This is a genomic window from Cryobacterium levicorallinum (genome assembly GCF_004402405.1).
In the GTDB taxonomy this organism is placed as follows: Bacteria; Actinomycetota; Actinomycetes; order Actinomycetales; family Microbacteriaceae; genus Cryobacterium; species Cryobacterium levicorallinum.
Map to the genome: position 1 here is coordinate 1 of NZ_SOFE01000003.1, position 56,763 is coordinate 56,763.

The 56,763-nt window shown below is 66.2% G+C and carries 54 protein-coding genes and 2 pseudogenes (1 of these 56 only partly in view); 28 read left to right on the top strand and 28 right to left on the bottom strand.

From position 1 onward, the window contains the following. The 3 genes and pseudogenes from E3O11_RS17980 to E3O11_RS01750 all read right to left on the bottom strand — a co-directional run. Positions 1 to 304, bottom strand: a 304-nt coding sequence (locus tag E3O11_RS17980; protein ID WP_134495365.1) for a DUF222 domain-containing protein, incomplete at its 3' end; no start/stop codon positions are given. A 287-nt stretch (positions 305 to 591) separates the two neighbouring features. Further along, positions 592 to 1,392 (bottom strand): DUF222 domain-containing protein, encoded by an 801-nt coding sequence (locus tag E3O11_RS01745; protein ID WP_134495367.1) that lies wholly within the window; start codon positions 1,390 to 1,392, stop codon positions 592 to 594. A gap of 312 nt (positions 1,393 to 1,704) precedes the next feature. Continuing rightward, positions 1,705 to 1,839: pseudogene (locus E3O11_RS01750) on the bottom strand (IS3 family transposase); the annotation flags it as partial. A 135-nt stretch (positions 1,840 to 1,974) separates the two neighbouring features. Between E3O11_RS01750 and E3O11_RS01755 the strand changes: the two are divergent. Beyond that, on the top strand, positions 1,975 to 2,976 hold the full coding sequence (locus tag E3O11_RS01755) for an isopenicillin N synthase family dioxygenase (RefSeq protein WP_092451214.1): 1,002 nt from the start codon (positions 1,975 to 1,977) through the stop codon (positions 2,974 to 2,976). 255 nt (positions 2,977 to 3,231) lie between these two features. Beyond that, entirely contained in the window at positions 3,232 to 3,387 is a 156-nt protein-coding gene (locus tag E3O11_RS17425) for a hypothetical protein (protein ID WP_166787455.1), read from the top strand. 35 nt (positions 3,388 to 3,422) lie between these two features. On the opposite strand, the gene E3O11_RS01760 is transcribed toward E3O11_RS17425, so the two are convergent. The 4 genes from E3O11_RS01760 to E3O11_RS01775 form a co-directional block, all read right to left on the bottom strand. Further along, the gene (locus E3O11_RS01760; protein WP_092451216.1) at positions 3,423 to 4,541 is read right to left on the bottom strand and encodes a pyridoxal-phosphate dependent enzyme; all 1,119 of its coding nucleotides are present in this window, start codon (positions 4,539 to 4,541) and stop codon (positions 3,423 to 3,425) included. Between the two features lie 423 nt (positions 4,542 to 4,964). Further along, positions 4,965 to 6,149, bottom strand: coding sequence for an acyl-CoA dehydrogenase family protein (locus tag E3O11_RS01765; RefSeq protein WP_092451219.1), 1,185 nt, complete (start codon positions 6,147 to 6,149; stop codon positions 4,965 to 4,967). A gap of 13 nt (positions 6,150 to 6,162) precedes the next feature. Further along, positions 6,163 to 7,422 (bottom strand): beta-ketoacyl-[acyl-carrier-protein] synthase family protein, encoded by a 1,260-nt coding sequence (locus tag E3O11_RS01770; RefSeq protein ID WP_092451220.1) that lies wholly within the window; start codon positions 7,420 to 7,422, stop codon positions 6,163 to 6,165. Next, positions 7,419 to 8,927 carry a class I adenylate-forming enzyme family protein gene (locus E3O11_RS01775; protein WP_092451222.1) on the bottom strand — a complete coding sequence of 503 codons (1,509 nt, stop codon included), beginning with the start codon at positions 8,925 to 8,927 and terminating at the stop codon, positions 7,419 to 7,421. The genes E3O11_RS01770 and E3O11_RS01775 overlap by 4 nt, the downstream gene beginning before the upstream one ends. 215 nt (positions 8,928 to 9,142) lie before the next feature. Between E3O11_RS01775 and E3O11_RS18870 the strand changes: the two are divergent. The 3 genes and pseudogenes from E3O11_RS18870 to E3O11_RS01780 form a co-directional block, all read left to right on the top strand. After that, positions 9,143 to 9,187 (top strand): annotated as a pseudogene (locus E3O11_RS18870) (hypothetical protein); the annotation flags it as partial. An 11-nt stretch (positions 9,188 to 9,198) separates the two neighbouring features. Further along, entirely contained in the window at positions 9,199 to 9,369 is a 171-nt protein-coding gene (locus E3O11_RS17430) for a hypothetical protein (protein WP_166787456.1), read from the top strand. A 379-nt stretch (positions 9,370 to 9,748) separates the two neighbouring features. After that, positions 9,749 to 10,663: an oxygenase MpaB family protein gene (locus E3O11_RS01780; RefSeq protein ID WP_092451224.1), complete on the top strand. Its 915-nt coding sequence runs from the start codon at positions 9,749 to 9,751 to the stop codon at positions 10,661 to 10,663. 222 nt (positions 10,664 to 10,885) lie between these two features. Here E3O11_RS01780 and E3O11_RS01785 read toward each other — a convergent pair whose 3' ends face one another. From E3O11_RS01785 to E3O11_RS17435, 3 genes are all read right to left on the bottom strand, one after another. Beyond that, positions 10,886 to 12,163, bottom strand: a complete 1,278-nt coding sequence (locus tag E3O11_RS01785) for a M18 family aminopeptidase (RefSeq protein ID WP_092451226.1) — start codon at positions 12,161 to 12,163, stop codon at positions 10,886 to 10,888. Between the two features lie 48 nt (positions 12,164 to 12,211). Continuing rightward, positions 12,212 to 12,949 carry a hypothetical protein gene (locus E3O11_RS01790; protein WP_092451228.1) on the bottom strand — a complete coding sequence of 246 codons (738 nt, stop codon included), beginning with the start codon at positions 12,947 to 12,949 and terminating at the stop codon, positions 12,212 to 12,214. 144 nt (positions 12,950 to 13,093) lie between these two features. After that, positions 13,094 to 13,237 carry a hypothetical protein gene (locus tag E3O11_RS17435; RefSeq protein ID WP_158251650.1) on the bottom strand — a complete coding sequence of 48 codons (144 nt, stop codon included), beginning with the start codon at positions 13,235 to 13,237 and terminating at the stop codon, positions 13,094 to 13,096. A gap of 244 nt (positions 13,238 to 13,481) precedes the next feature. Here E3O11_RS17435 and E3O11_RS01795 point away from each other — a divergent pair, with 244 nt between their 5' ends. The 4 genes from E3O11_RS01795 to E3O11_RS01810 all read left to right on the top strand — a co-directional run bounded on the left by E3O11_RS01795 (position 13,482) and on the right by E3O11_RS01810 (position 18,164). Further along, on the top strand, positions 13,482 to 15,620 hold the full coding sequence (locus E3O11_RS01795) for a RecQ family ATP-dependent DNA helicase (protein ID WP_092451232.1): 2,139 nt from the start codon (positions 13,482 to 13,484) through the stop codon (positions 15,618 to 15,620). A gap of 194 nt (positions 15,621 to 15,814) precedes the next feature. Beyond that, positions 15,815 to 16,630 (top strand): amino acid ABC transporter substrate-binding protein, encoded by an 816-nt coding sequence (locus tag E3O11_RS01800; RefSeq protein ID WP_092451234.1) that lies wholly within the window; start codon positions 15,815 to 15,817, stop codon positions 16,628 to 16,630. A 12-nt stretch (positions 16,631 to 16,642) separates the two neighbouring features. Beyond that, on the top strand, positions 16,643 to 17,311 hold the full coding sequence (locus E3O11_RS01805; RefSeq protein WP_092451236.1) for an amino acid ABC transporter permease: 669 nt from the start codon (positions 16,643 to 16,645) through the stop codon (positions 17,309 to 17,311). Beyond that, positions 17,298 to 18,164, top strand: coding sequence for an amino acid ABC transporter ATP-binding protein (locus tag E3O11_RS01810; protein ID WP_092451238.1), 867 nt, complete (start codon positions 17,298 to 17,300; stop codon positions 18,162 to 18,164). The genes E3O11_RS01805 and E3O11_RS01810 overlap by 14 nt, the downstream gene beginning before the upstream one ends. A 165-nt stretch (positions 18,165 to 18,329) precedes the next feature. Here the strand turns inward: E3O11_RS01810 and E3O11_RS01815 are convergent, their stop codons facing one another. The 5 genes from E3O11_RS01815 to E3O11_RS01835 form a co-directional block, all read right to left on the bottom strand. Then, positions 18,330 to 18,626 (bottom strand): hypothetical protein, encoded by a 297-nt coding sequence (locus E3O11_RS01815; RefSeq protein WP_092451240.1) that lies wholly within the window; start codon positions 18,624 to 18,626, stop codon positions 18,330 to 18,332. Then, positions 18,623 to 18,952 (bottom strand): hypothetical protein, encoded by a 330-nt coding sequence (locus E3O11_RS01820; RefSeq protein WP_092451242.1) that lies wholly within the window; start codon positions 18,950 to 18,952, stop codon positions 18,623 to 18,625. The genes E3O11_RS01815 and E3O11_RS01820 overlap by 4 nt, the downstream gene beginning before the upstream one ends. A 346-nt stretch (positions 18,953 to 19,298) precedes the next feature. Further along, complete coding sequence (locus E3O11_RS01825) at positions 19,299 to 19,850, bottom strand: 5' nucleotidase, NT5C type (protein ID WP_092451244.1); 552 nt, start codon at positions 19,848 to 19,850, stop codon at positions 19,299 to 19,301. Positions 19,851 to 19,967: 117 nt separating this feature from the next. After that, positions 19,968 to 22,994, bottom strand: a complete 3,027-nt coding sequence (locus tag E3O11_RS01830) for an AAA family ATPase (protein WP_092451246.1) — start codon at positions 22,992 to 22,994, stop codon at positions 19,968 to 19,970. After that, entirely contained in the window at positions 22,991 to 24,172 is a 1,182-nt protein-coding gene (locus E3O11_RS01835; RefSeq protein WP_092451248.1) for an exonuclease SbcCD subunit D, read from the bottom strand. Before E3O11_RS01835 ends, E3O11_RS01830 begins: the two co-directional genes overlap by 4 nt. A 175-nt stretch (positions 24,173 to 24,347) precedes the next feature. On the opposite strand from E3O11_RS01835, the gene E3O11_RS01840 reads away from it, so the two are divergent. From E3O11_RS01840 to E3O11_RS01870, 7 genes are all read left to right on the top strand, one after another. Continuing rightward, positions 24,348 to 25,136 carry a DeoR/GlpR family DNA-binding transcription regulator gene (locus E3O11_RS01840; protein WP_092451250.1) on the top strand — a complete coding sequence of 263 codons (789 nt, stop codon included), beginning with the start codon at positions 24,348 to 24,350 and terminating at the stop codon, positions 25,134 to 25,136. Beyond that, positions 25,133 to 26,134 (top strand): 1-phosphofructokinase family hexose kinase, encoded by a 1,002-nt coding sequence (locus E3O11_RS01845; RefSeq protein WP_092451252.1) that lies wholly within the window; start codon positions 25,133 to 25,135, stop codon positions 26,132 to 26,134. Before E3O11_RS01840 ends, E3O11_RS01845 begins: the two co-directional genes overlap by 4 nt. After that, a complete protein-coding gene (locus E3O11_RS01850; RefSeq protein ID WP_092451254.1) occupies positions 26,131 to 28,173 on the top strand; it encodes a PTS fructose transporter subunit IIABC in 2,043 nt (680 codons plus the stop codon). The genes E3O11_RS01845 and E3O11_RS01850 overlap by 4 nt, the downstream gene beginning before the upstream one ends. 96 nt (positions 28,174 to 28,269) lie before the next feature. Continuing rightward, positions 28,270 to 30,000 (top strand): phosphoenolpyruvate--protein phosphotransferase, encoded by a 1,731-nt coding sequence (ptsP, locus tag E3O11_RS01855; protein ID WP_255411854.1) that lies wholly within the window; start codon positions 28,270 to 28,272, stop codon positions 29,998 to 30,000. Positions 30,001 to 30,044: 44 nt separating this feature from the next. Beyond that, positions 30,045 to 30,323 carry an HPr family phosphocarrier protein gene (locus E3O11_RS01860; protein ID WP_092451256.1) on the top strand — a complete coding sequence of 93 codons (279 nt, stop codon included), beginning with the start codon at positions 30,045 to 30,047 and terminating at the stop codon, positions 30,321 to 30,323. Positions 30,324 to 30,490: 167 nt separating this feature from the next. Next, positions 30,491 to 30,742: a hypothetical protein gene (locus tag E3O11_RS01865; RefSeq protein ID WP_092451375.1), complete on the top strand. Its 252-nt coding sequence runs from the start codon at positions 30,491 to 30,493 to the stop codon at positions 30,740 to 30,742. 2 nt (positions 30,743 to 30,744) lie between these two features. Further along, on the top strand, positions 30,745 to 31,710 hold the full coding sequence (locus E3O11_RS01870) for an FHA domain-containing protein (protein ID WP_233195367.1): 966 nt from the start codon (positions 30,745 to 30,747) through the stop codon (positions 31,708 to 31,710). 38 nt (positions 31,711 to 31,748) lie between these two features. On the opposite strand, the gene E3O11_RS01875 is transcribed toward E3O11_RS01870, so the two are convergent. Continuing rightward, positions 31,749 to 32,255 (bottom strand): hypothetical protein, encoded by a 507-nt coding sequence (locus E3O11_RS01875; protein WP_241991222.1) that lies wholly within the window; start codon positions 32,253 to 32,255, stop codon positions 31,749 to 31,751. Between the two features lie 196 nt (positions 32,256 to 32,451). Between E3O11_RS01875 and E3O11_RS01880 the strand changes: the two genes are divergently transcribed. Beyond that, entirely contained in the window at positions 32,452 to 32,730 is a 279-nt protein-coding gene (locus tag E3O11_RS01880; RefSeq protein WP_134495369.1) for a hypothetical protein, read from the top strand. A gap of 424 nt (positions 32,731 to 33,154) precedes the next feature. Here the strand turns inward: E3O11_RS01880 and E3O11_RS01885 are convergent, their stop codons facing one another. Beyond that, positions 33,155 to 33,928, bottom strand: coding sequence for a gamma-glutamyl-gamma-aminobutyrate hydrolase family protein (locus tag E3O11_RS01885; RefSeq protein WP_092451262.1), 774 nt, complete (start codon positions 33,926 to 33,928; stop codon positions 33,155 to 33,157). A 218-nt stretch (positions 33,929 to 34,146) separates the two neighbouring features. Here E3O11_RS01885 and E3O11_RS01890 point away from each other — a divergent pair, with 218 nt between their 5' ends. From E3O11_RS01890 to E3O11_RS01910, 5 genes are all read left to right on the top strand, one after another. Continuing rightward, a complete protein-coding gene (locus tag E3O11_RS01890; RefSeq protein WP_092451263.1) occupies positions 34,147 to 34,878 on the top strand; it encodes a PspA/IM30 family protein in 732 nt (243 codons plus the stop codon). A 145-nt stretch (positions 34,879 to 35,023) separates the two neighbouring features. After that, a complete protein-coding gene (locus tag E3O11_RS01895) occupies positions 35,024 to 35,857 on the top strand; it encodes an arginase family protein (protein WP_092451265.1) in 834 nt (277 codons plus the stop codon). A 195-nt stretch (positions 35,858 to 36,052) separates the two neighbouring features. After that, positions 36,053 to 36,841 carry a crotonase/enoyl-CoA hydratase family protein gene (locus E3O11_RS01900; protein WP_092451267.1) on the top strand — a complete coding sequence of 263 codons (789 nt, stop codon included), beginning with the start codon at positions 36,053 to 36,055 and terminating at the stop codon, positions 36,839 to 36,841. Between the two features lie 146 nt (positions 36,842 to 36,987). Then, a complete protein-coding gene (locus tag E3O11_RS01905; RefSeq protein WP_092451269.1) occupies positions 36,988 to 38,463 on the top strand; it encodes a dihydrolipoyl dehydrogenase family protein in 1,476 nt (491 codons plus the stop codon). A gap of 3 nt (positions 38,464 to 38,466) precedes the next feature. After that, positions 38,467 to 38,847, top strand: a complete 381-nt coding sequence (locus E3O11_RS01910; protein WP_092451271.1) for a Fe-S oxidoreductase — start codon at positions 38,467 to 38,469, stop codon at positions 38,845 to 38,847. A gap of 88 nt (positions 38,848 to 38,935) precedes the next feature. Here the strand turns inward: E3O11_RS01910 and E3O11_RS01915 are convergent, their stop codons facing one another. Together E3O11_RS01915 and E3O11_RS01920 are read right to left on the bottom strand one after the other, a co-directional pair. Then, entirely contained in the window at positions 38,936 to 40,426 is a 1,491-nt protein-coding gene (locus tag E3O11_RS01915) for a catalase (RefSeq protein WP_092451273.1), read from the bottom strand. A gap of 46 nt (positions 40,427 to 40,472) precedes the next feature. Continuing rightward, a complete protein-coding gene (locus tag E3O11_RS01920) occupies positions 40,473 to 40,949 on the bottom strand; it encodes a Fur family transcriptional regulator (protein ID WP_092451379.1) in 477 nt (158 codons plus the stop codon). Positions 40,950 to 41,049: 100 nt separating this feature from the next. On the opposite strand from E3O11_RS01920, the gene E3O11_RS01925 reads away from it, so the two are divergent. Beyond that, positions 41,050 to 43,107, top strand: a complete 2,058-nt coding sequence (locus E3O11_RS01925) for an MMPL family transporter (protein WP_092451275.1) — start codon at positions 41,050 to 41,052, stop codon at positions 43,105 to 43,107. Positions 43,108 to 43,170: 63 nt separating this feature from the next. On the opposite strand, the gene E3O11_RS01930 is transcribed toward E3O11_RS01925, so the two are convergent. After that, a complete protein-coding gene (locus E3O11_RS01930; protein WP_092451277.1) occupies positions 43,171 to 44,601 on the bottom strand; it encodes an amidase in 1,431 nt (476 codons plus the stop codon). Between the two features lie 77 nt (positions 44,602 to 44,678). On the opposite strand from E3O11_RS01930, the gene E3O11_RS01935 reads away from it, so the two are divergent. Continuing rightward, positions 44,679 to 45,503: an SDR family NAD(P)-dependent oxidoreductase gene (locus E3O11_RS01935; protein ID WP_092451279.1), complete on the top strand. Its 825-nt coding sequence runs from the start codon at positions 44,679 to 44,681 to the stop codon at positions 45,501 to 45,503. An 85-nt stretch (positions 45,504 to 45,588) separates the two neighbouring features. Here E3O11_RS01935 and E3O11_RS01940 read toward each other — a convergent pair whose 3' ends face one another. The 3 genes from E3O11_RS01940 to E3O11_RS01950 form a co-directional block, all read right to left on the bottom strand. Continuing rightward, positions 45,589 to 46,167, bottom strand: a complete 579-nt coding sequence (locus E3O11_RS01940) for a GNAT family N-acetyltransferase (protein ID WP_170851577.1) — start codon at positions 46,165 to 46,167, stop codon at positions 45,589 to 45,591. After that, positions 46,160 to 46,882: a uracil-DNA glycosylase gene (locus tag E3O11_RS01945; protein ID WP_092451281.1), complete on the bottom strand. Its 723-nt coding sequence runs from the start codon at positions 46,880 to 46,882 to the stop codon at positions 46,160 to 46,162. Before E3O11_RS01945 ends, E3O11_RS01940 begins: the two co-directional genes overlap by 8 nt. 123 nt (positions 46,883 to 47,005) lie before the next feature. Then, positions 47,006 to 47,713: a Type 1 glutamine amidotransferase-like domain-containing protein gene (locus E3O11_RS01950; protein WP_092451283.1), complete on the bottom strand. Its 708-nt coding sequence runs from the start codon at positions 47,711 to 47,713 to the stop codon at positions 47,006 to 47,008. A 55-nt stretch (positions 47,714 to 47,768) separates the two neighbouring features. Between E3O11_RS01950 and E3O11_RS17440 the strand changes: the two genes are divergently transcribed. Further along, entirely contained in the window at positions 47,769 to 47,909 is a 141-nt protein-coding gene (locus tag E3O11_RS17440; protein ID WP_158251651.1) for a hypothetical protein, read from the top strand. Here the strand turns inward: E3O11_RS17440 and E3O11_RS01955 are convergent. The 4 genes from E3O11_RS01955 to E3O11_RS01970 are packed head-to-tail and all read right to left on the bottom strand — an operon-like array spanning position 47,897 to position 52,211. Next, complete coding sequence (locus tag E3O11_RS01955) at positions 47,897 to 49,036, bottom strand: bifunctional 2-methylcitrate synthase/citrate synthase (RefSeq protein ID WP_092451285.1); 1,140 nt, start codon at positions 49,034 to 49,036, stop codon at positions 47,897 to 47,899. The two genes, E3O11_RS17440 and E3O11_RS01955, sit on opposite strands and share 13 nt — an antisense overlap. A 10-nt stretch (positions 49,037 to 49,046) precedes the next feature. Then, positions 49,047 to 49,964: a methylisocitrate lyase gene (gene prpB, locus E3O11_RS01960; protein ID WP_092451288.1), complete on the bottom strand. Its 918-nt coding sequence runs from the start codon at positions 49,962 to 49,964 to the stop codon at positions 49,047 to 49,049. Further along, positions 49,964 to 51,499 carry an MmgE/PrpD family protein gene (locus E3O11_RS01965; RefSeq protein ID WP_233195369.1) on the bottom strand — a complete coding sequence of 512 codons (1,536 nt, stop codon included), beginning with the start codon at positions 51,497 to 51,499 and terminating at the stop codon, positions 49,964 to 49,966. The genes prpB and E3O11_RS01965 overlap by 1 nt, the downstream gene beginning before the upstream one ends. Positions 51,500 to 51,530: 31 nt before the next feature. Continuing rightward, complete coding sequence (locus E3O11_RS01970; protein WP_092451292.1) at positions 51,531 to 52,211, bottom strand: GntR family transcriptional regulator; 681 nt, start codon at positions 52,209 to 52,211, stop codon at positions 51,531 to 51,533. Between the two features lie 91 nt (positions 52,212 to 52,302). Between E3O11_RS01970 and E3O11_RS01975 the strand changes: the two genes are divergently transcribed. The 3 genes from E3O11_RS01975 (at position 52,303) to E3O11_RS01985 (ending at position 56,301) form a co-directional block, all read left to right on the top strand. After that, a complete protein-coding gene (locus tag E3O11_RS01975; RefSeq protein ID WP_277871248.1) occupies positions 52,303 to 54,246 on the top strand; it encodes an AMP-binding protein in 1,944 nt (647 codons plus the stop codon). A gap of 88 nt (positions 54,247 to 54,334) precedes the next feature. Next, positions 54,335 to 54,682, top strand: a complete 348-nt coding sequence (locus tag E3O11_RS01980) for a DUF485 domain-containing protein (protein WP_092451296.1) — start codon at positions 54,335 to 54,337, stop codon at positions 54,680 to 54,682. Continuing rightward, entirely contained in the window at positions 54,679 to 56,301 is a 1,623-nt protein-coding gene (locus tag E3O11_RS01985) for a solute symporter family protein (protein ID WP_092451298.1), read from the top strand. The genes E3O11_RS01980 and E3O11_RS01985 overlap by 4 nt, the downstream gene beginning before the upstream one ends. 400 nt (positions 56,302 to 56,701) lie before the next feature. On the opposite strand, the gene E3O11_RS01990 is transcribed toward E3O11_RS01985, so the two are convergent. After that, a protein-coding gene (locus E3O11_RS01990) for an SDR family NAD(P)-dependent oxidoreductase (protein WP_170851578.1) crosses the window boundary here: on the bottom strand, positions 56,702 to 56,763 show its 3' portion. The gene runs 721 nt beyond the window's last position; 62 of the gene's 783 nt are visible here — the last part of the coding sequence; the start codon falls outside the window, past its right edge; it ends in the stop codon at positions 56,702 to 56,704.

A 56,763-nucleotide genomic window follows, 5' to 3' on the forward strand; every position in this document is an offset into this window, starting at 1 on the left:
TGGTGCCGAGGTGCACAACCTGACCCTGGTGGCCGAACAACACGGGCTGATAGCCGCCGGCGCAGACGAGTTCTTCGACTTGTTTGACGCTGAGGGGGCCGTTGATGCCATCGATCCAGCCGGCGCCGCGCCCGGCGAGGAGGTCGTCGACGTGGATGTGCACCAGCACCGTCGGTGCCGCGCCGCCCATCGTCGGGGTTCCCGGCTGTCGAGCGGCCGCCTCGAACACCGCGCGGAGGATCCCGTCCTGCTTCTCACCAATCGAGCGGACGTCGCCGGGTTCCTGCGGGCAAGGACTGAGCACCTGGCCGTCGCTTGCTCCCGTCTGTTCGTCGGCTTCGCCGTGCTCTGTCGGTGTGTGGTTCTCGGCCTGGTCGCCACCGTCAGCGTCGGCGGCAGCTGCTGCGCGACCGTCGCTGTCGCTGCTGTCGCTGCCATCGCTGCTGGTGCTGTCCGTGCCGTCTTCAGCGGACGGTTCGCTCGCGTGGAACGCGACCGTGGCGCGTGGGGTAGCGCCGGGGACGGGGTTGGCGGCGGCCGAAGACAGGTAGGCGTCGAAGACGGTGCTGATGATGGCGCGGTCGAGGGTGCTCAGCCAGCCGGAGAGGCTGTAGCCCCCGTTCGCCAGCCCACCAAAGGAGAGCCAGCTGTGCCGTTTTCCACCGCAGCCTCACCAGGCGCGGACCCATCGGGCGCAAGGCGGGCCTGCCACGCAATGCCCTGCTGCCGCAGCAACTCCGGCGCGAACGCAATCCCCGCACCCGGAAGCCCCTCGGTCTCCGGGGTGATCGCACCGGACCCACTCGCCACGAGAGAGCGTTCGACCCGGTCAAGGTCATCAACCAGAACCGAGGGGCGTAGGCCGTCGAGGACCTTCACGATCACGCGGGCCTGCTCCACGCCAAGCAACCCGCCCTGCACAGCTTCCCCGACAACGGGATAGGTCGGCGTCAGGGGCCGACCGAGCAGCATCCGCTCACCCGCAGTCTTACTCAGGCTGGCACGCTGCCGCACCTCACTGCGCGACAACCGAGCCAGGGTCGAAACCAACACGAGACCGCTGCGGCAGCCCAGCCGACGCGCCAGAGACACCGCGCCCGCCGCTTCCACCTCGGTCTGATCGGCGGTCATCGCCGCTGCCGTCTTCGCCACGGACTCATCAAAGTACTCGGAACGACGCAGCACATCCGTCGTCGACAGCACCCGGGCCCCATCAACAACCCGACCCACACCCTCCAACGCAAGCAACATGCTCAAGGACTCGTCATCACCGAGCAGCCCGAACGACACCCCACCCAACGCCGCCAACAACGCCTCCCGCGCCTGCTCCACCGCCACAATAGTGGGGTTCACACTGACGTCGCTCGGGTTTTCCATGAACATGGGCGCCATTGCCTCCTCCCCATGATTCTAGCCCAAACCGAACACAAAAGCGAGAGAAACTCAGACATATTCGAGACAGCATTTACGCAACTGAAGGTCGTGAACCTTGCTTCCATCTGCAGGAGAGTGATAATCGCTCGTAATACTCCGCCGAAGTCGGTTGGTGCCAACTTTTTGATGTCGAAACAATAAACGATTCTCAATCACGAATAGCCCCAGCGTCCGCGCCTGCTCCACCGCCCCGCGCACCAGCACCGCGCCAATTCCGCATCGCCGATGTGCGTCCGTCAAGTTATTGAGACAATCTGATTGATTTTTCTTCTACGCCGCTACCGTTTGGCGGGCGTCGCGGTGAGCGGCCGACGCGACCGCGGGTTGGAGCCCTCCGCTGTGTGAATGAGGGCGCCGCCGGTTGTACCAAGATTCGATATATTCCATCACCGCAGTCCTCGCGGCGCTGAAGGTCACGTCCCGCTGAGTGGTGCTAAACCCCGCACATCCAAGCGAATGTCAGCCGACACTTATAACCCTGTCTAAGGCTCGAAGGCGTCACGATTCGCGGCGTGGCCTGCTCAGTGCCAGACTTGTACCATGGTGTTCTCACTGCCGATCCTCGATTTCTCTCAACTCGACGCTGGCGAAGCCGAAGCTGCGGTATTCCGCGCCGAACTCCTGCGCGTCACCCACGAGGTCGGGTTCTTCTACCTGACCGGCCACGGCGTCGACCCGCAGCTGACGAAAGAGCTCCTCGCCGTCTCCCGCAAATTCTTTGATCTGCCGGCCGAACAGAAACTCAAGCTGGAAAACATCCATAGTCCCCAGTTTCGCGGTTATACCCGCGTTGGCGGGGAGCTCACCGCCAACGCCGTTGACTGGCGTGAGCAAATCGATATCGGAGTAGACCGCGAGCCCGTGCCCCTCGCCGTCGGAACTCCAGACTATTGGCGCCTCGAGGGCCCGAACCTCTGGCCGGAGTCCTTGCCCGAGCTGAAGACCGTCGCCCTGCGCTGGAATGAGGAGCTGAGCCGCATCGCGCTTCGCCTGCTGCGCGCCTGGGCACTCGCTCTCGGCAGCCCCGAGAGGGTCTTCGACGCCGCTTTCGCCGAGAACCCGTTCCTCTTGACCAAGATCGTGCGCTATCCCGGCCAGCCGGTACGTGCCCAGGGTGTGGGCGAGCACCGCGACGGTGGAGTTCTCACACTGCTGCTCGTCGAACCAGACAAAGACGGCCTGCAAGTCGAGCACGATGGCGAGTGGATCGACGCTCCCCCGCTCGACGGCGCCTTCGTCGTGAACATCGGCGAAATGCTCGAACTGGCAACGGATGGCTACCTCAAGGCGACCCTGCACCGCGTTTTCTCCCCTGAAGACGGGTCCGACCGCATCTCCGTGCCGTTCTTCTTCAACCCTGCACTCGACACCGTAATGCCGCGACTGCAGCTCGACGAGAGTCTTACTCGCGAGGCCCGCGGGCTCTCTGCCGACCCGACCAACAGCCCCATTCTCGAGACGACCTACGGTGACAACGCCCTGCGCTACCGCTTACGCGCCCACCCCAACGTGGCTGCGGCCCACCACGCCGATCTGATCTAACCCCAGATAACAGATGATGCCCGGACCGAGACAACCGTCATACGCGTTACCTAAACCGTCTACTCGATGATGACCTCCTTCCGGGCCTGAATAGCATTAGAGCACTAAATCCCAAAGTGAGCTGCTGCGGATATCTCGGACAGTGGGCCCTCTTAAAATGAGGGTCTACTGAAAGTAGAGATCAGCATTACCGCAGCACGTAGGCGTTTCACCCAGGAGTTCAAAGACGATCGGAAAGTCCCGCTGTTCTGGGCCGTGACCCTGCACAATACCAGCCAGGGCCGTTTCGACGAGCGGATGGCTCGGACACTCGGCTCGGTCCACGGCTGGGTGCCGACCATCACCGTCATCAGCTGCATCGTAGTCGCCGTCGTCGCGCAGCTTCGACTGGACGTGCTGAGCCACCTGTGACGGGCATCCGGCTGACCTGACGCGGATCCCTCGGCTCAGATCGGATTTGCAGAGCGGCTTTCTGTACTCAGCAGCACGACCACGGCATCGGAAGTCAGCGACGCTGCGGTGCGTCTGCCCGGATCGCCTGCGATTGCGCGCATCGCCGCCAGGGACGACGCGCCGCACGGGCCGGCGTCCACCCCGAGCTGCTCGAGGTCGTGCACAGCGCGCCGCGTGTCGTCCTCCGAGACGGTGACTGCGGCATCCAGACCGTCGATCAAATATGGCCAGGAGTTGCTCGACGGCGTGCCGCAGTTGAGGCCGGCCATGATCGTGTATGAGGTCGGCACTGAGGTGAGCGTACCGGCTTGCAGCGAGACGATGACGGATGGTGCGTTCTCGGGTTCGACGCTCAGCACTGTCGGAGCCGCGGCGACTCCATCCGGTCGCGAGCGATAGTGGCGGATGGCCGCCTCAGCCAGGGACCCGACACCGACGGGAACCGTCACCAGGTCGGCGAGAAGCCCCAATTCCCCCAGCTGCGCGTCAGCCTCACTGAAGATGGTCGAGTAGCCGTCGACGATAAGCTGCGGTACCTGCTCATAGCCGGGCCAGGCGGTGTCCTGGATGTGGAGTGCACTCTCCCCCGCCGACTCGACATAGGCGCGGGCGGCAGCCACCACGCCGTCGTACGGTGCGTCCACCCCAAATACCCCCGCACCCTCCGATTCGATCGCCGCCCAGGGGAGCTTCGACAGGTAGTTCGAGACGAAGATGCGCGCGGGCAGGCCGAGCAGCCGCGCCATATGGGCGACCGCGCGCCCGTGGTTGCCGTCGGTCGCGGCGACCAGGGTGAACGGTGCCTGCGCGGTCAGCCGGTCGCGCAACTCCTCCAGCGGAAGCGCCGCATCCGGCGACCCTACCCGAGCCGACAGCACGCGCGACACCGCGTACGACGCGCCCATCATCTTGAACGCCGGCAGGCCGAATCGGAACGATTCGTCTTTCACGAACGCACGGCCGACCCTCAACTCGTCGGCCAGGGCGGAAACCTCCGTGAGCGAGCTCGGCCGGTAGTCGGGCAGGCTGCGGTGGAATTGCAGGATCGAGTCGTCCACAGCATCCGTTCGCCACCGCCTGGCGGCCGGGTTGGAGTAGAAATTGTCAGTCATGCTACCTCTACTTTTCCTAAAGAGTTCGTTCCGCAATAGTCGATGATGACGCCGTGGAGCACGCAGGTGACGGTCTCCAGAGACTTGCGCTCGTATGGTGAATGAGACAGAGATAAGAAGAATCTGTTTCATGACAAATCGTCTAAAATTCACCCCTTCCAGTTCCAGTCCGAGTTGAGCCGACTTCTACGTTTGCTGTTGGTGTCCCGGAGGTCGGCAATGAAGTTCACGTTCTCCCGTGGGTTGGCTGCAGAAGAGTCGCGGCCATCGTGATGATCGTGATTTTCCCGGCCCTGTTCGTGCCGAGAATGCCACGATCTCGTCCGGTTTGATCTGCCGGGGAGATTGCACCCAGCCTCAATCGAGTTGGCAGGACAATGGAATGACCAGCGAACAGGGATCAGCTTTGGCGGACGAAGCCCGTCACGCAACGGTGGGCTCGTCGAGTAATGCGGCCGCGTACATCGGTCGGGCGGCGTCGGCACTCGGCGGATGGAACAGCCCGGCCGTAGCATCCCGGAACAGGCGGTTAAGCTCGTCGCTGTTGTTGTATCCGCTGCCACTTGCGCACATCAGCGCGGTCTCGGTCGCGTGCCGGGCCACGTTGGATGCGTTGATGCGCGCGCTGACCAGACGCAGCGGCCAGCCTGCGCCGTGGTCGATGAGGTCGTCGAAGTCGCGAGTGTAGGCATCCAACTGCGCGGGCACGGCCATGTACGCCATGAGGGCGTCGGCCAGGCGTGCCCGGAACTCCGGAACCTGGGCGTAGGTAGTGCCGTTCTTGGCCGACTTCCGGCTTTTCAGCCCCGCGGCGCCCAGATCCAGCGCACGGCGCGCGACACCCGTGTACACAGCCCCGATCAGCAGTTGAAAGTTGCTCGTGATCGCGAACGTCAACAGATCGGGGTATCGCCCCGTCGGAATTCTGCGAGCGACCTTCTCCGGCCGCATCCGCACGTTCTTCAGGATCGTCGCACGGCTCTGCGACGCGCGCATACCGAGCACGTCCCACTGGTCCGACACGCTGATGCCCTCCGCGCTCCGCTCGATGAACCCGTACACGAGCGTCGGGTTGTCGGCATCGGTGCTGTCCAGCCCGTGGGTGATCAGGCGCGTCCATACCGGCGACAGTGAGGTGAAAACCTTCACCCCGGTCAGCAGATAACCGCCGTCCTCCTGCGGCTGAGCAACGGTGTTCGACCCCTGCAGTACCCAGTCGTTGGCTGGCTCGCTCACCCCGAACGCGAAGATCTCACCGGCCATCGCCTCGTCGAACACGTACGTCAGCGACCGGTCGCCGCGCTCGAACATCGCACGTACAACCCCGACGCACATCAGGTGCATGTTTACGGCGAGGGCCGTCGCGGGCGCTGCCGTGGCCAGACGCTGCTGCAGCCGAGATACTTCGTTGAGGCTCAGACCTGCGCCGCCGAACTCCTCCGGCACAAACAGGGTGAGATAGCCTTGCGCTGTGAGCTCGGCGAGGTCCTCATCGAAGAAGCGGTTTTCCCGATCGTAGATCTCGGCCCGCGCGCGGAAACGGCCCAACAGGTCGTCGGGCAGGTACGTCGAGGCCAGCTCTGCGTGTCGGGTTTCCCGATCTGACATGTCTGCTCCTTCGTCATGCATTGGCGCGTCTGATCAGTACCGCGCCGTTGTGGCCGCCGAACCCGAACGAGTTCGACAGCACCGTGTCAACACGCTGTCGGCGGGCCTTGCCGGCCACGATATCCCAGCCCGCGAACTCGAGGTCGTCGAGGTTGCGAGTGGGCGGTAATACCTCGTCACGCAACGACTGCACGGCGATGATTGCCTCCACCACCCCGGACGCGCCGAGGAGGTGGCCTGTGCTGGACTTGGTTGCGCTGATCGGGATGCTGCGAGCTCGATCACCGAGCGCGGCATCCATCGCGTTCAGTTCGGCGGCATCACCGGTCGGTGTTCCGGTGCCGTGTGCGTTGATGTGGTCGACGGCATCTGGCGTGACGCCGGCGTCGGCAAGGCAGACTCGCACAGCTTGCGCCGCTCCTCGACCTTGTGGATGCGGTGCGGTCGGGTGGTACGCATCGCTGGCCGCCCCGAAACCGGCCAGCTGGGCTAACACTGTGGCCCGGCGGGTGCGCGCGCCCTCCTCGGACTCGAGAAGGATGGCGGCGGCCCCGGCCGACATTACGAAGCCGGAGCGTGCCCGATCGAAGGGGCGGGATGCGGCGGCGGGATCATGCTCGTACCCAGCTGCCAGGGCGCGTATGTTCGCGTTCGATGCGAGATTTACCGGGTTCAGGCAGTCCTCGACACCGACGACGAGGACTGCGTCGGCGTAGCCGTGGCGGATGCGACGCAGCGCCTCCCCGAGACCGATCGCGCCGCTCGCGCACGTCGCCGATACGCTCTGTGCCGGCCCGAATGCCTGGTAGCGCTGGCTGAGTAGGGCCGCCGCTGCGTCGGGTGCACCGTAGATCGCGAGGGTCAGTGGCACTGCTCGGGGGCCGCGCTCGTCGAGGGCGCGGGTGGCGTGCTGCATGGCGTTGACCGGTCCGGAGCCCGTGGCGGCGATCACCGCGAATCGGTGCGGGTCCCACGGCATCTCGCCGGTTCCGGGCGTCCAGCCTGCCTGCGCCAGTGCCTGGTCAGCGGCCGCGACGGCCCAGTGTTGGCTGCGGCTCAGCCGACGGGCAAGGCTCGGTGCGAGGACGCTGGATACCTCGAACCCGTGCACCTGTCCGCCGATGCGCACGGCCAGGTCGGCGAATTCGGGATCGTCAAGTGTCGTAATGGCGCTGCGGCCGTGGCGGACGGCATCCCACATCGTCGGCACATCCAAGCCGCTCGGGGTGATCGCCCCGAGCCCGGTGATGACCACGCGGCGCCGATCGCTCACAGCCGCACGGCCTCTCCCCGCGCGACGAGCTGCGCGGTGGCGGCGCGGCGAATCTTTCCGCCGATTGTGCGCGGCAGCCGCTCGACCCAGTACCAACGGCGTGGGACGAATTGCGGGGCCAGGTTGTGCCGCGCGTGCGTGAGCAGCTGGCCCTTGTTTGGTGTTTCACCCTCGATGACGAGGGCGATGACAGTGCCCAGCCGTTCATGAGGAAGCGCCACGGCGCAAATCGCGCCCAGGCGCGGTATCACCTCGAATGCGCGTTCCACCTCCGGTAACGCCACCTTGTGTCCGCCGGTGACGGCGATGTCTCCGGCGCGGCCCACCAGAACCAACGCACCGTCGACCAGCCGGCCGTGGTCATGTACGGTTGACCAGCCGTCGGAGCCCTTCAGCACGGCATTTGTCGTACGGGCGATGTAACCGTCGGAGCAAGCGGCGGCCCGGATCCACAGCGTGCCGGGCTCGCCGTCGGGCAGCTCGGCGCCATCCTTGTCGCGAATACTCGCCTTGACACCATCGTAGATGTTGATAGTTGTGCCGTCACCGTCACGGCTGTCACCGATGAACCCGATCTCAGCTGCACCGTAATAACTGATCAGCCGCACATCGGGCAGCACGTCGGCCAAACCCGCACGAAGAACGGCGGGTAGATTCGCGCCGCCAGTGACGATCAGTTCGAGCGTGGTGAAGCGGGCGGGGTCACGACGGGCGGCATTCACCAGTGCCTGCACGACGGCAGGGACCGTAACGACGCGGGTGATCTTCTCGTCGAGGATGCGCGCGGCCATTTCCAGCGGATTGAACACGTCCGCCATGTGCGCGCTGCCTCCGGAGGCGAGGCACTCGATCAGCGCGTAGAGGGTGAGGCTGTACGACACTGGGCCGGGCGCGAGCGTTGCGACGCCGGGCCGTGGTTCCAGGTGCGCACTGGAGATCGCGAAGTTCTCGCGGTACTGGTGCCGCGTCTTCAGGAATGCCTTGGGGTTGCTCGTCGTGCCCGATGAGAACAAGAGGAGGAAAGGCTCGTTGCCGTGCCGCACCGTCGGTGCTGCCGCCGCCGTGGCAGATGCCTCGCGCTGCATGAAGTCGGCCAGCGGCTGGATCGTACCGGTCCAGCCGCGCGCGGCGAGGGCATCCGCAAGGTCGGTAGCATCACTGATCACCACACCGATTCCCGTGGCAAGAATGACGCCGACCCTGTGCTCCAGCGGCCACCGTGGGTCGATAGTCGCCGACACAGCGCGGAACCCCGCGAGCCCCGCGATGATGCGTGCCGTATGGAACGCTGATGCGATGCTCACGGCCGTGATCGGGATGCCGCCGGTTTCAGCGGCGGGTACCGGCGGCGTGTGCTGCCTCAAGTGAAGCTCCTCCACGGCGGCGAACATGTACCGGGAATCCTCAACGAGTTGCGCATACGTCAGCCGAATATCAGCTGCAACTATCGCCAGCTGGTCCGGATACTGCTCGGCGACTTCCAGCACGGTCCGCGTAATCGGCACCCGCGACCTCCTTGCGCGACCACGCCCTGGATCGATGCGATCAGTCTAATCCCCACCTAATCCTCAATCGACCGGTCTGCGTGGGTTGTGACGGCGTGGTGACCCGAGACTTCTGCTCTGATGGTCAGGCTCGATCCGGCTCAGCGCAGCTGATTAGAGCAGATCGTCACCGACCTGCTCGACCGGGTCTGGACTTTCTAGTCCGAAGATTCCGGATGCGAAGACGGTTGATCGCCGCCGGCAGTACGACGACGCTCGTGGTGAAGACGGAGTGGCGTTCTGGTTCGCTGAACACCACCGGTCACACTGCCGCGCTGGGAACCCGTTCGGCACCGTCCCCGGCCCGGCCACCTCACCCACCAGCAGTGCCGGATGCCACCGCCTCATCAAAGAATTCGGGGCGCGGATCATCACCGACGCGACCGACGCCGCCGAACTGTAGGAGCCAGGGTCGGCCAGCCTTCGGGCTGGCCGACGAGGGCCGCATCGACACCCAGCCCGACGAAACGTGCACTGTTACCCGCTATGCCGACAGCAACGCCTAACCGAGGAGACTCATCATGACCATCACCCAGCTCCGCCCCCTCCGCATCGGCTTTCTCACGGAGCTTGAACCTACTTTCATTGCGACGGTTAACCTCGCTCCGGTGGCTAATGGCCAATCGTCACCACCACCACCAAGGACGGATTCGACAGAGCCTGCAACCTATACCGCGACAGCACGACAAACTCAACGTAAAATCCGCAGAACTCGCGATACGCAACGCCAGCGCTGCTGCACTCGCGGCGAGCGTCCAGCAGGGCAGGGCTACCATCCGAGGATGGGCAAATTTTTTGACAGCTGGCGCTCGCACCTACTGGTCACGCTGTCGGGCAACAGCGAAGGCCGGCCGAAATGGGTCGGCCAGATAGCGACGGGCGACGACGCCGGGTACTTCGGCCCGGGCAGCGCGGCCTGGGCGGTACACGGCGGAATGGCGACCATGGTCGCCGGCATTCGGGCCCTGCTCATGCAGACGCTGCACCCGGGCGCGATGGCCGGGGTGCACGACTGGTCCCGCTATCACGAAGACCCGCTCGGCCGCCTGTCGGGAACGATTCAATGGCTCGTCACCGTGACCTTCGCGGACACGGTGGTGGCTCAGCGCGAATCGGACCGGGTGGCTCACTTTCACGAACGCGTCGCCGGGACCTACCTTGATGCGCAGGGCAAAGAACGGCCGTACACCGCGGGTGACCCCGAGCTTCTCTCGTGGGTGCACGTGGTCTTCACCGACGCCTTCCTGCAGACCCACCTGCTTTGGGGCGACGCCATTCCCGGCGGTTCCGACGGCTACGTCAACGAATGGGCCACGGCCGGCGAGCTGATCGGCGTGCAAAATGCTCCACATTCGGCCAGTGAACTCGCCGCCCAGCTGGAGGCCTTTCGCAGCGCCGGAACCCTGAAAAGCGACGCCCGCGTCGCCGAGGCGGTGCGATTCATCCGCTACCCGCCGCTCAGCCGTGGCATGCTGCCCTTTTACCGCATCATGTTCGCCGGGGCCGTCGCCTCGATCCCTCGCGAGTATCGCGACATGCTCGGTCTGAAACGCTCCCGACTGCCCTCCCTCTGGGCCACCCGCCTCGTTCTGGGCGTCGTGCGCACCCTGCTCGGCCCTTCGTCGACCTCAGAGGATGCTGCCCGCGCACGTTTGGCGCGGATCACACGCACCGACCAGCTCGCTCCCGAGACGTAGCCCCCGCGCGGGCCTCGATCGACTGTTACTCGGTAAGATCAGGCCCTGGCGCCGGAAGGCATTCCACACACCGTGATCGAGTACTGCGGTAGTGACTTCATCAGCGTGCAGCTTGACGTCGTCGAGCGGGCGACAGCGGATACACCGACACCCCAGCCCTCGCCCTATCAGCACCCGCTCCTGACCCAGCCCTCGAATGGGTGCCGTCCGGACCAGGTCCGGTTACGCCTCGGGCACGAAGAACGCAGCCGTAGCCGCGCTGAGCGCTTGGGGATCGTTGACGTGGCAGAGTTCCCGCGCTGAGTGCATCGACAACAACGGCACACCAACGTCGACGACGCGGATGCCGAGGCGGGTCGCGGTCAGTGGTCCGATGGTCGACCCGCAGGGAACCGTGTTGTTGGAGACGAATTCCTGGTACTCAACGTTGGCCTGGGCGCAGGTGCGCGCCCACAGGGCCGCGCCATGGGCATCCGTTGCGTAACGCTGGTTGGCATTGATTTTAAGCAGCGGGCCGCCGCCGAGAATGGGCGCATTCGCCGGGTCGTGGCGCTCGGGGTAGTTCGGGTGCACGGCATGTCCGGCGTCGGCGGAGAGGCACCAGGACTCGGCGTAGGCCTGCAGCCGCTCCGAAACGGATGCGCCGAGACCGGCGCCGATCCGAGTGAGAATGTCATCGAGCAGCGGCCCGCTCGCGCCGGAGCGGGACTGCGAGTCGAGCTCTTCGTGGTCGAAGGCGGCCAGCACGCTGATCGGGCCGGTGGTGTGCTCGCTCGTCAGGATCAGGGCGCGCAGCCCGGCGTACACCGAGGTGAGGTTGTCGAGGCGCCCGCCGGCAAACAGCTCCTGGCCGAGACCGAACGTCGCCGGAGGGTTGGTGTCTGCGGTGAGAATGTCGTAACCGGCAACATCCGCTGCCCGAAGACCGGCCAGACTGGCCAGATGAGCCAGCAGGTCGGCCTCGGCGGCATCGCCGACGCCGAAGACCGGCGTGAGGTGGCGTTGCTTGTCGAGGGTCAGGCCGTTATTGACCTCGCGGTCGAGGTGCACCGCAAGCTGCGGGATACGCAGGAACGGTCCGGTGCGCACCAGATGCTCAACGCCATCGCGGGTGACCAGCCGGCCGGCGAGCTCGAGCTCGCGGTCGAGCCAGGAGTTCTGCAGCGGCCCGCCGTAGACCTCGACGCCAGCCTGTAGCCAACCGTGTGCGCCGATCGTGGGTTTGGGCTTGAGCTTGAACCCCGGGGAGTCGGTGTGCGCGCCGAGGATGCGGAACGGCGTGGTGGGCCCGGCGTTGGCCGGCTGGGACCAGGCGATCACGGCGCCGTCGCGCACGACGTAGCAACGCTCTGCAGCATCGATCCAGTTGTCTGACTCGCTCAGCCGGGTGAAACCGGCCGCGTCGAGGCGCCGGGCCACCTCGGCTGCGGCGTGGTACGACGACGGTGAGGCTTGCAGAAAAGCAGTGAAATCGGTGATGTAGTCGGGCGTTGCATCCATTCCTCCATCCAACCACTCAGGTCGGGCAGCGGATGCCGTGGGCGTGATCTACCCAGCGACCGGCGCCTCGGATTGCAGGGCCGCTCGGGCGAAAGCCGCGCCGCCAACGGTGACAGCGCTGCGGTCGCCGTGCCAGGCATCGGTCTGCTCGAACACGCTGAGCCGGTTGAGCAGGCGCCACTTGGTGTCGACGAGGTGCCAAACCGAGTCCGTCGTCGGTTCCTGACCGTCGGACTGCACCCAGCCGAGTGAGCCGAGCGCGCGCGCGAGGGTCACCAGATAGTCCTCGCGTCGGGTGAGGCCGCGGGTCGCGACGAACAGCAGCAGCAGTCGGGTGGCATCGCTCACGGCGGCAGTCCGACTGTGATGAATGGTGCGGGCGAGGTGCCACCACAGTTCGCGCGGATTCCCGGCAAGGGCGCGACCCTTCTTGGTGAGCAGCAGCGTCCCCTTGCTGATGCGCAGCAACCCGACATCGCGCAGGTGCCCGCGCAGCTCCTGCAGCGGGCTCAAGTGGACTTCACGGTTGACGCTGATCGGCCAGCCCCAGTCGAGCGCGGCGGCTGCCTCCACGACGACGGCCGGCGGCAGGTGTCCGGCCTGAGTCAAACGGATGCCGTCGGTGCCGACCCGGTTCAAAATCCACTGCGCTTGCGCGACCATGCGTGCCATGGCTCGTTCCTGCAGCAGGATCGGGTCGCCCACACGGGCCTGGCCGATGAGTCGGCGAAAACCGACGACCGCCTGTTCCGGCAGCCGCGTCTCGATCTCCTGAATCACGTTCACCCACCGAGCCTACTGAGCGATGTCGCTCAAAACTGACGGATGCCCCACGACACGCACGCTGGACCGGTGTTCGAGAATCTATCGCGCGGGTTCTGCGGCTGCTTGGTCAGCGAAACGTTGTGGTGCTGCCGGATCGACCGGCCCCTATCCGCCGTGGTGGGACTTGACCAGCAGCACAACGCCGAGCCCCAGCCACCACAGCATTCCCAGCGGGATCAGTGCCATGGAGGCAACCCAAAGAAACCCGGGGAAGTCGATACCTGCTGCCGTCAGGAATGGACCAGCCATGAGCATCACGAGCCGGAGGCCGGCGACTAATCCCAGGACGCATAACCAGATCGGAAGGGCGCGGGAGCGTGCCCCAGCCACACAGATACCCACCGACCTGGGTCTAGCGATGACAGAACAGTACGCGCACGGACGCCCGACCGGAATGGGCTTTCCCGGCGATTTTCAGTGCGTCGAGCAGCATTCCGCTCCCGCAAACCCGAGGGCGGGCGGGACTGTCGGTGGTATCTGGCACCCTTGAAGGATGACCGACACCCGCGCATCCGCTCTGGCCATTCTGCGCACCCTGGTGGGTCGGGACGACGCCTCCTGGCACGACGGCCAGTACGAGGCGATCGAAACCCTGGTCGACCATCGCCGCCGCGCACTCGTCGTGCAGCGCACTGGGTGGGGCAAATCGGCCGTGTATTTTGTGGCGACCCTGCTGCTGCGACGCCAGGGCGCCGGCCCGACCATTCTGGTCTCGCCGCTGCTCGCACTGATGCGCGACCAGGTTGCCGCGGCGGCGCGAGCCGGGGTAAGAGCGGTGTCGATCAACTCGTCGAACGCGCAAGAGTGGGCCGACGTGCTGCGTCAGCTCGATGCCGACGAGGTTGACGTGCTGCTGGTGTCGCCCGAACGGCTGAACAATCCGTCTTTCCGCGATGAGCAGCTGCCCGCTTTGATCGCCCGCGTCGGCCTGCTCGTGGTCGATGAAGCACACTGCATCTCGGACTGGGGCCACGACTTTCGCCCGGACTACCGTCGCCTGCGCGACCTGATCGCCCAGATGCCGACAGGGGTGCCGGTGCTCGCCACGACGGCGACCGCCAACAGCCGGGTCGTGCAAGATGTCGCGGAGCAGGTGGGTATGGTCGCCGCTGGTTTTGGTGCCGGCACTGGCGCCGCAGAGGTCGTCACGATTCGCGGCCCGCTCGCCCGTTCTTCGCTGCGCCTCGGCGTGCTGCGCCTGCCCGACTCGCGTGCTCGACTGGCCTGGCTGCTCAGCCACCTCGGCGATCTGCCCGGTAGCGGCATCATCTACACCCTCACCGTGGCGGCGGCCGAAGACACCGCCCGGCTGCTGCGTGAGGCCGGCCACGCGGTGCGCGCCTACACCGGGCAAACCGATACGGCTGAGCGCGAAGAGTCCGAGGGGCTCCTCAAGACCAACCAGGTCAAGGCGCTCATCGCCACGAGTGCCCTCGGCATGGGATTCGACAAACCCGACCTCGGTTTCGTGCTGCATCTAGGGGCGCCTTCCTCCCCCGTCGCGTACTACCAGCAGGTGGGACGCGCCGGTCGTGCCACCGCCTCGGCCGACGTGCTGCTATTGCCCGGCACCGAGGACGAGGCGATCTGGCACTATTTCGCGACCGCTTCGATGCCCAATCAGGCCAAGGCCCTCGCCGTGATCGGCGCGCTCGAAGCTGCCGGTGCACCCCTGTCGACGCCGGCGCTCGAGGCCAGGGTCGACCTTCGGCGCACCCCGCTCGAACTGCTGCTCAAGGTGCTCGACGTCGACGGCGCCGTGCACCGGGTCAAGGGCGGCTGGCAGTCCACCGGGCAGCCCTGGGTCTACGACTCCGAACGCTACGAACGCATCGCCGCCGCGCGGCTCGGCGAACAGCGGGCGATGCTCGAATTCGAGAGCACCACCGGCTGCCGCATGGAATTTCTGCAACGCGCCCTCGACGACGATACCGCCGTGCCCTGCGGCCGCTGCGACAACTGCCAGGGCTCCTGGTATCCGGTCGACCTGGCCGAGGGAGCAGCCACCACGGCCGCGCAATCGCTCGACCGGGTGGGCGTCGCGATCGACGTGCGCGCCCAATGGCCCACCGGCATGAGCAGCCTCGGCGTCGCGGCCACCGGCAAGATCCCCCTCGCAGAACGCGCCGAACCCGGCCGCGCGCTGGCCCGGCTGACCGACCTAGGCTGGGGCGGCCCCCTGCGAGATCTCTTCGCCACCGGTGCAGCCGATGCTGCAGCCCCGCCGGCCATGCTGGCCGCCTGTGTGCGGGTGCTGGCCGAGTGGGGGTGGGCCGATCGACCGGCGGCTATTGTCTCGATGCCGTCGCGGCAGCATCCGCTTCTGATCGATTCGGCGGCCCGGTCACTGTCCGAGGTCGGCCGGCTGCCGTGGCTCGGCGCCCTGAACTGGGCGAACGGCGGCCCCACCGGTGAACCCGGCGGCAACAGCGCCTACCGGCTGTCCAGCGTCTGGGACCGATTCGCGGTGGGGCCCAATCTCGCTGAGGCGCTCGCACCGTTCGCCGGGCGCCCTATTATGCTCATCGACGACCTTGCCGACAGCCGCTGGACCGTGACCGTGGCCGCCCGCGTGCTGCGCCAGCACGGCGCCTCGGCCGTGCTGCCGTTCACGCTCGCACTGCGCTCGTAGCCGCTGGGCGTTGCGTCGTGGCCGACAAGCGCTGCTTTCGTACCCAACCAGCGCTGCCATCGGGCGTAACCGGAATATTCGAGCCCGCCAGCGCCTTGTTACGCTGGGGACGCCGCTACTCGCGGCCTCCGCACATTCTGGGACAGTACCCGCACGACCCGCGCTCACCCCCATTAGTTCGTTAGGCGTTTTTCATGAAGCTCAGATTCATTCCAGCCGCTTTGCTTTCCATCGTCGCCCTCACCCTGACCGGCTGCTCGGCCTCCAGCGCCGACAACGCAGCGGACAGCACGACCGGCACCGACGATTCGCTCAGCAGTGTGCTCGACGCCGGCACCCTCGTGATCGGCACCGAGGGAACCTACCGGCCGTTCTCGTTCCACGAAGACGGATCCGGCGAACTGACCGGTTATGACGTCGAAGTCGCTCGCGCCGTCGCCACCGAGCTCGGCGTTGACGCCAAGTTTGAAGAAACCCAGTGGGACGCCATCTTCGCCGGCCTCACCGCCGGCCGCTGGGACACCATCGCCAACCAGGTGTCCATCACGCCGGAACGCCTGGACGCCTACAAGTTCTCCACGCCGTATACCTACTCCACCGGCGTCATCGTGGTTCCGTCCGACAACACCTCGATCACCTCGTTCGCGAGCCTCGACGGCAAGACAACCGCGCAGTCGTTGACCAGCAACTGGAACACCCTCGCTACTGAGAGTGGCGCCACCGTTGAGGGCGTTGAGGGCTGGGCCCAATCGGTCGCCCTGGTCGAACAGGGCCGAGTGGATGCCACGGTCAACGACAAGCTGACCTTCCTCGATTACCAGAAGACCAACGGCGCCGACAACCTGAAGATCGCCGCCGAGACAGAGGAGCGCTCGGAGAGCGCGTTCGCCTTCGCCAAGGACGGCACGGCCCTGGCCGACGCCGTGAGCGAAGCGCTCGCCACCCTGAGCGCCGACGGCACGCTGGCCGAGCTCTCGGACAAGTACTTCGGCGCCGACGTCAGCCAGTAAACCGACACGTCGATGATCCAACCTGAGTGGGATTTGTTCCTCAGCTCGCTGTGGCCAATGTTCGACGGCGCGGTGCGCGGCACGATTCCGCTCGCCCTGATGTCGTTCGCGATCGGGCTCGTGCTCGCGATTGCACTGGCATTGATGCGGTTGTCGACCCGCCGCTGGCTGTCCGGAATCGCACGCGGCTACATCTCGATCGTGCGAGGCACTCCGCTGCTGGTACAACTGTTTGTGATCTTCTACGGGCTGCCGTCGATCGGCGTGACGATCGATCCGTGGCCGAGCGCTGTGGTCGCCTTCTCGATCAATGTGGGTGGCTACGCGGCCGAGGTCATTCGGGCCGCGATTCTCTCGGTACCCAAGGGCCAGTGGGAAGCGGCCTACATGATCGGCATGTCGCACCGTCGGGCTCTCACCCGCATCATCCTGCCGCAGGCAGCCCGGGTCTCGGTGCCGCCGCTGTCGAACACCTTCATCAGCCTGGTGAAGGACACCTCGCTGGCCTCCACGATCCTGGTCACCGAGCTGTTTCGTGAGGCGCAGCAGATCGCTGCTTTCAGCCAGGAATTCATGCTGATCTACCTCGAAGCAGCCCTGATCTACTGGGTCATCTGCCTCGTGCTTTCCACCGGGCAGGGTTTTCTCGAAAAGCGATTGGACCGCTATGTCGCCCGCTGATCTCTCGCCCGGCTTTGCCGCCGGCGAAATGGATGCCGCTCCCCTGCTGCGCGTGCGCGGCCTGCAGAAAAGTTTTGGCAGCAACCGAGTCCTGGAATCGGTAGACCTCACCGTGGGTCGCGGCCGGGTACTCGCGCTGATCGGACCGTCAGGCTCGGGCAAGACCACGATCCTGCGCTGCTTGAACGGGTTGGAATTACCCGACGGCGGCACGATCGACGTCGCCGTCGCCAGCGCGAGTGACCGGGGTCCGGGCGGTTCAGCTGCCGGCCGGGGCGAGCGCTCGGCCGCACCGTTGACCATCGATTTTGCGGCGAAAACCTCACCGAAAGAGTTGGCTAGCCTGCGCGACCGGTCGGCGATGGTCTTCCAGCACTACAACCTGTTCCCGCACAAAACCGTGCTGCAGAACGTGATCGAGGGACCGGTAATCGTGCAGCGACGCCCGGCAGCCGAGGTGACCGCCGAAGCACTCGCCCTCCTCGATCGGGTCGGCCTGACCGACAAGCGGGACAGTTACCCGTTCGAGCTCTCCGGCGGCCAACAACAGCGGGTCGGAATCGTTCGGGCACTCGCCCTGCGGCCGCAGGTGCTGTTGTTCGACGAACCGACATCCGCTCTCGATCCCGAGCTGGTCGGCGACGTGCTGCGCCTGATCAAGGAACTCGCCGACGAGGGCTGGACCATGGTGATCGTCACCCACGAACTCGAATTCGCCCGAGAGGTCGCCCACGAGATTGCGTTCGTCGACGGCGGAACGATCGTCGAGCACGGCGACCCGAGACAGCTGCTGCGGAACCCACAACATGAACGCACCCGCCAGTTTCTGCACCGACTGCTCAACCCGTTCTAGGCTGCGGGCACTGAGCCGCCGACCGAGCAGCAGGCACTGAGCAGAGCGCGGCGTGACCGGGGTCCGAACGGCCCGAGCAGCTGCCACGGCATCCGCGACCCGCACGACCGCGCTCAAAACGGGTAGCCGCTACGCCGGTTCGTTACCGCAGAGCGCGGGCGGGCGCTATGGGTGCGGCGTGATGATCACGACGGTGATGCGGTCGAGCCCTGGTCCGTAATGCCAGTAGATGCGACCGGCTGTGGGCGTGCGGTGCTCAATGTAGGAGTCCCAGACGGCCTCGCCCTTCTTGCCCGCCAGCGACACATATTTGTGCGAGCGCAGGGCCGGATCTTCGGGGTTCAGCTGCAGCCGACCGAGCGCGGTTCGCACGCGCTTGAGTCGGCCGACCAGTTGCGGTTTCGCTTCTAGAATGGAGAGTCCGGATGCCGCTTCCCGAGTGAGCAGGAGCGTAAAGCTCATGACCGGGGCTCGGCGGAGGCATTCTCGTCCTCGAGCGGGTGGTCTTCCTCGGCGTACCGGGTGAAGTCACCGCCCTCACTCGTTTCGTCCTTGGAACTGTGCTCGAGGCCACGCACCAGAGCGGCACGAATTCCCTCGTCATCCCAGACCAGAAGTTCCCGGCGGGGAATGGACACGAGCGGCGTCAGAAGAATTTCACCCTCGGCATTCACCGCAACTGCATACCGATCATCACGGTGCACGCCGGCCTTGCCAAAAGCCATTCTGGAGCGCTCATCGGCGCTCACTTCGCCCATCGGAACGAAATCCGACTTCAGTTCCACCATGTCGTCACCCAATCATCTGGTGGCATTGACTCGCGAGGGTAAACCACCCTGGCAGGACATTGCCCGTCTGAAAAATGAGATTACCCCAGATTTACATGTGGGTAAACCCCTAGTCAAGACTTTCAGAAGATGTATACTCCGCACCCACAGAGGTCTCTCAGGGTTAGTGACGGTGAGTTCAGGCGCTGGTCGCAGACAGATCGCACCGTGAAATCCCACCGCACACAGAAAGATCAGTCCGGCCGATAGGGCGATCGGACTGATCTAGACAGCATGAATATACAACGCCGGGGGCACCTGCTCAAGCACCAAAACACCTAGTGGTTGACTGTTCCGCCGGGAAAAATCACCGAGCCGAGGACACCACGGTCTGCAGATCACTCGAGCGCAGCGACCGGGATTCCCGCTTGGCGCGCGGGTCCGAACGGAGCGGCGTTTCGGCCCGCTCCAGCAGATAGCGCGTGACCGTGTGCCAGTCCGCAAACTTCGGTGTCAGAAACTTGATCAGCTCCCCCTCGAACCGGTCAGCCCCGACGGCCATGCCATCGTCGACCAGAAAGTCTCCGCGATTCAAATGCTTGTGGTGCGAGAGGATCAGCCGTTTGTAGGCCGGACCGGTCGCATCCGCTCCTAAATGTTCCTGTACCCACTCCAGCTTGTGCTGCCAGGCACTCGCGTTGCCCCACGGCGCCATCGACAAAATATAGGTGTCAAAGGATTTCGCCAGGGTACGAAAGGCCTCTATCGCGCCGCTGATCGGTTCCATCCGGGCGAAAACGCCCGGCACCTCATCGAGTCTTTTTTCGTAGCGGCTGTATTCCGCGTTGGTCAGGCGGTCGATTCCCGATTGCACGTTGACGAGTGTGTTGTCGAGGTCGATATAGAGGATCTTTTTCATTCGGGCTCCCTAATGCGGCTCGCATCATTGCGGCAACGCTCCGATGTTGACAGGGCCACCCCAGATCGGCAATACCTGAAGACAACCCCGAACGATTGGCACGCCCGGCGGCGCCGGTCACCCCGTGGCGTCACCGCCCTCAATTTCGCTAGAGCCCCGATCGGTCACCACGATGCGAAGAGTTGCAGGGATCTGCTCCTTCATAGAATCGACGTGACTGATCAGCCCGATGGTGCGGCCCCCGGCACGGAGGGAATCGAGCGTACTCATGGCCGTCTCGAGGGTTTCACCGTCGAGGGAGCCGAAGCCCTCATCGACGAAGAGAGTATCGAGGGTGACGCCGCCGGCCTGCCCTGTCACGACCTCGGCGAGCCCCAGAGCGAGGGCCAGAGAGGCGAGAAATGTCTCACCGCCCGACAGCGAGTGCGTTGGACGGGCCCGTCCGGTGTATTCGTCGCGGATGGCGAGCCCCAGGCCCGACCGTGCCCCGCCGAAAGCCAGGGAGTCATCGTGTTCAAGGGTGTAGCGACCGCTGGTCATGGTGCGCAGCCGAATGTTGGCGGCCGCCACGATCTCCTCGAGCTGCGCGGCCAGCACGTAATTCTCCAGTCGCATGCGTTTGGTGTTGGGTTCGTCGCCGTGCACGACGTCGGCCAGCTGACGCACCTGCTGCTGCATCTCGTGCAACTGAGCGGATGCCGCGAACAGCGACCCAACCCGGCGCACGATCGCCGAGAGGGTCCCGGTGCGATCGACCAGCGAACTCTGCCGGGTCAACGCGGCATCACGAGCCGTGCTCGCAGCGGCAGCGGCGGCCGCGGCCGGTAATACGTCGACGGGCTCGGTGGGTAAATCGGCGAGGTCGGGCTGGGCCAGGGTCGCGCGGGCTGCCGCCAGACCGTCATCATGCACCCGCAGAGCTCTCGTGCGTCGCTCAATCTCGGGCTGGTCGAGCCGCGCGGCGAGTGCTGCTGCTTCATCGGTAAAGGCTTCTTCAGCCAATTGCGCGGTGAGGCGGCTCTGCGCGGCGTCTTCGGCTGCGCCGCACTCATCGACCACACTCAGTGCGGTGGCGAGGGTGCGGGCCTGGGTCAGTTCGTCGTGCAGGTGAGTGGCCTGGCCGCGCACACTGTCGAACTCGCCGCGTTGCGCGGCAAGCCGGCCGAAGATGGCCTCCCTCTGGCTGACCTTGAAGGCATGAGCGGTGCTGGCCTGATCGCGTTGGCCGCGTAGTTGGTCGACGCTCGTGGCCGCCCGGGTCATCGTGGACTGCAGTTGAGCGAGCCGGGCCTGCAAATCGGGCAGAGTCGCGGTGGCCCGATCGGCCAGCCGGTGCGCCGCGGTTGCTGCGTCGTGCTCGGCAGTGACCGTGGCCGCGTCGCGGCCGCTGGTGAGGGCGCGGGCTTCGGCCAGACGCAGATTGACCGATTGCACCGCGTTCTGGGCCACGAGGAGCTGACTCTGCCGGTCGGTGACCGTGCTGCGCGCGGTGTTCAGATCGTGGGTGGTGACCGGATCATCGTGGCCGAGGGCTGGCTGGGGGTGTGCCGTTGACCCGCACACCGCGCAGGCGTCCCCGGTGACCAGCCGGGCGGCGAGCTCAGCGGCGAATCCCGAGAAGCGACGAGCGAGCACGCTCTCGTAGTGCGCGGCCGCGTCGGCGTTGTCGCCGCTCGCAGTCAACTCGGCCTGCTGCGCGGTGAGCAGGACGCTACTGAGCCGCGTGACAGTCTGCGCGGCCTCCAGGGTAAGGGTGGCGCGGTCGAGGGCAATCATCGTGTCGGACTGACGAGCAGCCGCGAGCTGTGCCGCGGAGTGCTCCGCGGTGATTGCCTCGATTTGTTCGGGCAAAGCATCGGCCTGGGCACGGGCAGCATCGAGCGCGCGAGTGCCTTCCAGCTGTTCGATCAGTAGCTCGGCGATCTCGTTGTCGAGCTCGGGGAGGGCGAGCTCGTCGGCGAGGGCATCTTCGAGCGCACCAAGGCGGCCGAGCAGCCCGTCAATGACCAGCTGAAGCTGGCCGAGCGTTTCCGGGGAAGCCACATCCGATCGCGAACGACCCGCAGCACCAGCACCCGCAGTCTCGGCCGGGCGATCGCCCGTGCGCTGCGCCTGTGCGGCGGCCAGGGCGCTCTCGGCCGCCGCGAGTGCACTGGCGGCCTCGTGGCGCGCCCGAACCTGCGGCCAGACTCGGGCCGCACGCGCGGCGTTTTGCAGATCGGAGCGCTCCCGCACGATGTCGTCCTGCCGGGAGTCGAGTGAGGCCAGAGCACTGGCGGCAGCGGATCGACGCAGCTGACGCTGCTCGGTCTGCAGCAGGGACTGGTGCCGGTCGGTCGCGGCGGTCAGTTCGGCCATGGTGCGCGCCTGCTCAATGGTCGCAGCATCAAGTTGCCCGGCGAGGTCATGCTGGGCGGCGGCAAACCACCCAGCGGTTGGTGCGGCGAGCGGCCCCTCGTCCCGTAGCAGCTGTGCGGCAGCGGTCTGGTCTTGCTCGAGGTCGCGCTGGCTCGTCGCCAGCTGCTCGTCCAATCCCTTGCGGCGCAGAATCAGCGCGGCCTCGAGCTGTTCGAAGCGGCCGGTGTTGAACAGGGTGCGCAGGACAGCGCGGCGCTCCTCGGTCTTGGCGAGCAGGAATCGTTGGAATCGATTCTGCGCGAGCAGGATCACCTGCAGAAACTGGTCGACCTTCAGCGGCAGAATGGTGTCAAGCTCGTGCCCGACGGCACCGGGCTTGGCTGCTATACCGCGCCAGCCGCCATTATAGGAACCGTCGGCGTCGTCCAGAACCTGCAGCACGGCGGTCGGCGCGGCCGTGGTGACCCCGACTTGATTCTTCTTGGGTCGTTCGTACGCCGGGCTGCGGCGCAACCGATATCGGGACTGGTTGACGCTGAAGTCGAGTTCGACGAAAGTCGGGTCGCCAGCCTCGCAGTGGTCGCTGCGCAGCTTGAGTTCGCTGCCATCGAAGCGCGGCACCTGGTTGTAGAGGGCGAAACAAATGGCGTCGAGAATGCTCGATTTGCCGGCCCCGGTCTTGCCGGAGATCAGAAAGATGCCGTCACTGTCGAAGCGCTCGAAGTCCACGAGCTGTTCGTCTTTATACGGGCCGAACCCGGCGAGCCGCAACCGCAGTATCTTCACGAGTTCACCGCCCGGGTGGACTGCTCGGTGAGCAGTTCGGCGACGAGCGCACTCTCAAATTCGGTCGGTCCGACGCCGTTGCGCACGAAAGAGAGGAAGCCGGCCACGATCTCGGGGTCACTCGTCGCCGCGCGAATGCGCTCGGCGTAGCTGTTATCGCCGGGGTCGACCCGAATCGCCGGGCGATGCTCGAGCGCCACCGCGTGCGCAAACCGGGCCTGCAGCGCACGCATGGCGTCGAGCGGCCGCACCTGATCGGTGAGGATGGCCTTCACCCAGTCGCCCTCGTTGTCGGCGTAGCTGGAATTTTCGAGCAGATCGGCGAGCTCGCCGGTGAGCACGGCCAATCGGCGCGGCACCGGCAGGTCGACCCACTCGACCCGCCCGAGGCCGGAGGCATCGAGTTCGACCAGCCAGGCTCCCCGCGGTTTGCCCACCTCGGAGAAGGAGTAATGCAGTGGCGACCCGGAATAGCGTACGCGGTCGGTGAGGGTGGCCCGGCCGTGGATGTGCCCCAGCGCGACGTAGTCACAGCCGTCGAAGACGCTCAGCGGAACGACGTCGAGGCCGCCGGCGGTGATATCGCGCTCCACATCGCTCGCCGCCGTGGCCGGGGTCACCCCGGCGGCGAAGCAGTGCGAGAGCACCACGCTGCGCCCGCCGCCCGCAGTAAGTCCGCGCAGCGACCGGTCGGCCCGAATCCGCGTCATGGCGAAATCCAGGACCTGCTCGTGCGTTTTCAGCAGCTCGCCGGGGTGCAGGTGTCGGATGAGTACAGGCTCCAGAAACGGAATGCCGTAGAAGTGCACCGGCCCGTGCTCATCACTGATGGTGATCGGTTCGAGGTACTGCTCGGGCCGGGTGACCACGTGAATGCCGGCCAGCGCCGCCCACTCGGCCTGAAAGCCCAGACGGGTGGCCGAGTCGTGGTTTCCGCTGGTCATGACAACGGATGCCCCGGCCTCCTTCAGACGCCGCAAGACGCGCGTCAGCAGCGCGTAGCTCTCTTTCGAGGGCATGGCGGAATCAAACACGTCGCCCGCCACGACGACCACGTCGACGCCTCGCTCGCGCACCACCGCAACGACGGCGTCGAGCACGACCGCTAGGTGTTCGAGGGTCGAATGGGTGTGGAAGGTGCGCCCGATGTGCCAGTCCGAGGTGTGCAGAATCTTCATAACATTCACGCTACCGTCGGCCACCGACACGGCCGACCGACCGCATCCGTTCCACCTGAACGAGGTAATTTCTTTGTTTATCTTGTTTTTTCTTGACAAACAAAAATAAACACAGCTAAAGTCGATGAAACCAACATCTTGTGACCTGTGTCACTCATCGTCGAGGAGGCAATTCGTGTTCGCCGAAGAACGTCAACTCTTGATCGCCGCACTCGTGGCAACCGAAGGACGGGTCACCGTGACCGACCTCGCCGCGCGTTTCACCATCACCGCCGAAACCGTGCGCCGTGACCTCGACACCCTCGAGGCCGCCCGCCAGTTGCGCCGAGTGCACGGCGGTGCCGTCGCGATCGATCGCCTGAGCCTGTCAGAGCCGAGCCTCGACGAGCGTCAGACCCAACGCCTCGACGAGAAGTCCCGCATTGCCGATGCCGCCCTGCGCATGATTCCCGCGAGTCGAACCGGCTCGATCTTGCTCGATTCCGGCAGCACCACCGAGCGCCTCGCCGAGCGCCTCGCCGCTTGGACGCCCGCCGTCGCCGGCGACCAGCTGCTCGTGATCACCAACGCCGTTCCGATCGCCGCCAAACTCTCCCGCAACGACGCCATCAACCTGCACATTCTCGGCGGTCGGGTGCGTGGGCTGACCAGCGCGATCGTTGGTGCCGGCACCGTCGCCCAGCTCGCGGCGCTGCGCCCCGACATCGCCTTCATCGGCACCAACGGCATCAGCGCGACCTTCGGCCTCAGCACCCCGGACTCGGTCGAAGCAGCGGTCAAGTCCGCGATCGTCCGGGCAGCCCGGCGCGTCGTCGTTCTCGCCGATTCCAGCAAGCTCGACCAGGAGACCCTGGTCTCCTTCGCCGCCCTCGCAGCGATCGACACCTTGATAACGGATGCCGCGCCATCCGCCGATCTTGCCGCAGCACTGGCCGCAGCCGATGTCGACGTGGTGATCGCATGATCGTAACGCTGACCCCCAACCCGAGCCTCGACCGCACCATCGAACTGGCCGGGCCGCTCGCCCGCGGCGAAGTGCAACGCGCCGTCGCCGCCCACGGCGAACCCGGCGGCAAGGGCGTCAACATCTGCCGCGCCCTCGAAGCGAGTGGCATCTCTAGCCTGGCCATCCTCCCCGGCGACGCCGACGACCCGGTGCTGCTCGCCCTGACCAGCCACGGCATTCCGCACCTCGGCCTGCACATCGGCAAACCGCTGCGCAGCAACGTGGCGATCACCGAACCCGACGGCACGACCACCAAGCTTAACGAACCCGGACCGGAACTGAGCCCGGCCCAGCAAAACGCCCTCGTCGACCTGGTGCTCGAGCAGTCGGCCGGCGCCAGCTGGCTCGTGCTGGCCGGGTCCGTGCCGCCCGGTGTGCCCGACGATTTCTACGCCCGCATCATCCGCGAGCTGCGCGAACGCTTTGGCTCGGCGGCACCGAAAGTGGCTGTGGATTCTTCGGGTGGCCCACTGGAGAAAGCGGCGCTGGCCCACCCCGATCTGCTCAAACCCAACGGTGAGGAACTCGCGGAGTTGAGCGGCCTGTTCGACGGCGACACGCTCGAGGCAAACCCCGACCTTGTCGTCGACGCGGCGCGCGTGCTCATCGCAGGCGGTGTCGGTGCCGTGCTGGCCACCCTCGGAGCGAAGGGCGCCGTGCTCGTCACTGCCGAGGGCAGCTGGCTCGCGACCACGCCGCCGATGATCGCCGTGAGCACCGTCGGTGCCGGCGACTCGGCCCTGGCCGGTTACCTGCTGCAAAGCAACCTCGGCGCGAGCGCCCCCGACCGCCTGCGCCAGGCCGCCGCCCACGGCGCCGCCGCAGCCTCCCTACCCGGTTCCACTGTTCCCGCCCTGCACCAAACCAACCCCAGCGCCGTCACCGTGACGGACCTTGCCCCAGAATCGGTCCCCCGGCCGGTCCTGGCCGCACATCCAAAGGAGGATGACCAGTGAGTGCACTGATTACCCCGGAGCTCGTTGCTCTGGACACCCATCTCGGCAGCGAGCCGAAGGACGTCATTCGGCGCCTGGCCGAGCTTGTCGTCGAGTCAGGTCGCGCCACCGAGATCGAGGCGTTGTACGCGGATGCCCTCGCTCGCGAAGCGAAGACCGCCACCGGCATTCCGGGTGGCCTCGCCATTCCGCACTGCCGTTCGTCGGCCGTGTTGGAACCCACCCTCGCGCTGGCCCGTCTGTCGACCCCGGTCGATTTCGGGTCGAAGGACGGCCCCGCCGACCTGGTCTTTCTCATCGCGGCCCCGGAAGGCGCCGACCAGGAACACCTGAAGATTCTGGCCAAGCTCGCCCGGTCGCTCATGAAGAAAGACTTCACCGCGGCCCTTCGGGACGCGTCGACCGCGCAGCAGATCGTCGAACTCGTGGGCAACGTCGTCGCCACGGTTCCGGTTGCCGCTGGCGCACACGCGGCCGGTGCCGCCGAGAATGCAAACGCCGGCACCGGTCCGGCTCAGACCGGCGCCGAGTCAACCAGCAGGGGGCGCATCGTCGCCGTCACCGCCTGCCCGACCGGCATCGCGCACACCTACATGGCCGCCGACTCGCTCGTGGCCGCTGCCAAGGCCGTCGGCGTTGACCTGCAGGTGGAAACCCAGGGTTCGGCTGGCGTCACCCCACTCGACCCAGCGGTCATTGCTGCCGCCGACGCCGTCATCTTCGCCGTCGACGTCGACGTGCGCGGCCGGGAACGTTTTGCCGGCAAGCCCGTCATCAACGCCCCGGTCAAGCGCGGCATCGACGAACCTGGCCGACTGATCGAGGAAGCCCTCGCGGCCGCACTCAACCCGAACGCCCATCGCGTCAGCGGCACCGTCGACCTCGGCGGCGCATCGAACGAGAAGAGCGAGCACCTGGGCCAGAAGCTCAAGCGCGCGCTGCTCACCGGTGTCAGCTACATGATTCCGTTCGTCGCCGGCGGAGGTCTGCTGATCGCCCTCGGCTTTCTGTTCGGCGGCTACGCGATCACGGACATCGCCGACGACGTGGTGCTGAACAACAGTCTCTTCAATCTGCCGGACGGCGGGGCGAACCTGCTCGGGGGGTTCGGTGTCTATCTCGGCGCGGTCTTCTTCAAGATCGGCGCCTTGTCGATGGGCTTCCTCGTTCCCGCACTGGCCGGCTACATCGCCTTCGCGATCGCTGACCGTCCCGGTATCGCGCCCGGCTTCGTCGCGGGCGCCGTCGCCGGCTTCATGGGCGCTGGCTTCCTCGGAGGTATAGTCGGCGGGCTGCTCGCTGGTGTCGTCGCCATGAGTATTGCCAGGATCAGCGTTCCGCGCTGGCTGCGCAGCCTGATGCCCGTCGTGATCATTCCGCTGATCGCATCGATCGTCGCGTCCGGGTTGATGTTCCTCGTGCTCGGCGGTCCGATCGCGCTGCTCACCGTGGGACTCGGCAATTGGCTGAACGGCATGACCGGGGCATCCGCTGTGATTCTCGGTGTCATTCTCGGTCTCATGATGGCATTCGACCTTGGCGGTCCGGTCAACAAGGTCGCCTACTCGTTCGCCGTCGCCGGCCTCGGCGCGGCGAGCCTTGCCAACCAGGCACCGTGGCAGATCATGGCCGCGGTCATGGCCGCCGGCATGGTTCCGCCGCTCGCAATGGCCCTCGCCACCGTGATCGACAAGAAGCTGTTCAGCCTGTCTGAGCGTGAGAACGGCAAGGCGGCCTGGTTGCTGGGTGCCTCGTTCATCTCCGAAGGCGCCATTCCGTTCGCCGCTGCCGACGTGTTCCGGGTTATTCCGGCCGCCATGCTCGGCGCAGCGGTCACCGGCGGGCTGTCCATGGCCTGGAACATCACGAGCAAGGCGCCACACGGTGGAATGTTCGTCTTCTTCGCCATCGACAACTTCCTGCTGTTCGTGCTCGCCATTGCGATCGGTACTGTGGTATCAGCGTTCGCCGTGGTCGGGCTCAAGCGTTACGCGGTGCGCAAGCCCGCAGTCGTGGACGCCGCCCCGGTCAACGCCTGACCCGGAAAGTACCCCGTGCGGGAACTCCCCGCGAAGAATGCCACGCAGTACAGTGACGCCAGCCGCAGGCTGGGGTTCAAGGAATTGAGGACGATCGTGCAGACGCTTTCAGGCAAGGCCAGTACCGACCGCGCCGAAACCGGCCGCACCTTCACCGGAGTCGGTGTCAGCCCCGGCCGTATCGTCGGCTCCATCCTGTTGATGCCCCAGCCCGTGCGGGAACCCGCTGCGGGCGAACGCCTGGTCGAGGGGACCACGCCGGAAGAGGCATCCGCTACCCTGCGGGTCGCAGCAAAGGCCGTGCAAACCAGTCTCACAGCTCGCTCGGTCGGCGCTTCGGGCGCCGGCCGGGAGGTGCTGGAGGCGACAGCACTGATGGCGAACGACCCGATGCTGGTTAAGGCGGCCGTCAAGCTCATCACCAACGGTTCCTCACCGGAACGGGCGATCTGGGATGCGGCCGCCTCGGTGGCCGAAATGCTGCACAACCTCGGCGGTTACATGGCCGAGCGGGCGACCGACGTGCTCGATGTGCGCGGCCGGATCGTGGCCGAACTGCGCGGCGTTCCGGCCCCCGGAATCCCGTACTCGGACACGCCGTTCATTCTGGTCGGCGAGGATCTTGCGCCGGCCGACACTGCCACTCTCGACCCGGCGAAGGTTCTCGCCCTCGTCACCTCGAGCGGCGGACCCCAGTCGCACACGGCCATCATCGCCCGCGCCCTTGGGCTGCCGGCCGTGGTCGCCGCTGTCGGCGTCGAAGGCCTGACCGACGGCACCATCGTCTTCGTGGACGGCGCGGCCGGAACGATTCTGGTCGACCCCGGCGCCGACGAGATCGACCTGGCCAAGGCCTGGGCGACCACCACCGCCGCCCTGGCCGTGTTCGACGGCACCGGACGCCTCAAAGACGGCCACCTGGTTCCGCTGCTCTCCAACGTCGGCGGCGCCAAGGATGCGGTCAAAGCCGCTGCCGCCGGTGCCCAGGGCGTCGGCCTGCTGCGCACCGAATTCTGCTTCTTGGAACGTGACACCGAACCCACCATCGCCGAACAGGTCGACGCCTACCGCGGCGTGTTCGACGCGTTCCCCGGCAAGAAGGTCGTCGTGCGCACCCTCGACGCCGGCGCCGACAAACCGCTGCCGTTTCTGACCGATGCCTCCGAGCCGAATCCCGCCCTCGGCGTGCGCGGCTACCGCACCGATTTTACCTCCCCCGGAGTGCTCGAGCGTCAGCTCCAGGCCATCGCGCAGGCAGCCAACGGCACCGAGGCGCAGGTCTGGGTGATGGCGCCGATGATCTCCACCGCCGAGGAAGCCGAACATTTCGCCGGCCTCTGCGCCGCGGCGGGGCTCACGACACCCGGCGTCATGGTCGAGGTCCCCTCGGCCGCGCTCACCGCCGCGAGCATTCTCGAACACGTCGACTTCGTCAGCCTCGGCACCAACGACCTGACCCAGTACGCCATGGCCGCCGACCGCCAGCTCGGCCCACTCGCGGCCCTCAACACGCCGTGGCAGCCAGCAGTGCTGCAATTGATCCGCCTGACCGTGGCCGGTTCGCGTGACGAGGGCAACGACAAGCCGGTTGGGGTCTGCGGTGAAGCTGCCGCCGATCCCGCACTCGCGGTGGTGCTGGTCGGACTCGGAGTCTCGACACTGTCCATGACCGCACGGGCCCTCTCCGCCGTCGCCGCCGTGCTCGCGAGCGTGACGCTGCCCGAGGCGCAGCAACTGGCCGCCCTGGCCCTCAAATCATATTCAGCAACGGATGCCCGTCGAATCGTTCGCGAAAAACTTCCCATACTTAATACGCTGGGTTTGTAATCTGCCCTCACTCTTTGTCAACACTGCTTACCTTGGAGGACCCCATGTCTGAACGAACCGCTGTCATCGCAAGCCGCGTCGGTCTGCACGCCCGCCCCGCCGGAATCTTTGTCGCCGCGGTCGGTGAGCTGCCCCTCGAGGTCACCATCGCCATGGCCGGCGAGCCGGCCGAGGATGCCATGGACGCGTCGAGCATCCTCTCCATTATGAGTCTCGGCGCCTCCAACGGCGATACCGTCGTGCTGCGTGCCGACGGCGAAGGCGCCGACGAGGCTCTCGACTCCCTGGTCAAGATTCTGGAGACGGATCTCGACGCCGAATAATACCCGTTCCCCGTTTGGGGACAATCCTTTACCGCACGCAACTAGGTAACTACGCTAGGTAAATCGCGCGGGCGCTGTGCCCGCGCGAGACCGGCGCACCTGCCGGTACCTGCAACACCATCTGTGCGAGCGAAAAGGAACCTACCGTGACTGAACGACAGACGTACCTGGGCAACGTTGAGAGCACCCCTGAATCCGAGGAGCACACCATCAAGGACTGGGCGGATCTCGGCCAGGAAATGTGGTCGTACCTCACCGGTAAGGGTGCGGCCATCAACTACAGTTTCATCGATATGGTCGTCGAAGTTCCCCGTGACATCGGCCCCGATGCTCCGCGGGCCGTCTGGAAGCTCAACGGCACCCTGCGGGTAACCACGAGCGACGAGAAGTCGCTCGGCTCCGATCCGTTTCGGGGCTGATCGTGAGCTCCTCGGCGAGCTCAACACTGGCTGGCTCCCCGGTGAGTCTGCACATCGATCTCGCCTTTTCCCTGGTCGAACCGACGGGTGCGGTCGGTGCGTCGAAAGCTTCCTCCGGTGCGGATTCGACCGGAGCAGAGTTCGGCGATTCCTTTGGGTCAGCGGATGCCATGCAGGGCACGGTGACCGCCAACGGCACGGAGATCACCGTATTCACGAGCAACCCGGAAATGTTCGTGCAGGGGCGTGCGCTCAATCTGGAACCGCTGCGCGCGCTGGCTGCCGAATTGGCCTCCCGCGGTCTGACCGTCTCCATCACGGGCCCGATCGGGCTGATTGCGCGTCTCGGCGACGTGCAGGCATCCGTTTCGCAACGGCTGTTGACGCGGTCACCGCACATCGTGCTCGGGTCCCGAAACGCCCTCGGGCCGCTCGTGCAGGCACGAATGCGCGGGCGTGCACGCATGCCGGTTGCCATTCCGCTGCCGCCATCGACGGTGTTTCCGCTCGCACCGACCTTTGATCGACACCGCCGGCGAAAGATCACCACAACGCACTACACGCCGGGAAGCGGGCGACCCCGCCTCATCTTCGTCGTGGGCTCGGAGAACTGGAACGGGCAGATGCCCCGGGAATTCAACCTACTGCCGGGCGTGACGACGATCGGCTCGTCCGCGGATGCCGACCTGCAATTGCCCGGGTTGAAACCGCTGCACGCCGAAATTCGCCACGATGACAACGATGAGTACGTTCTGTTTGCGATGGGTGACGTCGCGAGCAGCTCTCGACCGGCCGAGGGAGGCACCGGGAACAGCCAGATTCTGCGCACCGGGTCGCGGCTCGAAATGGGCCCGTGGCGCATGGGCTACTTTCGGGAGGAATTCGCCGACCACGGCCGGCCGTTTGGCGGGCGCGTTGGCGGGGAGCTGGCATTCCAGAAGCCGCAGCCGCCCAGGCCGCGGGCCTGAGAGGCGCGTGAGGGTGTCGCACGTTCGATGCGGCACCCTCACGAGGTGAACAGGTCGGTCCAGACCGCTCGAGAACCCGATTCCCCGATGAGCGCAACCGTGACGACCGATCCAAGCGCGCTGACCAGAACCACAAGATCAAGAACAATGGTGGCCGCGAGGCGTCCGGTGCCGTGTGGCAGAGCGGATGAGAAACGGGCGCCCTCGGCGGTTACGTAGCGGTACCAAAACCACTGCAGTGCCGCCACGAGGAACAGGGCGATCACCCACGGCAGCAGCGTGTTGCCGAGCGAGGTGTGCGTGCCGAGCAACGGGGTCACGTTGACCAGCCGGGACTGCAGCCACTCCCCCGCCTGCACGGCGAGCGGAACCAGCACGAGCGCTGCCAGGGCCACCAGGGGCGTCACGATGCCCAATCGCCGCCGAGCGGCCGGCCAGAACGCGGTGAGCAGCGCGCACAGGGCGGCGAGTGGCACCACGATCACGACCGCGTGCACGATCAGCACGTGAAGCGGCAGTCCGTTGAATTCCCAATCAATGTTCAAGGCGTATCTCCACTGCATCGGCTCTTGCGGGCGGGGAAATCAGAATGAGCGCAAGCACTTGCCGGAGTAAAGTACCACCATTTGGCGTTTCCTGCTGTCCCCGTCACAGGGGAGGACATCACGCTGTCTATCCCCGCTAGGTTGGAATTATCGAACCGATTACCCGGAGTCGGCGATGGAACGGACAATCGTGAAAATGTTGCAGACAGAGTGCCCCGAATGCCAACAAATGGTGTGGATCACGTCGGATACCCGCTTCGCGACCTACCATTCCCTGGCCAATTCCTCCAAGGATTGCCCGGGCTCCCGAATGATCGTTCCGGTCCCCCCCAAACAGACCGCTGCGAGCCGTAAGCGGGCGCAGGCCGAACTCCTCGCCTGGAGCCACTCTGCGAGCGCTGTCAGTGCCACCGAACACCAGGCCACCGAACACCAGGCCGACAAAAACCACGCCACCAAGCACCAGGCCGCCTGACACCAGCCGACTCGAACATCCGAGGCGGTGTCGACTCCCTACCCGGGTCGGCACCGCCTAGTTTTGTGGAACGGCGGCCTCGGTTCAGTTCAGTCGGCCGACCGCTGTGCGCGCGACGCGTTGCAACGGATGCGTAACAAACCGGCCAACCGGGAGATCTCATTCTGGCGCGAGGGTAGACTCGTTTGTTTTTTATCAGCCTCTTCTCAGGCCATGCCCCGTACCGTTACACACGGAGTTCCCCCACTCCACGTAAAGCCCCGGCATATTTCTCACCTCCCCCCAGGCGAGAAGTGCCGGGGCTTTTTCGGTTCCGCGGCGCCGCGAGGGCCGTGCCATGGCGGTCTCGGCAGGATCGGCCAACGAATTGGTGGCGATCCCGAGACCAGCGCGGGTCGTTTCAGCGGATGCTGACCCAGGCCGGTTACGCGGCGAGCGCGGGGGCGTCGACGCGCAGCGAGCGAGCCCCGTGCTGCTCGGCCAGACCGGCCAGAAGCCGGGCGAGCTGATCGACCGGGGAGTCGGGCGCTTCGGGGTGCCACTGCACGCCGGTGATCGGAGCACTCTCATGCTCGAGGGCTTCGATCAGGCCGTCGGGGGCGTGGGCGGCGGCCACAAGTCCGGCGCCGAGGCGGTCGACGATCTGGTGGTGGGCGCTCTGCACCGAGATGTCAATGCGGCCGAGGCTCGCGGCCAGGGTGCTGTCGGCGGCGAGCACGACGTCGTGGGTGGAGAGAATCTGGTCGATCGGCACGTCGATGTTTTTGTGAATGCCGTCGTCAATGTGCTGCACCAGATTGCCGCCGAGGGCGACATTGATGATCTGCAGGCCGCGGCAGATGCCCAGCAACGGGGTGCCGACCAGGAGGGCACGCTGCACCAGGGCTATCTGGCCCTCGTCGGCGACCGGGAAGTGTGCCGTCTCACCCTCGTAGCCGGTAGCGCCGCCGTAGAAGTGGGGCGTGACGTCTTCGCCGCCGACGATGATGATGGCGTCGGCATCCGCTGTGATGCGCAGCAGTTCGACCGATGTGACGTCGGCAGCGGCGACCCGGGTGACTGCCCAGCCGGCGGTTTCGGCATCGGCGGCGACGCGCGAATTGAGCACCTGCACCTTGGCGTGATAGGCGGGGCGGTCTGGGCGCGCTCCGGTAACCTCGACGACGACGAGCATCCGGTTCGTGAATTCTTGGTTCATGCCGGGCTCCCGTCCTGTCGCATTGCTGTCCTGATTCCATTGTGGGCGGCAGGCCCGTAGCACGCGAGTAGCCCTGTAACACAGGGCAACATCGCAATCGCACGGATTCCCTGAGGTTCCCAGACTCGCCTCTGCCGGTCACCCTAAACTTTGGTCATGCAAGCACTTTCCTGGCGGGTCAGCTCGACCAGGACGACTCCTTTGGAAGGGACACCCGAATGACCAAGCAGTCCATCTTCGGCCGTATTTCCCAGCTCGCGAAGGCGAACATCAACGCCATCCTCGACTCGGCGGAAGACCCCGCCAAGATGCTCGACCAGATGGTGCGCGACTTCTTGAGCAGCGTCTCCGACGCCGAGAGCGCGATCGCCGAGACCATCGGCAATCTGCGGCTGCTCGAAGACGACTACCGCGAAGACCAGGAAGCCGCCGTGGAGTGGGGCGACAAGGCCCTGGCCGCGAGCCGCAAGGCCGACGAGCTGCGCCTGGTCGGCAACGCTGCCGACGCCGACAAGTTCGACAACCTCGCCAAGGTCGCGCTGGGTCGCCAGCTCACCTCGGAGAAGGAAGCGAAGACCGCTGAGCCGCAGATTCAGGCCCAGACCGCCGTCGTCAACCAGCTCAAGACCGGCCTGAACGCCATGAAAGAGAAGTTGGTGCAACTCACCAACAAGCGTGCAGAGCTCGTCGCGCGCTCCAAGACCGCCAAGGCGCAGGCGCAGGTGATGGATGCCGTCAAGAGCATCGACATGATGGATCCGACGAGCGAGGTCAACCGCTTCGAGGACAAGATCCGTCGCGAAGAAGCCCGGGTTCGCGGCGCGCAGGAGCTCGCCGCGTCGAGCCTTGACGCCCAGTTCGAAAGCCTCGACGACCTCGGCGAGCTCACCGAAGTGGATGCCCGCCTCGCGGCCCTGAAAGCCGGAACCACCGCCGCCCTCGAGCGCTGAGCGTTCAGTGGACAACTTTGGTGGGTGACACCCCGGTGGCACCCACCAAAGTTGTCCACTCAGGACCTGACCGGCGAGCCCGGCGAGAAATTCGCTCTCGGCGAAGCGGATGTTGTTGGCCCCGGCCGCTGCGCCATACTGAGGTATGGCTCCCACCTTCGTTGTAGTACCGCAGTGGCAGGGTTCGATTTCTCCGCGCGCAATGCGCCTGGTCGACGGGGCGGCGGCCATTCAAGGCGACCTGCCCTTTTCGGCCACGCGTCTGGTCGACGTTCCGGTCGAGGCCGGTGACGCGCTCGATACCGGGGTGCACCGGTTCTCCGCGATCCAGCACGTGCGGGAACGCCACACCGCTGTTTTGAAGGACACGGCCGATTGGGCGCTCTCCATCGGCGGCGACTGCGGCATTGCCCTCACCGCTGTCGAGCACGCGGCGCGTACGCATCCGGGCGACTTGGCCGTCGTCTGGTTCGACGCCCACCCCGACCTGCACACGCCAGAGACCTCACCGTCCGGCGGATTCTGCGGCATGGTGCTGCGCGCGATCAGCGGCGAAGGGCCAGCCGAGCTGGAACTCGCCGCCACGAGCAGCGTGTCACTCGACCGCGTCGTGCTGGCCGGAATCCGCGATGTCGACGATGCCGAAGACGTTCTCCTGCAGGAGCGCGGCCTGGTGAGCGTGTCCTGCTCCGAGTTGACCGACCCGGCCGCCCTGGTCGGGGCCGTCGCTGCCATCGGCGCCAAGCACGTCTTCGTGCACATCGACCTGGATGTGCTCGATCCGTCAGCTCTTGGCGGCCTGAATGACCTGATTCCGTTCGGGTTGAGCGTGGCCGAACTCGGTGGAGCGATCACCGCCCTGCGCGCTGAGTTCACCCTCGCCGGAGCGACGATCACCGGGTTCGCGCCGGCCTCCCCCGAGGCGGCGACCGATGATCTGCCGAGCATCCTGCGCATCATCGGGGCACTTACCCGCTAGGCACTGCTCTCGCAGGTGACCGGACTGAGTGAGTGGGAATGCGCATAACTGCTGCAATTTCTGGCTGGCCAGGGACACACCGGCGTCATTCTGGGCAACTTTGCGGGACCGCCAACGAATTGCAGGAGTTATGGACTCGGGGCGACAGGCCCGGCGAGCACCGCACGAATTCACACACCGACCAATGGAGGCCCCATGAACGATCAGCCCCGCATCCTCACCGAGCGCCGCGGCCACATTCTTCTGATCGGGTTCAATCGGCCCGAGAAGCGCAATGCCGCCGACTTTGCCCTGCTGCGGCAGCTCGCCCTCGCCTACGGTGAGCTCGACGGCGACCCCGAGCTGCGCGTCGGCCTGGTCTACGCCGTCGGCGAGCACTTCACGGCCGGGCTCGACCTCGCCGACATCGGTCCCCGGCTGGGCCCCGCCGGGCTCGAAATGGTGCCGGAGGGCGGCATCAACCCGTGGCAAGTGGATGGCGAATCCCTCAGTAAACCGGTCGTCATCGCCGTGCAGGGAACCTGTCTCACCCTCGGAATCGAGCTCATGCTCGCGAGCGACATTGTGGTTGCCGCCGAATCGACCAAGTTCGGGCAGATCGAGGTAGCCCGCGGCATTTTGCCGTTCGGCGGCGCGACGATTCGGTTCCCGCGTGCGGCCGGCTGGGGCAATGCCATGCGCTGGCTGCTCACCGGTGAGCTGTTCGATACCGCCGAAGCGCATCGTTTGGGCCTCGTTCAGGAAGTCGTGCCCGACGGCACCCAGTTCGACCGGGCGCTCGAGCTCGCCGAGAAGATCGCCGCCCAGGCACCCCTCGCGATCCAGGCCACCCTCGCCAATGCGCGCCTGGCGCAGCGGGAGGGGGCGGCATCCGCTGAACAAGAGCTGCAGCCGGCCCTCGCCCGCCTGGTGCAAACTGAGGACTCCCGCATCGGCATGCAATCCTTCATGACCCGGACCCCCGCCGTCTTCGTGGGCCGTTAGCCACGCGCGCACCCTCCTCTTCTGCGACCGGGCCCGGAACGCAGGCCCAGCCTATTAATCGGGCCCGGGTTCACAGAGTGGGCCCCCGACGGGCACCTCGGGATAGGCTGCTCTGAACGGTCGGGCCACAAAGTCAAGGAGATTCAATGTCAAGTCAGAACTACGACGTCATTGTGATCGGCGGCGGCGCTGTCGGCGAGAACGCGGCCGACCGCACCGCGCAGGGCGGCCTGCGCACGGTCGTCGTCGAAAGCGACCTGGTCGGCGGCGAATGCTCGTACTGGGCCTGTATGCCGTCCAAGGCTCTACTGCGCAGCGGCGCCGCTCTCGCTGCGGCCAGGCGCGTGCCGGGCGCCGCCGAAGCCGTCACCGGAACCGTCGACGCGCGTGCCGCCCTCAAACAACGCGACGCCATCGCGAGCCACTGGAAGGACGACGGCCAGGCAAAGTGGCTCGAGTCGGCCGGAATCGACCTGGTACGCGGCCACGCCCGCCTCACCGGCACGAAAGAGGTCACCGTGACGTCCGCCGACGGCACCGTGACCGTGCTCACCGCCACGCACGCCGTCGTCGTCAGCACCGGTTCGGCCGCCCTCCTGCCCGACATTCCGGGCCTGACAAACATCGAACCGTGGACCAGCCGCGACGCGACCAGCGCCCAGGAGATTCCGGCCAGCCTGGCGGTGATCGGCGGCGGCGTCGTCGCCGCCGAGATGGCCGCCGCCTACGCCTCACTCGGCTCGACAGTGACCGTCATCGCGCGCAGCCCTCTGCTCGGCGGTCAGGAACCCTTCGCCGGTGAGCTCGTCACCGCCGCCCTGCGGCGCAACGGCGTCACCGTCCTCGTCGGCCCGTCTACCACCGAAGCCCACCGCAACTCAGACGGCACCGTCACGCTCACCCTCGACGACGACAGCACCGTCACGGCCGAGAAAGTGCTCGTGGCCATCGGCCGAACCCCGCGCACCCAGGATCTGGGCCTTGAAACCGTCGGGCTCGACGAAGGCGACTGGCTCGCCGTCGACGACACCCTGCTCGTGCAGGGCGACTCCCCCGCGCTCGCCGGTGACTGGCTCTACGCCACCGGCGACGTCAACCATCGCGCGCTCCTCACCCACCAGGGCAAGTACCAGGCACGAGCGACTGGCGACGCGATCGTGACCCGCGCGGCCGGCAGACCGATCGACACGGCGCCCTGGGGCGTGCACGTCGCCACCGCCGACCACGCCGCCGTGCCCCAGGTCACCTTCACCGACCCGGAGGTGGCCTCGGTCGGGCTGACCGCAGCATCCGCTGTCAAGGCGGGGTATCGCATCCGAATTCTCGATTACGACCTCGCCAACCTGGGCGGCGCCTCCGTGCTCGCCGTCGGCTACGTCGGTAAGGCGCGCGCGATCGTCGACCTCGACCGCGAGGTGTTGCTCGGCGTCACCTTCGTCGGGCAGGATGTCGCTGAGCTGCTGCATTCGGCCACGGTCGCCATTGTCGGCGAGGTGCCCATCAACCGGCTGTGGCACGCCGTGCCGAGCTACCCGACGCTGAGCGAAGTCTGGCTGCGCTTGCTCGAAGCGTACGGACGCCCCGGGTCGACCGACAACGACACCGAGGCCGCGGACGAGTAGCGGATGCGGCGCATCCTGTTCGACTCACCCGTCAGCCGCGCCGGCTACCTGTACGCAACCGCGTTCGGGCTAGTCTGGGGCTCGATCTGGAGTACCGGCCGAGTCGAGCGCAAGGCCGGCCTGTATGTGTTTCGCGGCATGCCGCCGTGGACGTTCGGACGCGGCGGATCCTGCGTCGGCGGCTGCTACCTCACCAATCAGAACGTCACCGCGGCCGTGCTCGAGCATGAGGCCGTGCACAAACGCCAGTGGCAGCGCTTCGGCATGGTCTTTCCGCTGCTATACGCGCTCGGCGGGCGCAATCCGCTGCAGAACCGCTTCGAGATCGAGGCCGGCCTGAAAAAGGGCGGCTACATCCGCTCGTTCAGCCAACGTGGCTCGTGACACCGCCGTCCATTCCGGTGAGCGGCTGCAGCACACACAAAACCGCCCGGGCTGGGAACAGGCCGGGCGGTTTTGTCGTGCAGAAGCGCTACTGCGCGGCGACGTACTCAGCGTCGATGGCGGCAGCCGCGGCGAACACAGCGAGGTTCGCACGCAGCTTGGCGCCGAGGTCGGCGTCAACGCTGGTCCAGTACCAAATGGCACGCTCGGTGACCTCGGGGCGGGTCACGCCGCTGATGGCACCGGTGATGGTGTCGAGGAAGCGCGCCTTGGCGGCGTCGTCGTAGACCTCGCGGTACAGCGTTCCGGCCTGGCCGAAGTCGCTGTCCTCGCTGCGCAGGGTCGCGGCGGCACGCAGCAGCGTTCCGTCGCCTTCCCAGGCGCCCTCGCCGGCCGCGGCCGGGTCGGCGACGGGGCCGCCGAGGGAGTTGGGTGCGTAGTTCGGCTGGCTCGGGGCGTTGAAGTGGTGGCGCTGCGCGCCATCCTGCGAGTAGTTGTTGACCGGGCTCTTCGCCGCATTGATCGGCAGCTGGGTGTAGTTGGTGCCGACGCGGTAGCGCTGCGCGTCGGGGTAGGAGAAGATGCGCGCCATGAGCATCTTGTCGGGGCTTGCGGCAATTCCGGGAACGAAGTTGGCGGGCGAGAACGCGGCCTGCTCGATCTCGGCGAAGAAGTTCTCCGGGTTGCGGTTGAGGGTGTGGGTTCCGACCGGAATGAGCGGGAAGTCGGCGTGCGGCCAGACCTTGGTCACGTCGAACGGGTTGAATCGGTAGGTGTTGCCCTGCTCGTACGGCATGACCTGCACGGAAACGTTCCAGGACGGGAAGTTGCCGGCGGCAATGGCGTCGGACAGGTCGCGACGGTAGTAGTCAGCATCCGCTCCGGCGATGAGCTCAGCTTCTGAGCCTTCCATCTCGACGTTGCCCTGGTTGGATTCGAAGTGGTACTTCACCCAGAACCGCTCGCCGGCGGCGTTGATCCACTGGTAGGTGTGCGAGCCGAAGCCGGGCATTTCACGCCAGGAGCGCGGCAGGCCGCGGTCTCCCATGAGGTAGGTCACCTGGTGGGCGGACTCCGGGGAGAGCGTCCAGAAGTCCCACTGCATGGTCGCGTCGCGCAGGCCGGTGCCCGGCAGGCGCTTCTGCGAGTGGATGAAGTCGGGGAACTTGATGCCGTCGCGGATGAAGAACACCGGGGTGTTGTTGCCGACGATGTCGTAATTGCCCTCGGTCGTGTAGAACTTGACCGAGAAGCCGCGCACGTCGCGCCAGGTGTCTGGGCTGCCCTGCTCGCCGGCCACGCTGGAGAAGCGCTGCAGGGTGGGGGTGACGGTGCCGGGCTGAAACACGGCCGCGCGGGTGTACTTCGAGACGTCGCCGGTCACGACGAACTCGCCGTGCGCTCCGCTGCCCTTGGCGTGCACGATGCGCTCCGGAATGCGCTCGCGGTTGAACTGGGCGAGCTTCTCGACCAGGTAGCGGTCGTGCAGCGCGGTGACGCCGTCGGCGCCGACGGTGAGGGAGTGCGCGTCGCTGGCGACGGGCGTTCCCGTCTGGTCGGTAGTGGGCTTGATAGTCATGGTGCTCCTTGGTGTGGATCAGCAACGCGAGGTTGGCGGAAAAAAGTTAGGGGTGTGCGGTGTCGAGCTGGCACTGGGCGCACAGGCCCCAGTAGATGACCTCGGCGGCGCGCACGTCGAAACCGAGCGTATCCGCCGGCGTGAGGCAGGGTGCGTGACCGATGGCGCAGTCCACGTCGTGCACCACAGTGCAGCGGGTGCAGACGATGTGGTGGTGGTTGTCGCCGACCCTGCGCTCGAACAGGGCGGGCGAACCGGCCGGTTCGATCTTGCGCACGAGTCCGGCAGTGCCGAGCGAGGCGAGCACCCCGTAGACCGCCTGCAGCGAGGTGCCGGGCAGGTCGGTGTGCACCGCTGTGAACAGGGCATCGGCGTTGGAGTGCGGCATATCGGTGAGGGCGCGCAGCACAGCCAGACGCGGCGCCGTGACTTTGAGACCAGCCGAACGGAGGCTGTCGGCCAGCAACCCGGCGTCGGCTGCGGCCAGGCGCAGGCCCGCGGTCTCTTCGCTCGGTTCGATCATCGTCATGCTCCGACCCTAGCATTTGTTTTGAGTAATTCAAAACAATTCGGGCACTGGTATAGCTAGCTAGGATAGCGATTATCGAGGTTCTGGAGGAACTGTGCTCGCGATCACGCGATTCATCACCGGCAAACGCACCGCCTGGGCGGTCTTGCTCGGAACACTCGTGGCGGTCGGTCTGCTGTTTGCGCTGCTCCCGGCCAATGAGTCCGAGGATTTTCCGGCGGCGGGGCTGCCGGAGACCAGCCAGGCGGCCCAAGTCACCGAGCTGCTCGCCGACTTTCCCTCGGCCGACCAGACCGCGGCGATCGTGGTCTGGAGCCGCGACGGCACCGCGCTCACGGCGGCCGACCAAACCGCGATCACCGCCGCAGCCGAGCAGCTCGGTGCCGCGTCGATCGCCCCGCGCGCGGCCACGCCGCAGTTCAGCGACGACGGTCAGGCGGCGCTGAGTGTGGTGCCGCTGGAGGCGGCGAGCGCGACGGCCGACATTGCGAAGACGGCCACCGACATCCGTTCAACGGCGTCGACCGCGCTGCCGAGCGGGCTGACCGCCTATGTCACCGGGCCGGTCGGCTTTCAGTCCGACATCACCAACGCTTTCGCCGGAGCCGACTTTCGCCTGCTGCTGGTGACCGTGATCGTCGTCGCGGTGCTTCTGATCGTGACCTATCGCAGCCCGGTGCTCTGGATCGTGCCGCTCGTCGTGGTCGGGCTCGCCGACGGCCTGGCCGGCAAGGTCGCCGGCGCGCTGACCGAACCGCTCGGTTTCGCCCTCGACGCCTCGATCTCGGGTATCCTCTCGGTGCTCGTGTTCGGCGCCGGCACCAATTATGCCCTGCTGCTCGTGGCCCGCTATCGCGAAGAATTGCTGCACACCGAAAATCGCAACGTCGCCATGCGCACCGCCGTGACGAGCGCCGGCCCGGCCATCGCGGCGAGCGGCGGCACCGTTGCGCTGAGCCTGGCGACCCTGGTTTTCGCCGAACTGGCCGGCAACCGGGCGCTCGGCATCGCCTGCGCCATCGGTGTACTCATCGCCATTCTGTTCGCCCTGCTCGTGCTGCCGGCCGCCCTCGTGGTCTGCGGGCGCGGCCTGTTCTGGCCGTTCATTCCGCGCGTGCAGGCCCATGCCACTGCCCCGCGCACCGGCTTCTGGACCAGGCTCGGTCGCGGAGTGGCCAGGCATCCGGTGATCATCACGATCGTGTCCGTTCTGGTGATCGGTTCGCTCGCGTTCGGGCTGAACGGAGCCGCGGTCGGGCTATCCCAGGCCGACCAGTTGCTCGGCAACCCGGAGTCGGTTGTTGCCCAGGACATCGTGGACGCGTCTTTTTCGGCGGGGCTGACCAGCCAGACGGTCGTGCTGACGCCGGATGCGGTATCCGCTGACACCGTGGCAGTGGCCCTGCAGACCCCAGGGGTCTCCGCGGCTGTCGCCGGTGAGAACGCCGGCGGCCTGACCCGCATCGATGTCACCCTAGACAGCGAACCAGGCAGCGACCTGACTTTCGCGACCCTCAGCCAACTGCGCAGCGATTTAGCGGATGCTTCGGGCGCGGTCTCGCAGGCGCTGGTCGGTGGCAGCGATGCCACGGCCCTCGACACGAAAATCAGCGCCGAACGGGACCAGGCCCTGATTCTGCCGCTGATTCTGGGCATCGTCTTTCTCATTTTGGCGCTGCTGCTGCGCTCCCTCGTGGCGCCGGCGTTGCTCATCGCCACCGTGCTCGGCACCTTCTTCGCCAGCCTGGGAGCTTCGAACCTGATCTTTCAGAACCTGCTCGGCTTCGCCGCGTTCGACACCAGCGTCGTGCTGTTTTCCTTTCTGTTCCTGGTCGCTCTCGGCGTGGACTACAACATCTTCCTGACCACGCGAGCGCGGGAAGAGGCCCGGCGCTACGGCACCCGAGAAGGCATGGTGCGGGCGCTCTCGTCGACCGGAGCGGTGATCACGAGCGCCGGGATTCTGATCGCGGCGGTGTTCGCCGTGCTCGGCGTCCTGCCGGTCGTGGCGCTCACCCAGATCGGCGTGATCGTCTGCATCGGCGTGCTGCTCGACACCCTTGTCGTGCGCACCGTGCTCGTGCCGGCCCTGGTCTTTCTGGTGGACGACCGGTTCTGGTGGCCGTCAAAGCCTGTCGCGTCACGCCAGTAGAATTTCGGCGCGACTCTGGTTGACTCCGGGCTCACGCCCGGTGAGGCCAACGCCCGGTCAGGCCTACGCAGGGTCGGGCGGCACGCGGTCCTGCCAGCGGATGCGCCGCTCCAGCTGCGCGCCGAGCGCCAGCAGCGTCGCTTCGCCGCCGGGTCGCCCGATGAGCTGCACGCCCATCGGCAGGCCGTCGTCGGTCTGGTGCACCGGCAGCACGATGGCCGGCAGCCCGCTCACGTTGATCATCGAGGTGAACGGCGTGTACTGCACCTGCTGGGCGAAGTTCGCCTCGCCGTCGTGCGCGTCGTACCAGCCGACCGGCCGCGGCGTCAGCGCCATCGCCGGGGTCAGCACGGCATCGAATTTCGACAGCTGGCGAATGAACGAACGCTCGAACGCGGACAGTGCGGCCAGCGCCTCGGCGAGTTCCCGGGCACCGAGGGCACGACCTCGGGCGAGCAGCCACTGGGTCAGCGGTTCAAGCAGGGCGACGTCTGCGTCGGTTTCGGCCGGGATGGTCGCCGCGCCCGCTTGCCAAATTGTGCGAAACGCCGGCACATAGCTCGCGTCGGGCACGAGTGCCGTCTCCTCGAGGCCGTGCTGCAGCGCGGCGAAACCGGCCACGGCGAGATCGAGCGCGGCCTGGGCTTCGGGCGCAATCGAAATGGAGTAATCGTTATCCCAGGCTGAAGTGGTCATGACGCCGAGCTGAAACCGCCCATCGCCGCGCACCGCCGCGGCCAGCAGCGGAGCTTCGTCTCCCGGAGCCCGCAAGGCATAGTGGTGGTCGGGGTGACCATCTCGCGGCGCGATCATGGCATCGAGCAGCAGAGCGGCATCCGCTACCGTGCGGGCGATCGGGCCGCCGACGGCGAGGCCACCGAGCTTGTCGACTCCGGAAGCGGACGGCACCCGTCCGCGGCTCGGCTTGAGGCCGACCAGCCCGCAGGCGGCCGCTGGGATGCGGATGGACCCGCCGCCATCGGAGCCCGGCGCGAACGGCAGCAGGCGGGCGGCGACCGCGGCGGCGGCGCCGCCGCTGGATCCGCCGGCGCCGAGCGCAAGGTTCCACGGCGTGCGAGCCGGCGGTGCCGCGAGGCTTTCGGTGTAGGAGGCGAGGCCGAATTCCGGCGTGTTCGTCTTGCCGAGGCTGACTCCCCCGGCGTCGTCGAGGGCCTGCACAAGCTCATCCGACTCGTCGGGCACATAGTCGGCGAAGAGGCGGGAGCCGAACCTGGCCGGCACCCCGGCACGCAGGTACAGGTCCTTGTCGGCGAACGGGAGGCCCCAGAGCGGCGCGGTGCGCGGCATCCGCTCTTCAACGTAACGGGCCCTGACCCTGGCCGCGTCTGCCGTCACCGTGACAAAGGCACCGAGTGCCGGATTGTACTTCTCGATGCGGGCGAGGTAGTGCTCGGCGAGCTCGCCCGGGCTGATTTCGCGGTTCTGCAGGGCCTGCCATTGCTCAAGGGCGGTCAGTTCGTGTGGATCAGCCATGACCCGAGCCTAGTTCGGCGACGGTCGCCAATCAGGCAGCACTGGCCGGGGCGGCACAACGAGGCTAGCCTCAATCCATGGCCAGCGCTTTGTACAACCCCATCGGCACCACCGCGCTCATCACCGGAGCGTCGAGCGGACTCGGCGTCGGGTACGCCCACGCGCTCGCCCAGCGCGGCGCGGATCTGGTACTCGTCGCCCGTCGCCAGGCCCGGCTCGAATCCCTCGCGGTCGATCTCGCCGAGAAATACGGCACCGTTTCCACCGTGATTCCGCTCGATCTCACCGAAGCGGATGCCGTCCCCGAGCTGGTGCGCGACCTGCGTGAGCGGGCAATCACCATCGGCACCCTCGTGAACAATGCCGGATTCGCCACCTTCGGCACCGTGCTCGAGTCGGACGAGGCCCGCGAACGCGAGCAGGTGGCGCTCAACGTGCACGCGCTGACCGCGCTGACCCACGCCTTCCTGCCCGATCTGGTCGAGACCGCCTCGCTGCATCCGCACACTGCGGCGCTGGTGAACCTGGCCAGCACGGCCGCATTCCAGCCGGTGCCGCGCATGGCGGTGTACGGCGCGACCAAGGCCTACGTGCTCAGCTACACCGAGGCGATCAGTTACGAAACGCGGGCGAGCGGCCTCAAGGTCACGGCGATCTGCCCAGGTCCCGCCGACACCGAGTTCTTCGAGGTCGCCAAGACCGGCGGCGGCAAGAAGGGCACACCGCTCACGGTCGACGAGGTTATGCGCGCCTCGTTCTCGGCGCTCGACCGCTCGGTCACGCCCTCGGTCGTGCTGGTCGGCGCCCGCAACGCCCTGCTCGCCCGGGTCGCGAGCATCTCTCCGCGACGTGCGGTACTCAACGCCGTCGGCCGCCTGAACACGCCGCGCGGCACGCGCTGAGCCCGGGCACGCCCGCGAGACGCCAACTTCGGTCCCTATGCCCCGCGACCTGCCAACGTCGGCCCCATGAGCTGGGCCGACGGGGCTACTTCAGACTCTTCTGCAGCAGAATAGTGCCGAGCCAGCGCTCGAACTTGAAACCGACCTTGCCCATGCGGCCGATCTCCTCGAAACCGAAGTCGCGGTGCAGCTTGATCGAGGCATCCGCTCCCTGATCCGCGATCACGGCGATGATCTCCTTCAGGCCGGCCGCCTTCGACCGCTTGATCAGTTCGCCGAGCAGCTCGCGCCCGAGTCCCTTTCCGGTGGACGCGGCGCCGAGGTAGATCGAGTTTTCGACCGTGAACCGGTAGGCCTTCTTCTGTTTCCACGGGGCGACCAGGGCATAGCCGAGAATCTGGCCGGCCGGTGAGACGGCAACGATGAACGGCATGCCCTGCTTGTTCAGGTAGTAGAACTTGTCGCGCCACTCGGGGAGAGTCATGGCATCTTCGTCAAAAGTGACGGTGCTGTTGGCTACGTAATAATTGTAAATTTCGCGAATGTGCGGCAGGTCGGTCGCCCGCACCTCACGCATCGTGTATTCGAACGGCGTCTCGACGGCGGTTTCCGGCCGCAGGTGGCGGGGCAACCGACGACGAGGCTCGTATTCTTCCTCAAGCACCGGGCACTCCCCTTTCTGGTTGATTCCAGATTACCGGAAGCTCCCAGTTCACCGATGCAGCCCCCTGCCCGGTCAACAGCCGGTTGGCGTTGCTGAATGGCTTCGAACCGAAAAAACCACGCCAGGCCGATAGTGGACTCGGGTGCACCGACTCGTGCACGGGCGTGTCGCCGAGCAGTGGCTTGAGCGCGCCGGCATCCTGTCCCCACAAAATCGCGACCAGCGGATGTCCCCGCCCGGCCAGTGCGCGAATGGCCTGGTCGGTCACCGCTTCCCATCCCTGGCGGCGGTGCGAACCGGCCGCTCCCGCACCGACGCTGAGCACCCGGTTCAGCAGCAGCACGCCCTGATCGGTCCAGGCCGAGAGGTCGCCGTGCTCGGGTCGCGGCAGGCCGAGATCGGCTTCATATTCAGTGTAGATATTGCCGAGGCTGCGCGGAAGCGGGCGCACGTCGGCTTTGACGGCGAAGGCCAGGCCGATCGGATGGCCCGGAGTCGGATACGGATCCTGCCCGACGATGAGCACCCGCACGGCGTCGAACGGCTGGCGGAACGCGCGCAGCAGGTGCTCCGCAGCGGGCAGCACGGCGCGGCCGGCGGCTCGTTCACGCGTCAGGAACTCGCCGATCCTGGCCAGGTCATCGGCCACGGGTGCGAGGGCGAGCGCCCAGCCCGGATCGATGTCGCCGCTGGCCGCGAGGGCGTCGAGGTTCACGACCTCACCCGGCCGACCGGGCGCGCCCGATCAACCCGGCAGGTACCTGATGGGGTGGCGACCGCCGCGAGCTGACTCGGTACGCATGTTGCGGCATCCGTTGTGCAGGCTGTCATGCGCGGGTCAGGCGCCGATGGTGCTCACGAGCACGCCGCCGTCGGCCTGGCTGACGTTCCAGACGCTGCCGGCGCCGAGCACGCGAAGTGCGCCCTCGCCGACCACGAGCACGGTGTTCTCGTCGATGGCGAGGCCGCCGTCGATCAGGCCGGCCTCGGTCGCCGCGATCAACCGGGACAGGCTGCCGGACTGGGCGGCGTGCACGTCGACCGTGACGTCGAGCAGTCCGATGCCCTGGGCGAGGGTGATCTCGTCGAGGCCCTCGGAGACGTCTTCGGGCGTCACCTCGACGCCGCCGATGCGCCAGCCGCCGATCAGGGCTCGTTCGGCGGCGATCATGGCACCGGCCGAGAAGCCGAGGTAGGGCACGCCGGCCGATACCTGGCGGCGAATCTCGCCGGCTATGGGGAGCAGTGCGGCCAGGTAATCGGGGGTCACGCCGCCGCCGATGAGAATGCCGTCGACAGCGCCCAGAGCGGTGAGGTCGCCGGTATCGCCGGGCGCGAGTACGGTGCGGCGGGTCTGCACACTGTCGCCGAGCGAGGCAGCCAGTTCCTCGGCGTGGGCGCTGCCCGGGCCGACGGTGATGATAGCCACGATCGGTTCGTCACGGCCAGCCTGTGCGGCGTGAGCCACAACCTCGGACAGGAACGTTCCGAGCACCTGGGCATTGTGGGCCGGGTCTCCTCCGCCGCCGACCAGGTGCACGCTCACGCGGTGACCTTCGTTTCGGTCGTGGCTGTGTCGTTGCTCGAAAGAGGTGCGTCAAGTGTCATTCGACAATGCTAACGAAAGACGCAAGCGCCGTGACCGCAGGCACAATAAAGCGGATGCCGCGCTGCCGACCGGCAGCGCGGCATCCGCTCGTTGCGGTTTATCCGGCGCGAAGAAGAAGCGCTACGGAACCTGACGCTGGTCGAGCCCGTTGTAGGCCGACAGCGGGCGAATCAGTGCGTTGCTGGTCTTTTGCTCCATGATGTGCGCGGTCCACCCGGTGATGCGCGCCGCAACGAACAGCGGCGTGAAGGTGAGGGTGTCAAACCCCATCAGGTGGTAGGCCGGGCCCGAGGGGTAGTCGAGGTTGGGCAGGATCGCCTTGCGCGTCGTCATGGCCGTCTCGAGGGCTTCGTAGAGTTCGAGCAGCTCCGGCTTCTCGTAGTGCAGGGCCAGGGTGACGAGCGCCGCCCGCATGGTCGGTACGCGCGAGTCGCCGCTCTTATAGACGCGGTGCCCGAAGCCCATGATCTTGCGCTTCTCGGCGAGCGCCTGCGCGAGCCAGGGCTCGGCCCGGGCGGCCGAGCCAGCGCCGAGGCCGATCTCGGTGAAGGTGTGCATGACGGCTTCGTTCGCGCCGCCGTGCAATGCTCCCTTGAGCGCCCCGACCGCGCCGGTCACGGCCGAATAGAGGTCTGACAGGGTTGAGGTGATCACCCGCGCGGTGAACGTCGAGGCGTTGAAGGAGTGCTCGGCGTAGAGAATCATCGACACGTCGAAAGCGTTGACGACGACGAGCTCAGGCACCTCCCCGAAGGCCATGTGCAAAAAGTTCGCCGAGTAGCCGAGGTCGTCGCGCGGCTCGACCAGGTCGAGCCCATGCCGACGCCGCTGGTCGTACGACACGATCGCGGGCAGCTGGGCGAACAGCCGAATCGACTTGGCCAGGTCGGATTCCGGCGACGGGTTCTCGGCTTCCGGATCGCTCGCTCCGATAACGCTCACCGCGGTGCGCATGACATCCATCGGGTGCGCGGTCAACGGCAGTTCGTCGATGATGCGCTTGACGACCGGGTTGAGGTGGCGCAGCGATCGTTCGAGGGCCTCGAACTCGGCCAGCTGTTGGTCGTCGGGCAGCTCCCCGTGCCAGAGCAGGTAGGCGACCTCCTCGAAGCTCTTCTTCGCCGCGAGTTCCTGCACCGGGTAGCCACGGTAGAGCAGCGAGTTGGTCTCCGGGTTGACCTTGGAGACCGCGGTCGTGTCGACGACCACGCCGGTCAGCCCCTTATAGACGTGTGGAGCGAGTGTTTCCGTGTCAGACATTATGCTCCCCTTATACCTTGGACGAAATGTGCGGGTTCAGCGTGAAATCGAAGATACCCGAATCGAACTGGCTATACGACGCGTAGTCGAGCAATTCGTACAGGTCAGCCCGGTGCTGCATCTCGGGCAGCATCGTCGTGAGCGAGCCGGTCTGCTCGATCGCATCGAGTCCGCGGGCCGCCGACCCCATCGCGAGGCGCAGCAACGACACCGGAAAGATCACCAGGTTCATGCCCACGTTTTCGAGCTGCTGCACGGTGTACAGCTCGCCCTTGCCGAATTCGGTCATGTTCGCCAGGATCGGCACCGAGACGGCCGCCCGGATCGTCTCGAACTCGGCCAGGCTGCCCATCGCCTCGGGGAAGATCGCGTCCGCTCCGGCATCCTGCAGCTGCTTTGCCCGAGTCACCGCGGCATCCAAACCGTCGACGGCACGGATGTCCGTGCGCGCCATCACGAGAAAGTTCGCATCCCGGCGGGCATCGACCGCCGCGCGGATGCGCTTGATCGCGGTGTCCGCATCCACGACCTGCTTGCCGTCCAGGTGACCGCAGCGTTTCGGGTTGATCTGGTCCTCGATGTGCATTCCGGCCAGGCCAGCATCCTCGAGAGTCTGAATGGTGCGCGCCACGTTCATCGGCTCGCCGAAGCCGGTGTCGGCATCGACGATGGCCGGCAGGTCGGTCATCCGGGCGATCTGCTGCGACCGGCCGGCCACCTCGGTGAGGGTGGTCAGGCCAATGTCGGGCAGGCCGAGGTCGGCCGAGAGCACGGCACCCGAAATGTAGACGCCCTCGAACCCCTTCTGCTGAATGAGTTTGGCCGAAAGCGGGTTGAACGCGCCCGGAAAGCGCAAAATCTTGCCGCTTTTTAGGCCCTGGCGCAGGGCAATGCGCTTGTCAGCGGCGTCGCGCCTGGCGTACAGCATTAGAAGATTCCGATCGGCGCAGTAATGGAGGAGAGCAATCCCGGCTTGGCCACGATGGTCAGGCCGCCGAGCTCAGCCGCGCCGAGCTCGGGCAGACGCTGGGCCAGAGCGAGAAAGCGTTCAATCTCCGACGCCTCCATGACCGGGGCAGCGAGGGTGCGGAACTTGTTGATGTACTCCGCGCGGGCGAAGGGGCGAGCTCCGAGCGGATGCGCATCGGCGACGGCAATCTCGTCCACGATGCGGGTTCCATTGGCCAGTTCGATCTCGACGCGACCGCCGAAGGCCTTCTCGGCCGGGTCGAGGGAGTGGTAGCGACGCGTCCACTCCTTATCCTCGGTGGTTGTGACGGTCTGCCACAGGGCGATGGTGTCTGGGCGGCCGGCTCGTTCCGGGCTGTAGGAATCGACGTGGTTCCAGCTGCCGTCCTGCAGAGCGACCGTGAAGATATAGGGAATGGAGTGGTCGAGCGTCTCGCGGCTCGCGGTGGGGTCGTACTTCTGCGGGTCGTTGGCGCCGGAGCCGATCACATAGTGCGTGTGGTGGCTGGTGTGGATGACAACGCTCGTGATAGCCCCGGCGACGAGCAGTTCGGGGTGTTCGTTGTGCAGCTTGCGAGCGAGGTCGATCCAGGCCTGCGCCTGGTATTCGGCCGAGTGCTCCTTGGTATAGCTGTCCAGAATGGCCCGCTTGATGCTGCCGGCTTTCGGCAGCGACACGTCATAGGAGCCGTCCGGGCCGTCGAGCAGCCAGGCGATGACGCCGTCTTCGCCCTCATAGATGGGAGTCGGGCTGGTTTCGCCGCGCAGCGCACGGTCGACGGCTTCGACAGCCATCTTGCCAGCGAAAGCCGGGGCGTGCGCCTTCCAGCTGGAGATTTCGCCCTTGCGGGATTGGCGCGTCGCGGTCGTGGTGTGCAGCGCCTGACCGACGGCCTGAAAGATGGTTTCCTTGTCGAGGCCGAGCAGGGTGCCGATACCGGCGGCGACCGACGGGCCGAGGTGGGCAACGTGGTCGATCTTGTGCGCGTGCAGGCTGATCGATTTCACCAGGTCGATCTGAATCTCGTAGCCGGTGGCGATGCCGCGAATCAGGTCGCTGCCGGTCAGGCCGCGGGAGGCCGCGAGGTGCTGGGCGACCGCCGTGATCGGCGGGATATTGTCGCCGGGGTGCGAGTACTCGGCGGCGAGGAACGTGTCGTGATAGTCGAGTTCACGCACGGCCACACCGTTGGCCCAGGCCGCCCACTCCGGGGAAACCCGGCGGGCGGGGGCGAGGCCGAACACAGTCGCTCCGTCGCCGCCATTGGAACGCGGATGTGCGAGCGCCTGCGAGCGGGCGGCGATCACCGGGCGACGAGTCAGGCTGGCCGCCGCGACGGAGGCGTTGTCGATCACCCGGTTGATGACCATCTCGGTCACCTCTTCAGAGACGAGGGCCGGGTCGGCGGCGACCTCGGCGATTTTCCAGGCCAGCTGGTCCTCGCGGGCCAGATTCTCGTCGCTCTTGTGAACTCGAACGTGGTGAAGCTGCACTGTGGATCCCTTCGTTAGGTGACCAGGGCCGCTAATTGGCGACAGTGGCCGAACCCTCATCGATCGCCGCGAGGACGCTCTGGAGGCTTTGATGAAGATGAATATGGGTGGCATGGGCCGCCAGCGACGGATCGCCGGCGATGATGGCGTCGAGAATCAGCAGATGCTCGGCCGCCGCGGCATGGAGCCGCAGCGGATTTCTCCGGGCCAACCGACGAATTCGGGCCAAGTGGGTGCGTACGGCGCGCAGGGCGCCGACGAGAAAGGGGTTGCCGACCGCGACATCGATGGCATCTTCGAGTTCATCGATCAGCCCGTAGTATCGGTGCACTCCGACGTCGCCCTGTTCCAGCAGCTGCGGAGCATTGACGAAGCCCTCACGGAGCAGGGCGAACGGGGTGGGATCACGGCGAATCGCCGCCAGACGAATGGCCTGCACCTCAAGCGCCTGGCGCAGTTCGTAAAGTTCGGAAATACTGTCGACCGAGATATCGGTGACTTCAAAGCCACGGCCTCGGCGACCGACGACGAGTCCATCGGCAATCAATCGGGCCACCGCTTCCCGCAGCGGGGTGCGCGATATGCCAATACGCTCGGCCTGTTCGACTTCGAGCAGGGCAGCCCCTGGTGCGAGGAATCCGTTCAGGATTTCCCCGCGCAGCTGACGGTACGCTCGCTCACTGGCGCGGAGCGGCACGTCTAACCCCAACATTGCGGTTTCTGTATACACAACTCAGATCCTATTCCACAATGCTGGGTTATATGCAATACTTCAACCACTCTTTGTATACAGAGGCACTTCGATGGAGAAGATAGACATGAACGGCGAATCAGGTGCGAGCTACCGGGATGCGTGGCGACGCAGCATTTCGTCGACGGAAGCCTTCTGGCTTGAGGCGGCTGAGGGCATCGACTGGATCACGCAGCCCCGTCTGGCGCTCGCTCCCGACGGCCCGGCGACCGGCAGCTGGTTTCCCGGCGGCACTCTCAATACCAGCTACAACGCACTCGACCGCCACGTGCTGGCCGGCCGCGGCGCCCACACCGCGCTGATCTATGACTCCGCCATGACCGGCACCCGGGTCAAGCTCAGCTACCTCGACCTGCTCGGCCGCGTCGCCAGGTTCGCCGGCGTACTCCGCGCCAACGGCGTTGGCACCGGCGACCGCGTCGTCATCTACCTGCCGATGATTCCCGAAGCCGTTGTCGCCATGCTCGCCTGCGCCCGCATCGGCGCGGTGCACTCGGTCGTGTTCGGTGGTTTCGCCGCAACCGAACTGGCCGTGCGCATTGATGACGCCCGCCCGAGTGTCATCGTCACGGCATCCGGCGGCCTGGAGCCTGGCCGCGCGGTGGAATACCTGCCACTGGTCGACAAGGCCATCGCCCTGAGCCAGGGTTCGGTGCACACCGTGATCGTGCAGGGCCGGGACAGCATCCCCGGCTCAGCTGCTGACTACCAGAACCATTCAGAAGCGGATGTCGTCTGGCTCGACTGGGCAGCCGAAGAGGCCAAAGCCGCGCCGGCCGACCCGGTCGCCCTGCGCTCCGAAGACCCGCTGTACATCCTGTACACGTCCGGTACGACCGGTGAGCCCAAGGGCATCATCCGCGACAACGGCGGCCATGCCGTTGCGCTGAACTGGTCGATGCGCAACATTTACGATGTGGGACCGGGCGACGTCTACTGGGCCGCATCCGACGTCGGCTGGGTGGTCGGACACTCCTACATCGTCTACGCGCCGCTCCTGGCGGGCGCGACCACGGTCCTCTATGAGGGCAAGCCGATCGGCACCCCGGATGCCGGCGCCTTCTGGCGCGTCGTCGACGACTACAAGGTGAAGGTTCTGTTCACCGCGCCGACCGCCATACGGGCCATCCGCCGGGTCGACCCCGACCTGCTCGAACTGAAGAACCACGACGTTTCGAGCCTGACCAGCCTGTTCTTGGCCGGCGAACGACTCGACCCCGAGACCTTCCACTGGGCCAACAATGGGCTGCACTGCCCGGTCGTCGACCACTGGTGGCAGACCGAGACCGGGTGGGCGATCTGCGCCAATCTGCTCGGCATTGAAGAATTGCCGACCAAGCCGGGTTCGGCCACCGTCCCGGTACCCGGATACGACATTGCCATTCTGGATTCCAAGGGCAAGCCGATCGAGAAAGTCGGCAAGGACGGCAACATCGCCATTCGACTCCCCCTGCCGCCCGGAACCCTGCTCGGGGTCTGGGGCAGCGAGGAACGGTTTACGAGTTCATACCTGACCGCCTTCCCCGGCTACTACGCCACCGGCGACTCCGGCCATTTCGACGCCGACGGCTACCTGTTCGTGATGGGCCGCACCGACGATGTGATCAACGTTGCCGGGCACCGGCTCTCCACCGGGTCGCTCGAAGAGGTACTCACCCTGCACCCGGCCGTCGCCGAGTGCGCGGTACTCGGCGTGCACGACGCCCTCAAGGGCCAGCGAGCCGCTGGTTTCGTGACCCTCAAAGTAGGGACTAGTGTCGACCACGACGTTCTGGCCGCCGAACTCGTCGCGCTCGTCCGGGAGCATGTCGGCCCGGTTGCCGCGTTTCGCGACGTCACCATACTCGACCGACTGCCCAAAACGCGGTCGGGCAAGATTCTTCGCAAAACCATTCGGCAGATCGTCGACGGTGAAGAATATTCCGTTCCCCCCACTATCGAAGACCCCACCGTTCTCGACGATTTGAAACAGGCGCTGTCAGCATCCGTTTCCTAACCAGGTCAAGACCGCTCGCGCCCTAAACCGCGCACCGACAACTTTTCCGTAAAACCCGTACTTTCCACCCTTAAGGCAAGGAGGCCCCATGAGTGAAGCAGTGAAAGACGCCCCACCGAAGTCCATCATCGACTACGAGGCTTTTGAAAAGACCCCCCGTTTTCTCGAGTTGAAGCGCACCCGCAACAGGTTCGTCGTACCGATGGCAATCTTCTTCTTTGTCTGGTACATCGCCTACGTACTCGCTGCCGCGTACCTGCACGAGTTCATGGCCACGCCGGTCTTCGGCCGCATCAATATCGGACTGCTGCTCGGCCTCGGCCAGTTCGTCACGACGTTCGCCATCACCATGACCTACGTGACCTTCGCGAACCGCAAGATCGACCCGCGCACCGAAGAACTTCGCCTTGAGCTTGAGCGGATGGAACAGCGATGAACGCACTGCACCTCCTGGCCACGACGGTCAAACCGGTTGAAAACAACCCGATCCTGAACATATCCATCTTTCTCGCCTTTGTGGCGGTGACCCTGATCATCGTCATCCGCTCCGGACGCAACAACAAGTCCGCCGCGGACTACTACACCGGTGGCCGCTCGTTCACCGGACCGCAGAACGGTTTCGCCATCGCCGGCGACTACCTCTCGGCGGCGTCGTTCCTCGGCATCGTCGGCGCCATCGCGATCAGCGGCTACGACGGGTTCATGTACTCGATCGGATTCCTCGTCGCCTGGCTCGTGGCCCTGCTGCTCGTTGCGGAGCTCATGCGCAACACCGGCAAGTTCACGATGGCCGACGTGCTCTCCTTCCGGTTGAAGCAGGGTCCAGTACGCGTGGCAGCAGCAACGACCACCCTGGCCGTGTGCTTCTTCTACCTGCTCGCCCAGATGGCCGGAGCCGGCGGACTCGTCTCGCTACTCCTCGGCATCAACGACAAGCTCGGCCAGTCCATCGTGGTCACCGTCGTCGGCGCGCTGATGATCGTCTACGTACTGGTCGGCGGTATGAAGGGCACCACGTGGGTGCAGATCGTCAAGGCGTTCCTGCTCATCATCGGTGCACTCGCCATGAGCATCTGGGTACTGGCCCTGAACGGGTTCAACCTGTCGGCCCTGCTCGACAGCGCTGTTGCCGTCTCGACCTCCGTTCCGGCCGATGCGATCCTGGCTCCGGGCCTGAAGTACGGCACCAACCCGCTCGACTTCATCTCGCTCGCCCTCGCCCTGGTTCTCGGAACTGCCGGCCTGCCGCACGTGCTCATGCGCTTCTACACGGTTCCGACCGCCAAGGAAGCTCGTCGCTCTGTGGTCTGGGCCATCTGGCTCATCGGCGCGTTCTACATCTTCACCCTCGTGCTGGGCTTCGGTGCCGCATCGCTCGTTGGTGCTGACACCGTTCTCGCCGCTCCCGGTGGAGTGAACTCGGCAGCTCCGCTGCTCGCGCTCGCTCTCGGTGGTCCGCTGCTGCTCGGCTTCATCTCGGCCATCGCCTTCGCGACGATCCTGGCCGTTGTGGCCGGAATCACCATCACGGCGGCAACGAGCTTTGCGCACGACATCTACGGCTCCGTCATTAAGAAGGGCAAGGGAAACCCCGACGACGAGGTCAAGGTTGCCCGTCGCACCGTGATCGTGATCGGAATCCTCGCCATTGCCGGTGGTATCGGCGTGCAGGGGCAGAACATCGCCTTCCTCGTGGCACTCGCGTTCGCCGTCGCGGCGAGCGCCAACCTGCCCACCATTCTCTATTCCCTGTTCTGGCGTGGCTTCACTACCCGGGGCGCGGTCTGGAGCATGTACGGCGGGCTGTCCTCAGCCGTGCTTCTGATCATCTTCTCGCCGGTATTCTCGGGCACTGACACCTCCATGTTCGGTGCCGCCGTGGACTTCGCGATCTTCCCGCTGAGCAACCCGGGCATCATCTCGATCCCGCTCGGGTTCTTCCTGGGCTGGCTCGGATCGGTCACCAGCACCGTGAAGGAGAGCCCGAAGCTCGCCGCCGAAATGTCGGTGCGTTCGCTCACCGGGCACGGCGCCGAAAAGGCCGTCGAGCACTAACCCTCTGCAGTACACAAACGGGCCGGCCAGGATGCATATCCTGTCCGGCCCGTTTCTGTGCCCCTGCTGCTGCAGGCATCCGCTCCCGGGGTACGGTGGTCGCCGACCTCGGCCAGCGGATGCGCGCGAGCGGCCCCGCAGACACCCTCATGTCGGCAGCATGCCCACTCCAGTTCAAAATGTGGCTAAATACGGTGGCAGGATGGCTCAGTTTCGAGGGCAGCTCCGGGTCAGTTGTCCCCCCTTCGCGGCACGCGGGAGTTGTGGCCAGGCCACAGGTCCCGCGCACTGGCGGAACACCCGCGTAACGAGGCCGGCCAGCACCGCCCCCGCTCCCAAACTCCCGCGCACCGGCGCAGGTCCCGCGAATTGGCGCAACCCCCGCGCGGCCGGAACGTGGTTAGAGCTCGCGCACTTTCAGCGAACCACGGGCGATGCGTGTCGGGGCCGCCTGGGCGACCG

Coding starts and splice junctions, on each gene's coding strand:
- E3O11_RS01820 (WP_092451242.1), bottom strand. CDS start 18,952: ATGGTGGAACTGAAGTCGGATTTCGTTCCGATGGGCGAAGTGAGCGCC.
- E3O11_RS01980 (WP_092451296.1), top strand. CDS start 54,335: ATGAGTGAAGCAGTGAAAGACGCCCCACCGAAGTCCATCATCGACTAC.
- E3O11_RS01785 (WP_092451226.1), bottom strand. CDS start 12,163: ATGGATGCAACGCCCGACTACATCACCGATTTCACTGCTTTTCTGCAA.
- E3O11_RS01905 (WP_092451269.1), top strand. CDS start 36,988: ATGTCAAGTCAGAACTACGACGTCATTGTGATCGGCGGCGGCGCTGTC.
- E3O11_RS01860 (WP_092451256.1), top strand. CDS start 30,045: ATGTCTGAACGAACCGCTGTCATCGCAAGCCGCGTCGGTCTGCACGCC.
- E3O11_RS01765 (WP_092451219.1), bottom strand. CDS start 6,149: ATGTCAGATCGGGAAACCCGACACGCAGAGCTGGCCTCGACGTACCTG.
- prpB (WP_092451288.1), bottom strand. CDS start 49,964: ATGCTGTACGCCAGGCGCGACGCCGCTGACAAGCGCATTGCCCTGCGC.
- E3O11_RS01805 (WP_092451236.1), top strand. CDS start 16,643: ATGATCCAACCTGAGTGGGATTTGTTCCTCAGCTCGCTGTGGCCAATG.
- E3O11_RS01825 (WP_092451244.1), bottom strand. CDS start 19,850: ATGAAAAAGATCCTCTATATCGACCTCGACAACACACTCGTCAACGTG.
- E3O11_RS01920 (WP_092451379.1), bottom strand. CDS start 40,949: ATGATCGAACCGAGCGAAGAGACCGCGGGCCTGCGCCTGGCCGCAGCC.
- E3O11_RS01930 (WP_092451277.1), bottom strand. CDS start 44,601: ATGGCTGATCCACACGAACTGACCGCCCTTGAGCAATGGCAGGCCCTG.
- E3O11_RS01815 (WP_092451240.1), bottom strand. CDS start 18,626: ATGAGCTTTACGCTCCTGCTCACTCGGGAAGCGGCATCCGGACTCTCC.
- E3O11_RS01890 (WP_092451263.1), top strand. CDS start 34,147: ATGACCAAGCAGTCCATCTTCGGCCGTATTTCCCAGCTCGCGAAGGCG.
- E3O11_RS01745 (WP_134495367.1), bottom strand. CDS start 1,392: ATGGCGCCCATGTTCATGGAAAACCCGAGCGACGTCAGTGTGAACCCC.
- E3O11_RS01795 (WP_092451232.1), top strand. CDS start 13,482: ATGACCGACACCCGCGCATCCGCTCTGGCCATTCTGCGCACCCTGGTG.
- E3O11_RS01800 (WP_092451234.1), top strand. CDS start 15,815: ATGAAGCTCAGATTCATTCCAGCCGCTTTGCTTTCCATCGTCGCCCTC.
- E3O11_RS01900 (WP_092451267.1), top strand. CDS start 36,053: ATGAACGATCAGCCCCGCATCCTCACCGAGCGCCGCGGCCACATTCTT.
- E3O11_RS01955 (WP_092451285.1), bottom strand. CDS start 49,036: ATGTCTGACACGGAAACACTCGCTCCACACGTCTATAAGGGGCTGACC.
- E3O11_RS01755 (WP_092451214.1), top strand. CDS start 1,975: ATGGTGTTCTCACTGCCGATCCTCGATTTCTCTCAACTCGACGCTGGC.
- E3O11_RS01835 (WP_092451248.1), bottom strand. CDS start 24,172: ATGAAGATTCTGCACACCTCGGACTGGCACATCGGGCGCACCTTCCAC.
- E3O11_RS01935 (WP_092451279.1), top strand. CDS start 44,679: ATGGCCAGCGCTTTGTACAACCCCATCGGCACCACCGCGCTCATCACC.
- E3O11_RS01910 (WP_092451271.1), top strand. CDS start 38,467: ATGCGGCGCATCCTGTTCGACTCACCCGTCAGCCGCGCCGGCTACCTG.
- E3O11_RS17435 (WP_158251650.1), bottom strand. CDS start 13,237: ATGGCTGGTCCATTCCTGACGGCAGCAGGTATCGACTTCCCCGGGTTT.
- E3O11_RS01915 (WP_092451273.1), bottom strand. CDS start 40,426: ATGACTATCAAGCCCACTACCGACCAGACGGGAACGCCCGTCGCCAGC.
- E3O11_RS01845 (WP_092451252.1), top strand. CDS start 25,133: ATGATCGTAACGCTGACCCCCAACCCGAGCCTCGACCGCACCATCGAA.
- E3O11_RS01970 (WP_092451292.1), bottom strand. CDS start 52,211: ATGTTGGGGTTAGACGTGCCGCTCCGCGCCAGTGAGCGAGCGTACCGT.
- E3O11_RS01885 (WP_092451262.1), bottom strand. CDS start 33,928: ATGAACCAAGAATTCACGAACCGGATGCTCGTCGTCGTCGAGGTTACC.
- E3O11_RS01895 (WP_092451265.1), top strand. CDS start 35,024: ATGGCTCCCACCTTCGTTGTAGTACCGCAGTGGCAGGGTTCGATTTCT.
- E3O11_RS01810 (WP_092451238.1), top strand. CDS start 17,298: ATGTCGCCCGCTGATCTCTCGCCCGGCTTTGCCGCCGGCGAAATGGAT.
- E3O11_RS01880 (WP_134495369.1), top strand. CDS start 32,452: ATGTTGCAGACAGAGTGCCCCGAATGCCAACAAATGGTGTGGATCACG.
- E3O11_RS01985 (WP_092451298.1), top strand. CDS start 54,679: ATGAACGCACTGCACCTCCTGGCCACGACGGTCAAACCGGTTGAAAAC.
- E3O11_RS01975 (WP_277871248.1), top strand. CDS start 52,303: ATGGAGAAGATAGACATGAACGGCGAATCAGGTGCGAGCTACCGGGAT.
- E3O11_RS01760 (WP_092451216.1), bottom strand. CDS start 4,541: ATGACTGACAATTTCTACTCCAACCCGGCCGCCAGGCGGTGGCGAACG.
- E3O11_RS01780 (WP_092451224.1), top strand. CDS start 9,749: ATGGGCAAATTTTTTGACAGCTGGCGCTCGCACCTACTGGTCACGCTG.